Annotated in this window: 49 protein-coding genes and 2 pseudogenes (1 of these 51 running past the window's edge); 23 read left to right on the top strand and 28 right to left on the bottom strand. The window is 70.6% G+C overall.

Annotation, left to right across the window (positions count from 1 at the left end; translation table 11 throughout):
- A protein-coding gene (locus tag QA802_RS21675) for an LURP-one-related/scramblase family protein (protein ID WP_319165870.1) crosses the window boundary here: on the bottom strand, nucleotides 1-234 show its 5' portion. 264 nt of this gene lie to the left of the window's left edge; 234 of the gene's 498 nt are visible here — the first part of the coding sequence; it begins with the start codon at nucleotides 232-234; its stop codon lies beyond the left edge, outside the window.
- Nucleotides 235-374: 140 nt separating this feature from the next.
- Here QA802_RS21675 and QA802_RS21680 point away from each other — a divergent pair, with 140 nt between their 5' ends.
- Complete coding sequence (locus QA802_RS21680; protein ID WP_334525264.1) at nucleotides 375-2,216, top strand: NHL domain-containing thioredoxin family protein; 1,842 nt, start codon at nucleotides 375-377, stop codon at nucleotides 2,214-2,216.
- 43 nt (nucleotides 2,217-2,259) lie between these two features.
- Here QA802_RS21680 and QA802_RS21685 read toward each other — a convergent pair whose 3' ends face one another.
- The 3 genes from QA802_RS21685 to QA802_RS21695 all read right to left on the bottom strand — a co-directional run bounded on the left by QA802_RS21685 (nucleotide 2,260) and on the right by QA802_RS21695 (nucleotide 6,234).
- A complete protein-coding gene (locus tag QA802_RS21685) occupies nucleotides 2,260-2,511 on the bottom strand; it encodes a DUF6458 family protein (protein ID WP_334525266.1) in 252 nt (83 codons plus the stop codon).
- Between the two features lie 126 nt (nucleotides 2,512-2,637).
- The gene (locus QA802_RS21690) at nucleotides 2,638-3,960 is read right to left on the bottom strand and encodes a M18 family aminopeptidase (protein ID WP_334525270.1); all 1,323 of its coding nucleotides are present in this window, start codon (nucleotides 3,958-3,960) and stop codon (nucleotides 2,638-2,640) included.
- Between the two features lie 447 nt (nucleotides 3,961-4,407).
- Nucleotides 4,408-6,234 carry an acyl-CoA dehydrogenase gene (locus QA802_RS21695; protein WP_334525272.1) on the bottom strand — a complete coding sequence of 609 codons (1,827 nt, stop codon included), beginning with the start codon at nucleotides 6,232-6,234 and terminating at the stop codon, nucleotides 4,408-4,410.
- Between the two features lie 191 nt (nucleotides 6,235-6,425).
- Here QA802_RS21695 and QA802_RS21700 point away from each other — a divergent pair, with 191 nt between their 5' ends.
- The gene (locus QA802_RS21700) at nucleotides 6,426-6,908 is read left to right on the top strand and encodes an SseB family protein (protein WP_057578035.1); all 483 of its coding nucleotides are present in this window, start codon (nucleotides 6,426-6,428) and stop codon (nucleotides 6,906-6,908) included.
- Between the two features lie 126 nt (nucleotides 6,909-7,034).
- The gene (locus QA802_RS21705; RefSeq protein WP_334525274.1) at nucleotides 7,035-8,006 is read left to right on the top strand and encodes a pirin family protein; all 972 of its coding nucleotides are present in this window, start codon (nucleotides 7,035-7,037) and stop codon (nucleotides 8,004-8,006) included.
- 107 nt (nucleotides 8,007-8,113) lie between these two features.
- On the opposite strand, the gene QA802_RS21710 is transcribed toward QA802_RS21705, so the two are convergent.
- Nucleotides 8,114-9,019, bottom strand: coding sequence for a BRO-N domain-containing protein (locus QA802_RS21710; RefSeq protein ID WP_334525277.1), 906 nt, complete (start codon nucleotides 9,017-9,019; stop codon nucleotides 8,114-8,116).
- A gap of 173 nt (nucleotides 9,020-9,192) precedes the next feature.
- Here QA802_RS21710 and QA802_RS21715 point away from each other — a divergent pair, with 173 nt between their 5' ends.
- Entirely contained in the window at nucleotides 9,193-10,236 is a 1,044-nt protein-coding gene (locus QA802_RS21715; protein WP_334525280.1) for an AI-2E family transporter, read from the top strand.
- Here QA802_RS21715 and QA802_RS21720 read toward each other — a convergent pair.
- Nucleotides 10,209-12,428 (bottom strand): ATP-binding SpoIIE family protein phosphatase, encoded by a 2,220-nt coding sequence (locus tag QA802_RS21720; protein ID WP_334525283.1) that lies wholly within the window; start codon nucleotides 12,426-12,428, stop codon nucleotides 10,209-10,211. The genes QA802_RS21715 and QA802_RS21720 overlap by 28 nt on opposite strands.
- Before the next feature lie 210 nt (nucleotides 12,429-12,638).
- Here QA802_RS21720 and aspS point away from each other — a divergent pair, with 210 nt between their 5' ends.
- The 3 genes from aspS to QA802_RS21735 all read left to right on the top strand — a co-directional run bounded on the left by aspS (nucleotide 12,639) and on the right by QA802_RS21735 (nucleotide 16,353).
- Nucleotides 12,639-14,402, top strand: a complete 1,764-nt coding sequence (gene aspS / locus QA802_RS21725) for an aspartate--tRNA ligase (protein ID WP_334525286.1) — start codon at nucleotides 12,639-12,641, stop codon at nucleotides 14,400-14,402.
- Nucleotides 14,403-14,768: 366 nt separating this feature from the next.
- Nucleotides 14,769-15,176, top strand: coding sequence for a hypothetical protein (locus QA802_RS21730; protein ID WP_334525289.1), 408 nt, complete (start codon nucleotides 14,769-14,771; stop codon nucleotides 15,174-15,176).
- Nucleotides 15,177-15,390: 214 nt separating this feature from the next.
- Complete coding sequence (locus QA802_RS21735; RefSeq protein ID WP_443042287.1) at nucleotides 15,391-16,353, top strand: intradiol ring-cleavage dioxygenase; 963 nt, start codon at nucleotides 15,391-15,393, stop codon at nucleotides 16,351-16,353.
- A gap of 70 nt (nucleotides 16,354-16,423) precedes the next feature.
- Here QA802_RS21735 and QA802_RS21740 read toward each other — a convergent pair whose 3' ends face one another.
- On the bottom strand, nucleotides 16,424-17,101 hold the full coding sequence (locus QA802_RS21740; protein WP_334525295.1) for a hypothetical protein: 678 nt from the start codon (nucleotides 17,099-17,101) through the stop codon (nucleotides 16,424-16,426).
- A 34-nt stretch (nucleotides 17,102-17,135) separates the two neighbouring features.
- A complete protein-coding gene (locus tag QA802_RS21745; RefSeq protein ID WP_057578027.1) occupies nucleotides 17,136-17,501 on the bottom strand; it encodes a PH domain-containing protein in 366 nt (121 codons plus the stop codon).
- Nucleotides 17,502-17,833: 332 nt separating this feature from the next.
- On the opposite strand from QA802_RS21745, the gene QA802_RS21750 reads away from it, so the two are divergent.
- From QA802_RS21750 to QA802_RS21760, 3 genes are all read left to right on the top strand, one after another.
- Nucleotides 17,834-19,183 carry a pectate lyase family protein gene (locus QA802_RS21750; protein ID WP_334525298.1) on the top strand — a complete coding sequence of 450 codons (1,350 nt, stop codon included), beginning with the start codon at nucleotides 17,834-17,836 and terminating at the stop codon, nucleotides 19,181-19,183.
- 189 nt (nucleotides 19,184-19,372) lie between these two features.
- Complete coding sequence (locus tag QA802_RS21755) at nucleotides 19,373-20,191, top strand: hypothetical protein (protein ID WP_443042159.1); 819 nt, start codon at nucleotides 19,373-19,375, stop codon at nucleotides 20,189-20,191.
- Nucleotides 20,192-20,358: 167 nt separating this feature from the next.
- Entirely contained in the window at nucleotides 20,359-20,955 is a 597-nt protein-coding gene (locus QA802_RS21760) for a class I SAM-dependent methyltransferase (RefSeq protein WP_334525301.1), read from the top strand.
- Between the two features lie 155 nt (nucleotides 20,956-21,110).
- Here the strand turns inward: QA802_RS21760 and QA802_RS21765 are convergent, their stop codons facing one another.
- Nucleotides 21,111-21,566 (bottom strand): hypothetical protein, encoded by a 456-nt coding sequence (locus tag QA802_RS21765; RefSeq protein WP_334525304.1) that lies wholly within the window; start codon nucleotides 21,564-21,566, stop codon nucleotides 21,111-21,113.
- Between the two features lie 6 nt (nucleotides 21,567-21,572).
- Nucleotides 21,573-22,010: an ATP-binding protein gene (locus tag QA802_RS21770; protein WP_334525307.1), complete on the bottom strand. Its 438-nt coding sequence runs from the start codon at nucleotides 22,008-22,010 to the stop codon at nucleotides 21,573-21,575.
- A 153-nt stretch (nucleotides 22,011-22,163) separates the two neighbouring features.
- On the opposite strand from QA802_RS21770, the gene QA802_RS21775 reads away from it, so the two are divergent.
- The gene (locus QA802_RS21775; RefSeq protein ID WP_334525310.1) at nucleotides 22,164-23,039 is read left to right on the top strand and encodes a helix-turn-helix domain-containing protein; all 876 of its coding nucleotides are present in this window, start codon (nucleotides 22,164-22,166) and stop codon (nucleotides 23,037-23,039) included.
- A complete protein-coding gene (locus QA802_RS21780) occupies nucleotides 23,036-23,245 on the top strand; it encodes a DUF397 domain-containing protein (RefSeq protein ID WP_334525312.1) in 210 nt (69 codons plus the stop codon). Before QA802_RS21775 ends, QA802_RS21780 begins: the two co-directional genes overlap by 4 nt.
- A gap of 34 nt (nucleotides 23,246-23,279) precedes the next feature.
- On the opposite strand, the gene QA802_RS21785 is transcribed toward QA802_RS21780, so the two are convergent.
- From QA802_RS21785 to QA802_RS21825, 9 genes and pseudogenes are all read right to left on the bottom strand, one after another.
- Entirely contained in the window at nucleotides 23,280-23,777 is a 498-nt protein-coding gene (locus QA802_RS21785) for a hypothetical protein (protein WP_319165887.1), read from the bottom strand.
- Nucleotides 23,778-23,880: 103 nt separating this feature from the next.
- Complete coding sequence (gene metG / locus QA802_RS21790) at nucleotides 23,881-25,611, bottom strand: methionine--tRNA ligase (protein ID WP_334525319.1); 1,731 nt, start codon at nucleotides 25,609-25,611, stop codon at nucleotides 23,881-23,883.
- 172 nt (nucleotides 25,612-25,783) lie between these two features.
- Nucleotides 25,784-27,442 (bottom strand): VWA domain-containing protein, encoded by a 1,659-nt coding sequence (locus QA802_RS21795; protein WP_334525321.1) that lies wholly within the window; start codon nucleotides 27,440-27,442, stop codon nucleotides 25,784-25,786.
- 181 nt (nucleotides 27,443-27,623) lie between these two features.
- Nucleotides 27,624-27,923: pseudogene (locus QA802_RS21800) on the bottom strand (FUSC family protein); the annotation flags it as partial.
- A gap of 235 nt (nucleotides 27,924-28,158) precedes the next feature.
- Nucleotides 28,159-28,809 (bottom strand): M15 family metallopeptidase, encoded by a 651-nt coding sequence (locus QA802_RS21805; protein WP_334525323.1) that lies wholly within the window; start codon nucleotides 28,807-28,809, stop codon nucleotides 28,159-28,161.
- Nucleotides 28,806-29,246 (bottom strand): hypothetical protein, encoded by a 441-nt coding sequence (locus QA802_RS21810; RefSeq protein ID WP_334525325.1) that lies wholly within the window; start codon nucleotides 29,244-29,246, stop codon nucleotides 28,806-28,808. The genes QA802_RS21805 and QA802_RS21810 overlap by 4 nt, the downstream gene beginning before the upstream one ends.
- A 10-nt stretch (nucleotides 29,247-29,256) precedes the next feature.
- Nucleotides 29,257-31,662 (bottom strand): glycoside hydrolase domain-containing protein, encoded by a 2,406-nt coding sequence (locus tag QA802_RS21815; protein WP_334525327.1) that lies wholly within the window; start codon nucleotides 31,660-31,662, stop codon nucleotides 29,257-29,259.
- A 1,018-nt stretch (nucleotides 31,663-32,680) separates the two neighbouring features.
- Nucleotides 32,681-33,226 (bottom strand): hypothetical protein, encoded by a 546-nt coding sequence (locus QA802_RS21820; RefSeq protein WP_334525330.1) that lies wholly within the window; start codon nucleotides 33,224-33,226, stop codon nucleotides 32,681-32,683.
- Between the two features lie 251 nt (nucleotides 33,227-33,477).
- Nucleotides 33,478-34,266, bottom strand: coding sequence for an alpha/beta fold hydrolase (locus QA802_RS21825; protein WP_334525333.1), 789 nt, complete (start codon nucleotides 34,264-34,266; stop codon nucleotides 33,478-33,480).
- 100 nt (nucleotides 34,267-34,366) lie between these two features.
- On the opposite strand from QA802_RS21825, the gene QA802_RS21830 reads away from it, so the two are divergent.
- A complete protein-coding gene (locus tag QA802_RS21830; protein WP_334525336.1) occupies nucleotides 34,367-35,734 on the top strand; it encodes an aminotransferase-like domain-containing protein in 1,368 nt (455 codons plus the stop codon).
- Between the two features lie 28 nt (nucleotides 35,735-35,762).
- Here QA802_RS21830 and QA802_RS21835 read toward each other — a convergent pair whose 3' ends face one another.
- Nucleotides 35,763-36,713, bottom strand: a complete 951-nt coding sequence (locus tag QA802_RS21835) for a hypothetical protein (protein WP_334525338.1) — start codon at nucleotides 36,711-36,713, stop codon at nucleotides 35,763-35,765.
- A gap of 133 nt (nucleotides 36,714-36,846) precedes the next feature.
- Between QA802_RS21835 and QA802_RS21840 the strand changes: the two genes are divergently transcribed.
- The gene (locus QA802_RS21840; RefSeq protein WP_334525340.1) at nucleotides 36,847-37,383 is read left to right on the top strand and encodes an SH3 domain-containing protein; all 537 of its coding nucleotides are present in this window, start codon (nucleotides 36,847-36,849) and stop codon (nucleotides 37,381-37,383) included.
- Between the two features lie 123 nt (nucleotides 37,384-37,506).
- Here the strand turns inward: QA802_RS21840 and QA802_RS21845 are convergent, their stop codons facing one another.
- Nucleotides 37,507-37,980 carry a hypothetical protein gene (locus QA802_RS21845; protein ID WP_334525343.1) on the bottom strand — a complete coding sequence of 158 codons (474 nt, stop codon included), beginning with the start codon at nucleotides 37,978-37,980 and terminating at the stop codon, nucleotides 37,507-37,509.
- Between the two features lie 207 nt (nucleotides 37,981-38,187).
- On the opposite strand from QA802_RS21845, the pseudogene QA802_RS21850 reads away from it, so the two are divergent.
- A pseudogene (locus tag QA802_RS21850) lies at nucleotides 38,188-38,782 on the top strand (hypothetical protein); the annotation flags it as partial.
- A gap of 1,769 nt (nucleotides 38,783-40,551) precedes the next feature.
- The gene (locus tag QA802_RS21855) at nucleotides 40,552-41,277 is read left to right on the top strand and encodes a GAF and ANTAR domain-containing protein (protein ID WP_334525346.1); all 726 of its coding nucleotides are present in this window, start codon (nucleotides 40,552-40,554) and stop codon (nucleotides 41,275-41,277) included.
- Nucleotides 41,278-41,370: 93 nt separating this feature from the next.
- Here QA802_RS21855 and QA802_RS21860 read toward each other — a convergent pair whose 3' ends face one another.
- Nucleotides 41,371-42,228: a hypothetical protein gene (locus QA802_RS21860; protein ID WP_334525349.1), complete on the bottom strand. Its 858-nt coding sequence runs from the start codon at nucleotides 42,226-42,228 to the stop codon at nucleotides 41,371-41,373.
- Nucleotides 42,229-42,639: 411 nt separating this feature from the next.
- On the opposite strand from QA802_RS21860, the gene thrS reads away from it, so the two are divergent.
- Together thrS and QA802_RS21870 are read left to right on the top strand one after the other, a co-directional pair.
- The gene (thrS, locus tag QA802_RS21865; RefSeq protein ID WP_334525352.1) at nucleotides 42,640-43,959 is read left to right on the top strand and encodes a threonine--tRNA ligase; all 1,320 of its coding nucleotides are present in this window, start codon (nucleotides 42,640-42,642) and stop codon (nucleotides 43,957-43,959) included.
- A 103-nt stretch (nucleotides 43,960-44,062) separates the two neighbouring features.
- Nucleotides 44,063-45,034, top strand: a complete 972-nt coding sequence (locus QA802_RS21870; RefSeq protein ID WP_334534789.1) for a nucleoside hydrolase — start codon at nucleotides 44,063-44,065, stop codon at nucleotides 45,032-45,034.
- Between the two features lie 107 nt (nucleotides 45,035-45,141).
- On the opposite strand, the gene QA802_RS21875 is transcribed toward QA802_RS21870, so the two are convergent.
- On the bottom strand, nucleotides 45,142-46,107 hold the full coding sequence (locus tag QA802_RS21875; protein ID WP_334525355.1) for an LAETG motif-containing sortase-dependent surface protein: 966 nt from the start codon (nucleotides 46,105-46,107) through the stop codon (nucleotides 45,142-45,144).
- Nucleotides 46,108-46,447: 340 nt separating this feature from the next.
- Here QA802_RS21875 and QA802_RS21880 point away from each other — a divergent pair, with 340 nt between their 5' ends.
- Entirely contained in the window at nucleotides 46,448-48,112 is a 1,665-nt protein-coding gene (locus QA802_RS21880; protein ID WP_334525357.1) for a glycoside hydrolase family 13 protein, read from the top strand.
- Nucleotides 48,113-48,177: 65 nt separating this feature from the next.
- On the opposite strand, the gene QA802_RS21885 is transcribed toward QA802_RS21880, so the two are convergent.
- Entirely contained in the window at nucleotides 48,178-48,993 is an 816-nt protein-coding gene (locus QA802_RS21885; protein WP_334534791.1) for a DUF4142 domain-containing protein, read from the bottom strand.
- Between the two features lie 406 nt (nucleotides 48,994-49,399).
- Between QA802_RS21885 and QA802_RS21890 the strand changes: the two genes are divergently transcribed.
- Nucleotides 49,400-50,107, top strand: a complete 708-nt coding sequence (locus tag QA802_RS21890; RefSeq protein WP_334525360.1) for an MOSC domain-containing protein — start codon at nucleotides 49,400-49,402, stop codon at nucleotides 50,105-50,107.
- Between the two features lie 21 nt (nucleotides 50,108-50,128).
- On the opposite strand, the gene QA802_RS21895 is transcribed toward QA802_RS21890, so the two are convergent.
- Together QA802_RS21895 and QA802_RS21900 are read right to left on the bottom strand one after the other, a co-directional pair.
- Nucleotides 50,129-50,383, bottom strand: a complete 255-nt coding sequence (locus tag QA802_RS21895) for a hypothetical protein (protein WP_334525363.1) — start codon at nucleotides 50,381-50,383, stop codon at nucleotides 50,129-50,131.
- 138 nt (nucleotides 50,384-50,521) lie between these two features.
- The gene (locus tag QA802_RS21900) at nucleotides 50,522-51,073 is read right to left on the bottom strand and encodes a hypothetical protein (protein WP_334525366.1); all 552 of its coding nucleotides are present in this window, start codon (nucleotides 51,071-51,073) and stop codon (nucleotides 50,522-50,524) included.
- A gap of 239 nt (nucleotides 51,074-51,312) precedes the next feature.
- On the opposite strand from QA802_RS21900, the gene QA802_RS21905 reads away from it, so the two are divergent.
- Nucleotides 51,313-51,801: a DUF7144 family membrane protein gene (locus tag QA802_RS21905; RefSeq protein WP_319165924.1), complete on the top strand. Its 489-nt coding sequence runs from the start codon at nucleotides 51,313-51,315 to the stop codon at nucleotides 51,799-51,801.
- 108 nt (nucleotides 51,802-51,909) lie between these two features.
- Here the strand turns inward: QA802_RS21905 and QA802_RS21910 are convergent, their stop codons facing one another.
- Together QA802_RS21910 and QA802_RS21915 are read right to left on the bottom strand one after the other, a co-directional pair.
- On the bottom strand, nucleotides 51,910-52,746 hold the full coding sequence (locus tag QA802_RS21910; RefSeq protein WP_334525369.1) for a M23 family metallopeptidase: 837 nt from the start codon (nucleotides 52,744-52,746) through the stop codon (nucleotides 51,910-51,912).
- A 63-nt stretch (nucleotides 52,747-52,809) separates the two neighbouring features.
- Entirely contained in the window at nucleotides 52,810-53,835 is a 1,026-nt protein-coding gene (locus tag QA802_RS21915) for a glycoside hydrolase family 26 protein (protein ID WP_334525372.1), read from the bottom strand.
- 542 nt (nucleotides 53,836-54,377) lie between these two features.
- On the opposite strand from QA802_RS21915, the gene QA802_RS21920 reads away from it, so the two are divergent.
- Together QA802_RS21920 and QA802_RS21925 are read left to right on the top strand one after the other, a co-directional pair.
- Nucleotides 54,378-54,875: a hypothetical protein gene (locus QA802_RS21920; RefSeq protein ID WP_334525375.1), complete on the top strand. Its 498-nt coding sequence runs from the start codon at nucleotides 54,378-54,380 to the stop codon at nucleotides 54,873-54,875.
- Between the two features lie 207 nt (nucleotides 54,876-55,082).
- Nucleotides 55,083-56,468: an LCP family protein gene (locus QA802_RS21925; protein ID WP_443042160.1), complete on the top strand. Its 1,386-nt coding sequence runs from the start codon at nucleotides 55,083-55,085 to the stop codon at nucleotides 56,466-56,468.
- Nucleotides 56,469-56,492: the final 24 nt, after the last annotated feature.

The following is a 56,492-nucleotide window of genomic DNA, read 5'->3' on the forward strand; positions in this document are numbered from 1 at the left end:
GCGCCGGATCGTGGCCAGCGGCTCGCCGTCCCGCTCGATCACCATGGTGTCCCGCAGGGCGAGCATCTTCTTGTGGATGTCGATCAGGACCCGTCCGCGGGTGTCCTTCAGTTCGAAGGTGTCCCGCAGCCGCATCGCCTTGCCGTCGACGAGGTAGACCTTGTCGCCGCGGTCGTCCTCGATCCAGTAGTCGTCGCCGATGCCGAGCAGCCGGTCGCGCACGAGGAATCTCATACCGCTACCGCTTCCCCGGCCCGGCGGGACCTTCCCGGCCCGGGCGGGAAACGGCGCGAGGAATGACCCGACTGCGCGGCGGCGACCGGCGGAGCGGGGGCCGGGGCGGGACTGTCGGTGGCCGGTGGCACTCTTGAGGCATGACCGACTCCTCACCGGCCCCGGCCCCCCGCCGCGTCCGTGTCCGTGCCCCCGAGCTGATCGGCAAGGGCGGCTGGCTGAACACGGGCGGACACCAGTACACCCTTGCCGACCTGCGCGGACGCATAGTCGTTCTCGATTTCTGGACGTTCTGCTGTGTGAACTGCCTGCATGTGCTGGACGAGTTGCGGGAGCTGGAGGAGAAGCACCGGGACACGGTGGTCGTGGTCGGCGTGCACTCGCCGAAGTTCGTGCACGAGGCCGAACACCAGGCGGTCGTCGACGCCGTCGAGCGGTACGGCGTCGAGCATCCGGTCCTCGACGACCCCGAGCTGGCGACGTGGAAGCAGTACGCCGTGCGCGCGTGGCCGACGCTCGTCGTGATCGACCCGGAGGGGTACGTCGTCGCCCAGCACGCCGGTGAGGGGCATGTGCACGCCATCGAGCGGCTGGTGGCGGAGCTGGAGGCCGAGCACGCCGCGAAGGGCACCCTGCGGCGCGGCGACGGACCGTACGTGGCGCCGGAGCCCGAGCCGACCGCGCTGCGCTTCCCGGGCAAGGCGCTGGTGCTGCCCGGCGGGAACATCCTGGTCAGCGACACCACGCGGCACCAGCTCGTGGAGCTCGCGGAGGACGGGGAGACGGTGGTGCGCCGGATCGGGTCCGGCGTGCGCGGCTTCGCCGACGGCGGCGCACAGACGGCCGCCTTCAACGAACCGCAGGGCCTCGCCCTGCTCGACGACTCCGCCGTGGTCGTCGCCGACACCGTCAACCACGCCCTGCGCCGCCTCGACCTCGGCTCGGGGGCCGTGACGACCCTGGCCGGGACCGGGAGGCAGTGGTGGCAGGGGTCGCCGACGTCCGGTCCCGCGCGCGAGGTCGACCTCTCCTCACCGTGGGACGTGGCGCTCTTCGGCGGCCGGGTGTGGATCGCCATGGCCGGCGTGCACCAGCTGTGGGCGTACGACCCGGCCGACGGCACGGTGGGCGTCGTGGCGGGCACGACCAACGAGGGGCTCGTCGACGGACCGGGCGCCGAGGCCTGGTTCGCCCAGCCGTCGGGTCTCGCCGCCGCGCCGGACGGGGAGCGGCTGTGGCTCGCCGACTCCGAGACGTCGGCGCTGCGCTGGGTCGACCGGGCGGGCGTCGTGCACACGGCTGTCGGCACCGGGCTGTTCGACTTCGGGCACCGCGACGGCGCGGCCGGGCAGGCCCTGCTCCAGCATCCGCTGGGCGTCACCGTGCTGCCCGACGGCTCGGTCGCCGTCAGCGACACCTACAACCACGCCCTGCGCCGCTACGACCCGGCGACCGGCGAGGTCAGCACGCTGGCGACGGACTTGAGGGAGCCCAGCGACGCCGTCCTGGTCGGCGAGGACATCGTGGTCGTCGAGTCGGCCCGGCACCGGCTGACCCGGCTGCGGCTGCCGGAGGAGGCCGTCACGGTGGACGCGGTGGCCCACCGCACCCGGCGCGCGGCCACCGAGGTCGCACCGGGCGCGCTGCGGCTGGACGTGATCTTCCAGGCGCCGGCCGGCCAGAAACTGGACACCCGGTACGGTCCGTCGACGCGGCTGCTGGTCTCCGCCACCCCGCCCGAGCTGCTGCTGAAGGGGGAGGGCGCGGGCACGGACCTGACCCGCGCGCTGGAGCTCGATCCGGCGGTGCCGGAAGGGGTCCTGCACGTCTCCGCGATGGCGGCCTCGTGCGACGACGGCCCGGCCAACGAGTACCCGGCCTGCCACGTCCACCAGCAGGACTGGGGTGTCCCGGTCCGCCTCACCGAGGGCGCGGCGGACCGGCTGGCACTGGTTCTCGCCGGCCTCGACCCGCAGGCCTGACCCGCGGCGCGGCCGGGGGTCACGGCGGTTGCGGCGGTCGCGGTCAGACGCCGTAGCCGTCGCTGTAGCCGTCGCGGGGGTGGTGCCGCTCGGTCTCGACCACCGTGGTCGAGGCGGGAGGCACCATCACGCGGCGGCGCCGGGCGATGCTGCTGAAGGTCGTCACGCCGATCAGGCCGACGATCATCAGGATGACGCCGACCAGGTCGAGGTTGACGCCCTGCATGTCCCAGTCGGTCGCGAACGTGAGGATGGCTCCCACGGCGATGAGGATGATGCATCCGCCGAGGCCCATGGTGTTGCCTCCTGTCCGGTGTACCGGCCGTTCCGGTCACCACCGGACTCCGGGTACCCGGGCGGTCGACTCCCATGCGCCGGCGGCGCGTTCACCGGCCCGGCCGTCCTTCCCGCAGGAACGCCGTCAGCCCCGCAGGAACGCCGTGAGCGCGTTGGCCAGCAGGTACGGGTCGGCGTCGCCGCACAACTCCCGTGCGCTGTGCATCGACAGGATGGCCACGCCGATGTCGACGGTGCGGATGCCGTGCCGGGCCGCGGTGATGGGGCCGATGGTCGTGCCGCACGGCATGGAGTTGTTGGAGACGAAGTGCTGGAACGGCACGCCCGCCTTCTCACAGGCGGCGGCGAAAATCGCCCGGCCCGAACCGTCCGTCGCGTAGCGGTTGTTGACGTTGACCTTGAGGATCGGACCGCCGTTGACCCGCGGGTGGTGCGTCGGGTCGTGCCGCTCCGCGTAGTTGGGGTGCACGGCGTGACCGGTGTCGGAGGAGAGACAGACGGTGCCGGCGAAGGCTCTCGCCCGGTCTTCGTACGAGCCTCCGCGCGCGAAGACCGAACGTTCCAGCACGCTGCCGAGCAGTGGGCCGTCCGCGCCGGTGTCGGACTGCGAACCGTTCTCCTCGTGGTCGAAGGCGGCCAGCACCGGGATGTACGGCGGCTCCGCGCCGCTCGTCGCCACGGCCGTCAGCGCCGCCGTGCCGGCGTGCACGGACAGCAGGTTGTCCATGCGCGGGCCGGCCACCAGTTCCTGGTCGCGGCCCAGGTAGGCGGGCGGCTCCACGGAGTGCGCCATCAGGTCCCAGCCGGTGACCTGGCCCGGGGCCAGCCCGGCCGTCTCCTCCAGGAACGCGATCAGGTCGCCGTCGCGCACGTCGCCGCCCAGGCCCCAGACGGGCTGGAGGTGACGCTGCTTGTCGAGCTTGAGGCCGTCGGCGTTGACCGAACGGTCGAGGTGGATGGCGAGTTGGGGGACGCGCAGCAGCGGGCGGCCGACGTCGACGAGGCGCGTCGTGCCGTCCCGCAGCGTCAGCCGGCCCGCGAGGCCCAGGTCGCGGTCGAGCCAGGAGTTGAGCAGCGGGCCGCCGTAGATCTCCACGGCCACCTGCCGCCAGCCGTGCGCGCCGGTGTCCGGCAGCGGCTTGACGCGCAGGTTGGGGGAGTCGGTGTGCGCGCCGATGATCCGGAACGGCGTGTGCGGCGCCGCGCCCTCGGGCACGTACCAGGCCACGATCGCACCCCCGCGCAGCACATACCGGCCGCCGCTGCCCGAGGCGGAGACGCCGTGCGTCCCGGCGTCCCAGGCGTCCGTCTCCGAGACCTGGCGGAATCCGGCCTTCTCGAGCCGCTCGGCTGTGTTCGCCACGGCGTGGTACGGCGACGGGCTCGCCGTCAGGTACGTCAAGAGGTCGTCGGTGTGGCCGCGGTCGAAGCGGGAGGGTTCGCTCATGGTGTTCACCTTAACGACGTACGAGGACCCGCTCCCGGCGATGGGAGCGGGCCCTCGTGAGGACCGTGTGGAGTGCTGCGCGGTTGTCCCGGTGAGTCCTGGTGAGTCCGATTGCGTCCGGCGACGGACCCGGAACGCGGCCCGGCACGGACCCCGGAAGGGAGCCTGGTAGGCACCCCCGGGGCGTGGTTCCGGAGGCGCCCCGGGGCATGACCCCGGAGGCGTTTCAGGGCGTGCCCCCGGGGTGTCCCCGACGACGCCCCGGAGCGCGTGTCGGAGGTGACCCGGAACCCGGCCCCCGTGTTGGACCGGAGGTGATCCGGAGCGCGATCCCCGGGGTGACCCGGAGGTGATCCGCAGCGGGCCCCGGGGTTGACCCGGGGTGACCGGAGCGTGTCCCCGGGCGGTCCGGAGCGCGCCCCCCCCCGTGTGGGCCCCGAGGGTCTTCTAGAACGCGGCCTCGTCCAGCTCCATCAGGTCCAGCTCGACGTCGGCGGCGACCTTGCGGGCCAGGGTGACGCCCGGCAGGACGTTGGCCGCGAAGAACTTCGCCGCCGCGATCTTGCCGGTGTAGAACGGCCGGTCCTTGGCGGAGGCCGTCTCCAGCTTCTCGGCGGCGATCGCCGCGCCCTTGAGGAGCAGGTAGCCGACGATCACGTCACCGGAGGCGAGCAGCAGGCGGGTGGTGTTCAGGCCGACCTTGTAGATGTTCTTGACGTCCTGCTCGGTCGCCGCGAGGTCGGTCAGCATCAGGCCGACGATGGCCTCCAGCTCGACGGCCGCCTTCGCCAGGTGTTCGCGGGCGCCGGCCAGCTGCTCGCCGCCGGTGTCGACCGCGAGGAACTTCTTGATGTCCTCGGCGAGGGAGTTCAGCGCGGTTCCCTGGTTGCGGACGATCTTCCGGAAGAAGAAGTCCTGGCCCTGGATCGCGGTGGTGCCCTCGTACAGGGTGTCGATCTTGGCGTCGCGGATGTACTGCTCGATCGGGTACTCCTGGAGGAACCCGGAGCCGCCGAAGGTCTGCAGCGACTGGGCGAGCTGCTCGTAGCCCTTCTCGGAGCCGTAGCCCTTGACGATCGGCAGGAGCAGGTCGTTGAGCGCGTGCTCGGTCTTGGCGTCCTCGCCGGCCGCCTCCTTGACCGCGATGGCGTCCTGGACCGAGGCCGTGTAGAGGACGAGGGCGCGCATGCCCTCCGCGTACGCCTTCTGCGTGATCAGCGAGCGCCGCACGTCGGGGTGGTGGGTGATGGTGACCTTCGGCGCGGCCTTGTCCATGAAGTTCGCCAGGTCGGGGCCCTGGACGCGCTCCTTGGCGTACTCGAGCGCGTTGAGGTAGCCGGTGGAGAGCGTGGAGATCGCCTTCGTGCCGACCATCATGCGGGCGAACTCGATGATGCGGAACATCTGGCGGATGCCGTCGTGCTTGTCGCCGATCAGCCAGCCCTTGGCGGGATGGCGGTCGCCGAAGGTCATCTCGCAGGTGTTGGAGGCCTTGAGGCCCATCTTGTGCTCGACGTTCGTGGCGTAGACACCGTTGCGCTCGCCCAGCTCGCCGGTCTCGAAGTCGAAGAGCGTCTTCGGGACCATGAAGAGGGACAGGCCCTTGGTGCCGGGGCCGGCGCCCTCGGGGCGGGCGAGGACGTAGTGGAGGATGTTCTCCGACATGTCGTGCTCGCCGGACGTGATGAAGCGCTTGACGCCCTCGATGTGCCAGGAGCCGTCCTCCTGCTGCACGGCCTTCGTGCGGCCCGCGCCCACGTCGGAGCCCGCGTCGGGCTCGGTGAGGACCATCGTCGAGCCCCACTGCCTCTCGACGGCGATCTGCGCGATCTTCTTCTGGACGTCGTTGCCCTCGTCGAAGAGGATGCCGGCGAAGGCCGGGCCGGAGGAGTACATCCACACGGCCGGGTTCGCGCCGAGGATCAGCTCCGCGAAGCCCCAGATCAGGGACGGCGGGGCGGTGGTGCCGCCGATCTCCTCGGGCAGGCCGAGCCGCCAGTACTCGGAGTCCATGAAGGCCTGGTAGCTCTTCTTGAAGGAGGCCGGGACCGGCGCGGTGTTGGTCTCCGGGTCGAAGACCGGCGGGTTGCGGTCGGCGTCCGTGAAGGACTCCGCCAGCTCGTTCTCCGAGAGGCGGGTCAGCTCCTCGAGGATGCTCTTCGCGGTCTCGGTGTCCAACTCCTCGAACGGGCCGGTGCCGTACAGCTTGTCGCGCCCGAGCACCTCGAAGAGGTTGAACTCGATGTCGCGAAGATTCGACTTGTAGTGCCCCATGGCGACGGCTCCCGAAATCCGTTGGAGAGATGGGCGAGGCACTGGATCCTCGCGCTAGTTCACATACCGACAAGTAGCAAGTACCTACGATGATGCTACCCGTCGGTAATAAGTTGCAACCCCCCGGTCCGCCAAGTGTGAGAAGGGTCTACCTCGCTCCGCCGTCGGCGCGCCTCGGTACTCTTGCGCCCATGTACGGATACGGCCAGCCCATGGACGGCGGTGCTGCGCAGCAGCAGTACGCGTCGCCGCAGCAGCAGATGCCCGGCGGCCATGGCGGCTACGGGCAGCAGCCGCCCCTCTATCCGGAACCGTCCCCGCCGTCCCTCGCGGACGCGGTCCGCGCGTTCACCACGGGGCAGCTGGCCGCCGAGGACTTCCAGCAGGTCTTCGCCACCTCCAAGGTCTACTGCCCGCGCGGCGACAACCCCGGCTTCCTCGCCCTGCACAACACTCAGCAGCCGGTGATCCCGATGTTCACCAGCCTCAAGGAGCTGCGCCGGTACGCGGGCAAGGAGTCGAAGTACTTCGTGATCACCGGTGCGGAGGTGATCGACCTGCTGCCCACCGGCTACGGCTTCGTCCTCGACATGGAGGGCGAGCACCGGATGGTGTTCGACGCGAAGGCCGTGGAGCAGATGGTCGAGTTCGCGATGCGCCGGATGTACGGCTGAGACGGATCACCCGTGCCGTGCGGCGGAAGCCCGGAGGGAATGCCCTCCGGGCTTCCGCTGTTACGGGTGGCAGGAAGTTCAATACTCAACTAAAGTGGAACGTACGTCGCCCTAGGAGGTACGGACATGCCCGCAGTGACCGTCGAGAACCCGCTGACCCTCCCGCGCGTCACCGCGCCGGCCGAGGCCGTGGCACGTCCCGTGCTCGCCGTCACGACCGCGCCCAGCGGTTTCGAGGGCGAGGGCTTCCCGGTGCGCCGCGCGTTCGCCGGGATCAACTACCGTCACCTCGACCCGTTCATCATGATGGACCAGATGGGCGAGGTGGACTATCAGCCCGGGGAGCCGAAAGGCACCCCCTGGCACCCGCACCGCGGCTTCGAGACCGTCACGTACATCATCGACGGGATCTTCGACCACCAGGACAGCCAGGGCGGCGGCGGCACCATCACCAACGGCGACACGCAGTGGATGACGGCGGGCTCCGGCCTGCTGCACATCGAGGCGCCGCCCGAGCACCTGGTCATGTCCGGCGGTCTCTTCCACGGCCTGCAGCTGTGGGTGAACCTGCCGGCCAAGGACAAGATGATGCCCCCGCGGTACCAGGACATCCGAGGCGGGCACGTACAGCTCCTCACCACTCCCGACGGCGGCGCGCTGCTGCGGGTCATCGCCGGCGAGCTGGACGGGCACGCGGGGCCCGGCATCACCCACACCCCGATCACGATGGTCCACGCGACGGTGGCGGCGGGTGCGGAGATCACGCTGCCCTGGCGCGAGGACTTCAACGGCCTCGCGTACGTCCTCGCGGGCAAGGGCTCGGTCGGCGCCGAGCGCCGCCCGGTCCACCTGGGGCAGACGGCGGTCTTCGGCGCGGGCTCCTCGCTGACGGTCCGCGCGGACGACCAGCAGGACTCCCACACGCCCGACATGGAGGTCGTGCTGCTGGGCGGACAGCCGATCCGTGAGCCGATGGCGCACTACGGCCCGTTCGTCATGAACACCAAGGACGAGCTCCAGCAGGCCTTCGACGACTTCCAGAAGGGCCGCCTGGGCACGATCCCGGCCGTGCACGGGATGACGGAGGAGGGCATCTAGCCCTCTCATTCAGCCCTCCGGCCCGCCGGAAACCCGGTACGGTACGACAAGGCCCGAAGCCGCAACATCGGTTTGCGACTTCGGGCCTGTCTCATGTCACCTGGCCGCTACGGCAGTACGCAGATCGGGCTCCCGTCCGGTGCGTGACCCGCATGCCGCACACACCCCCGTTCGAACAGCAGATCCAAGCTGTCGTGTACGCGCTTGTGCGAGAGGCCCGTGTCGGCGCTGATCTCTTCCACGCGATACGTGGCCCCGCCGTGCAGCAGCGCTGGGGCCAAGTAGGCGGCCACGGTGTGCACGTCCTCAGCGCAGGCCAGGTCCTTCGCCCTCCACTTGGCGAGCAGCTGCTGAGGCGTCAGCTCCGGAGCCGGTGAGGGCCGAGAGCGGTCGTCGGGACGCTTGAGGGCGGCGGCGATGTCCTGAAGGCTGTGGTTGATCTGCCGCAGCAGGTCGTTGCGCTCCCCGGCGACGGCGGCCATGCTCTCGTCCATCACCATGTTGCGCTCTTCGAGGCGCACGAGAGCGTCGACGACCTGCTCCGGCATGACGTACGCGGTACCCCCGGTGGGGGCGGGCTGCACGGGGGCGGGTGCCAGGGCGTAGGAGCCGTCGCGCTGGATGGTGGCGATGACACTGGCGACCCAGGTCTTGAAGGGCTGCGACTCCGGCTTGGTGCAGGAGTTGACCAAGAGGATCAACCCCTGAAGCGTGACCAGATTCATGTCTCGTCGCCACTCTCGACCTGCGGGAATGCTGAGAGTGTGCCTCTGAAGCACACTCTCGAGGCTGTCGAAGTTGGCTGCGTCCGCGATGTTGCGCAGAGTGGAACCGACGTGTGCGTAGCCCAGGTTCTTGCACACGTCGACTGCCGGGAACCAATGCGTCCCGTCCGGAGTGGTGAGCCTGCGCACCCGTGCGCCGGTCGCCGCGTAGACGAAGTCGCTGATCTCGATCGCGTCCTGCCGTGCCGCCGACCGGTTCGGCGGCGGTGTGTTGTTCTGCTCGTACATCGAGCATCACCTCCGTCTCGGACGGTAGGCATATGCCGGGGCAACGGGCTGCGCCAGCAAGGATGTTCACCCTTAAGGCGCGGGCGTTCGAATTCTGAGTCCGAGTCATGTCCCGTTCACCCGGGCGGCCGTCAGGTCAGGACAAGTCGGCGGGGCCGTGATCCGCTGGAGCGGTGCATCTGCTCCCGCTTCCCGCCCGCCGCTTCGCGGCCTGGTGCGCCGTGGTGCTGCTGGCGTCGGGCGTCGGGTATGTCGGGATCAGGCTCTGCTCCGAGTTGCGCACCGCCGTCACACCCGTGCTGCTGGCGTTGCTGGGGACCGCGCTGCTGCGGCCGCTGTACCGGCGGATGGTGGCGGCCGGGGTGCCGCGGTCGCTGTCGGCCGGGATCACCTGTGTCGCCGTCGTCGCAGTGGTCGGCGGGGCCGTGTACATCGTGGTCGCCGCGCTGATCGACAGCGGGGACCAGATCGTCGCCGCGCTCAGGTCGGCGGCGAGGGGCGTCGCCGATCACTTCGGGGCGGCCGGGACCTCGCTCGACGACCTCGCCTCCCATGCGAAGGAGCTGCTCACCAAGTTCGGGGGGACGGCCGCCTCCAATGTCATCAGCGGGGTGAGCGTCGTCGGCGAGACCATCGCCATGGCCGTGCTGGCGCTGCTGCTCGTCTTCTTCTTCCTGCGGGACTCCTACCGGGCCGTCGCCGTTCTGCGGTCCGTCGCTCCGGGCGGCAGCGCCGACACCCTCGAGGCCATGGCCCGGCGGGCCTTCCGGGCCGTCGAGGGGTTCATGCGGGGGACGACGTTCATCGCCTTCATCGACGCGGTGTGCATCACGGTCGGGCTGCTCGTCCTCGATGTGCCGGGCGCGGTGGGGCTGGGCGCTCTCGTCTTCGTGGGGGCGTACATCCCGTATCTCGGCGCGTTCCTCTCCGGGGCGGTCGCGGTGCTGGTCGCGCTCGCCGACCGGGGCTTCGTCATCGCGCTGTGGGCGCTCGGCGTGGTGCTCGCCGTGCAGGTGCTGGAGGGGCATGTGCTGCAGCCGGTGATCCAGAGCCGGACCGTGCAGATGCACCCGGCGGTGGTCATGGTCGCGATCACGGCCGGGGCGTCCGTGGCCGGGATCCTCGGCATGCTGCTCGCGGTGCCCCTGACCGCGGCCGGCTTCGGGATCCTGCACGAACTGCGGACGCGCTACGAGACTGTCGCCGACGGTTCGTAGAGCTCGAACCAGATGCTCTTGCCCTCGCCCCGCGGCGCGACCCCCCAGGTGTCCGCGAGCAGCTCGATGAGGACGAGGCCACGGCCCGAGGAGGCCAGCTCGCCGGGGCGGCGCATGTGCGGGAGGTCGTCGCCGGTGTCGGTGACCTCGATGCGGAGCCGGCGTTCTCCGGGCGCGCCGGTGACCTCGGCGACCAGCAGCGCGTCGGCGTCGGTGTGGACGAGGACGTTGGTCAGGGTCTCGGAGACGAGCAGGACGGCCGAGTCGACCTGGTCCTCGCAGCTCCAGTCGTGCAGCAGTTCGCGCAGTTGCTGCCGGGCCACGGCGATGCGCTCCGGTTCGGCCTGCGCGACCGTCAGCATCGAGCGGCGCACGGGCTGCCGGGCGGGCAGCGGCGCGGCGCCCGGACCGCAGCCGCCCTCGCCCTGGCGGCAGAGCAGCAGTACGGCTATGTCGTCCTCGCGGCGGTCGGCCAGTGGACCCGTGGTGTGGTGGGACGAGGGGCCGTGCACCGCCTGGACCAGGGCGTCGGCCAGTTCCTCGAGGTCGCCCTCGTGCGCCTCCAGGATCTTGCGGACGCGCCGCCAGCCGGTGTCGAGGTCGTGGCCGCCGGTCTCGAGCAGGCCGTCGGTGCACAGCATCAGCGCCTCGCCGGGTTCCAGGGCGAGCCGGGTGGTGGGGTAGTCGGCGTCCGGGTCGATGCCCAGGGGCAGTCCGCCCGCGATGTCGCGGAGCAGTACCGTGCCGTCGGCCATCCGGATCGCCGGGTCCAGATGGCCGGCCCGGGCGGCCTCCAGCACCCCGGTCACCGGATCGACCTCGATGTACAGGCAGGTGGCGAAGCGCAGGTCGGCGCCGCCGTCCGCGTCGGCGAGGCCGTGCAGGAATCCGGAGGCGCGGGAGAGGACCGCGTCGGGGCGGTGGCCCTCGGCGGCATACGCCCTCAGCGCGATGCGCAGCTGGCCCATGAGACCCGCCGCACGGACGTCGTGGCCCTGGACGTCCCCGATGACCAGGGCGAAGCGGCTGCCCGCCGGGTTCATCCTGGACGCGCCGCCGGGGGTCGTCCGGGACGCTCCCCCGGAGTTCGTCCGGGACGTGCCGCCGGGCAGCGGGATCATGTCGTACCAGTCGCCGCCGACCTGGAGGCCGCCGCCGGTCGGTATGTAGCGGGCGGCGAGGGTCATGCCCGGTATCTCGGGGCCGAGCGTCGGGAGCATGGAGCGCTGCAGGCCGTCGGTCAGCTCGCGCTGGGTCTCCGCCGCACTCGCGCGGGTGAGGGCCTGGGCGAGCATCCTGGCGACCGTCGTCAGCACGGACCGTTCGTCGGGGGTGAACGCCACCGGGTAGGTGAAGCCGGCCATCCAGGCACCCATCGTGCGGCCGGCCACGGTCAGCGGCAGGAACGCCCAGGAGTGACGGCCGAAGGGCGCGGCCAGCGGCCAGGTGAGCGGATAGCGCTCCTTGTACTGCTCCGGGGAGGACAGGTACACGGCACGCCCGGTGCGCACGACCTCGGCGGCCGGATAGTCCGTATGGATGGACATCTGGGTGAAGGGGTCCTCGTCGCCCGACTGGTGGCCGTGGTGGCCGTGGTGGCCGTGGTGGCCGATGATCGTCAGCCGGTCGCCCTCCACGCCGAAGACGGCGAGGCCGTCCGGTGAGAAGCCCGGCATCGACAGTCCGGCGGCGACCCGCAGCACCTCCGCGGTGGACCGTGCCTCCGCGAGAGCCCGGCCCGCGTCCAGCAGGAACGCCTCCCGTGAGCGGCGCCAGTCGCCGGTGACGGCGGTCCGCCCGGCCGGGGTGCCCGGGGTCGGCTCGGTGACCTCCTGGAGGGTGCCGATCAGCTCGTACGCCTTCTTGACCGGGTCGAAGGACGGCTTGGAACGGCTGCGGACGACCCGGACCACCCGCCCCCGGTCGTCCATGATGCGGATCCGCACCTCGGCGAGGGTGCCCTCGGCGACGGCGAGCTGCACCACTCCGGTGATCTCGTTCCAGTCGACGGGGTGCAGCCGGGCCCGGGTCTGGGCCTCCGTGAGGACGGTCTCCTCCCGGGGCAGACCGAGCAGCCGGGCTGCCTCGGCGTCGACCGTGACCAGCCCGGTGGCGGTGTCCCAGTGCCACAGGCCGGTCGCGAGGGAGACGAGGACCTCCCCCACGGCGGGCAGAGGCTCGCCAGTGCGCATTGCCCCACTTTAAGAAGACCGGAACGAAGAATGCCACTGATCCCCGGCTTCCCCAGCTGTTCCTGCCGCCGTTCCAGCCGGACGACCCGGCCGTCGCGGGTGCCCGGTCATGGGGGGAGGGGCGCGTGGCGTGCCCGGTACCCTGGGGGTTGTTTCACGTGAAACACCATGAAGCCCAGACCCCGATCCGCGAAGACTGGATGAACGACGATGCATCGGTACAGGTCCCACACCTGCGGCGAGCTCCGCGCCTCTGACGTCGGCACCGACGTCCGGCTGAGCGGCTGGCTGCACAATCGGCGCGACCTGGGCGGCATCCTCTTCATCGATCTGCGCGATCACTACGGCATCACGCAGCTCGTCGCACGTCCGGGCACGCCCGCGTACGAGGCCCTCGACAAGCTGACCAAGGAGTCGACGGTCCGCATCGACGGCAAGGTCGTCTCGCGTGGCGCGGAGAACGTCAACGCGGACCTGCCGACCGGCGAGGTCGAGGTCGAGGTCGGCGAGGTCGAGCTGCTGGGCGCGGCCGCCCCGCTGCCCTTCACGATCAACGCCGAGGACGGGGTCAACGAGGAGCGGCGTCTGGAGTACCGCTTCCTGGACCTGCGCCGGGAGCGCATGCACCGCAACATCATGCTGCGCACGTCGGTCATCTCGGCGATGCGGCACAAGATGACAGCGCTGGGCTTCAACGAGATGGCGACGCCGATCCTGTCCGCGACGTCCCCCGAGGGCGCCCGCGACTTCGTCGTCCCGTCCCGGCTGCACGCGGGCCGTTTCTACGCCCTGCCGCAGGCCCCGCAGCAGTTCAAGCAGCTGCTGATGATCTCGGGCTTCGACCGCTACTTCCAGATCGCGCCCTGTTTCCGGGACGAGGACGCGCGTGCGGACCGGTCGCCGGGCGAGTTCTACCAGCTCGACGTGGAGATGAGCTTCGTCGAGCAGGAGGACGTCTTCCAGCCGATCGAGAAGCTCATGACCGAGCTGTTCGAGGAGTTCGGCGGCGGCCGCCACGTCACCTCGCCGTTCCCGCGCATCCCGTTCCGCGAGTCGATGCTGAAGTACGGCTCCGACAAGCCGGACCTGCGGGCCCGGCTGGAGCTCGTCGACATCACCGACGTCTTCGAGGGCTCGGAGTTCAAGGCCTTCGCCGGCAAGCACGTACGTGCGCTGGCGGTGCCGGATGTCTCCGCGCAGCCCCGGAAGTTCTTCGACCAGCTGGGCGACTTCGCGGTCTCGCAGGGCGCGAAGGGTCTGGCCTGGGTGCGTGTCGCCGAGGACGGCTCGCTGTCCGGGCCGATCGCGAAGTTCCTCACCGAGGAGAACGTCGCCGAGCTGACCAAGCGGCTCTCGCTGGCCGCCGGTCACGCCGTCTTCTTCGGCGCGGGCGAGTTCGACGAGGTCTCGAAGATCATGGGCGCGGTGCGCGTCGAGGCCGCCAAGCGCGCCGGGCACTTCGAGGAAGGCGTCTTCCGCTTCTGCTGGATCGTCGACTTCCCGATGTACGAGAAGGACGAGGAGACCGGCAAGATCGACTTCTCGCACAACCCGTTCTCGATGCCGCAGGGCGGTCTGGAGGCCCTGGAGACGCAGGACCCGCTGGACATCCTGGGCTGGCAGTACGACATCGTCTGCAACGGCGTCGAGCTGTCCTCCGGCGCGATCCGTAACCACGAGCCGGAGATCATGCTCAAGGCGTTCGAGATCGCGGGCTACGACCGGGAGACCGTCGAGGACAAGTTCGCCGGCATGCTGCGCGCGTTCCGCTTCGGCGCCCCGCCGCACGGCGGGATCGCCCCGGGCGTCGACCGCATCGTCATGCTGCTGGCCGACGAGCCGAACATCCGCGAGACCATCTCCTTCCCGCTCAACGGCAACGCCCAGGACCTCATGATGGGCGCACCGACGGAGCTGGAGGAGGCCCGGCTGAGGGAGCTGCACCTGTCGGTGCGCAAGCCGCAGCCGAAGTAGGCGGTGGCCCGTCCGGGCAGTCAGGGCGGGCGGAACCAACGGGAGTGGCCCGGAACCGACATCGGTTCCGGGCCACTCCCGTGTTCCGTGGAACGTACGGCTCTCGCCCCCTGCTCCCGAGAGGTGGGCCGTCCGGCGGGCTGCCCGCCGGACGGCCCGGCGCCGACTGGACAGGGCCCGTCCTGGGTACTCGCCACTCAGGCGACGTCGAAGCCGCCCGCCCCCTCTCTCCGAGACCTCACCGGAGTCCCACAGGAATCCCTCGGGGCGGGCACAGCGAGCCGCCCGATCATGGAGGAGAAGAGACCAGATCAGGCCAGATCAGACCAGGGGCCGACGAGGGCCGGGACGGGAAAGGAGCCGGCGATGGCTTCCACGGGGTTCGCGATCACGCTGTCGGTGCTGCTGATCGTCGGCGCGGTGCTGTGCGTGGTGGCCCAGCGCCGCGACTGGCGTCGTCGTCCCTCGTCCGGCCTGGACGCGGAGGCCGAAGCCAACCATTGGCTCGTCCGGCTGGCCGGCGGGCTCGTCCCGCCGGATGTGCGGGCCTGGGCCGGGGCGGACGTGGCGGCGGAGCGCTCGATGACGCAGGCGGCGGAATGCCACCGTGCGGCCCGCACCCGGCTGGCCACGGCCCGTACCGCCGTGGAGTACGAGGAGGCGACCCGGCTGGCGAAGGCGGGTCTCGAGCACCTCGCGGCGGCGCGCGCGGGTCTGGGACGGGGCCCGGCCGCACCGACCCCGCGCAGGACGTCGGCGCTCGCAGCCAAGTAGTGCCGTTGACCCTACTGTCGACCCTTTGCCTGAGCCTGACCTTGCCGTTCCACAGGTCGTTCTCACGCCCCTGACAGCCCCGGTCCCTACCTTCGCGGCCATGACGGGAAACCACGAGAACGACGCGAGCCACGCGAACGACGCGAGCAACGAGGATGTCACCGGCAGCCCGAGCGCCGAGGCGGGACGGCAAGGGCCGCGGCACAAGCGTGATCTGACGCGCCGCAAGGTCGTCGTGGCCGGCGCGGGCGCGGCCGTCGCGGTCGGCGCCGGCGGGGCACTCGCGGCCGGCGCCTTCGCCGGTGAGAAGAAGCCCGCGAGGAAGGCCGCGGCGAAGCCCGCGACGGGCGGCGCCAAGGCCACGGCCTCCGCCGGTTCCTCCGAGGCCTGCTACCTGCTCACCTCCGAGACCACCGAGGGTCCCTACTACATCGACGCCGACAAGATCCGCCGGGACATCACCGAGGACAAGGAGGGCATCCCCCTCACCCTCGCCCTGAAAGTGATCGACTCCGAGACCTGCAAGCCCGTCGCGAACGCCGCCGTCGACATCTGGCACTGCGACGCCCTCGGCCTCTACTCGGGCTACGAGAGCCTCTCCTCCGGAGGCGGCGGCGCCCCCTCCGGAGCCCCGACCGACGCGCCCACCGGGACCCCGACCGACGTCCCCACGGCCGCCCCGACCGGTGAGCCGCCCTCCGGCGGCGGCGGTGGTGGCGGGCACGAGGAGCCGACCGACGACAAGCGCTATCTGCGCGGCACGTGGAAGACCGACCGGCAGGGCCGCGTCACCTTCAAGACGGTGTTCCCGGGCTGGTACCGGGGCCGTACCGTCCACATCCACACCAAGGTGCATGTGGACGGGAAGTGGACCGACGCCGGTTACGAGGGCGGGCACGCCTGCCACACCGGGCAGTTCTTCTTCGACGAGGCGTCCGTGATCGCCGCGTCCGCCGTGGCGCCGTACTCCACCAGCACCACCGAGCGCACCACGCTCACCGAGGACACGATCTACGACCGGAGCGGCACCCAGGGCGGTCTGCTTCAGCTGAAGTACGACAAGAAGCGCATCGCGAGAGGGGTGGTCGGCTCGATCACGATGGCCGTCGAGCCGGACGCCACCCACGACGGCACGGACGACGGTGTCCAGCCAGGCGCGTCGGCCTCGTCGGAATAGCCGGCGGAGCAGCTGTCGGCGTCGGCGGCGTCGTCCGGCTGACCGTCGGCCGGCCGGCGGGGGCGTCCCCTCATTCGTCCGGGGACGCCCCCGCCTCCAGCAGCCTTTCCGCGATGTCCGTCGACCAGGCCTGGGCCCACGCCCGCAGGTCGGTGAGCTGGTCCTCGGCCAGGCCGTACGCCTCGAACGCCGAGTCCGGGAAGTGGTCGGTGCCTTCCAGACGGGTCCGCAGGGCGGGCAGGTCGAAGTCGTCCCGGGCGTGACGGCGGGCCAGCTCCTCCAGCTCGGGGTGGGTGAAGCGGGCGGACGCCGCCCGCGCGTCGATCAGGTCGACGGCCAGCCCCCGGTCGTAGAGCGCCCGGATCTTCGTGCCCACGGCGTCCCCCAGCGCGAGCGCCGGCCCGTACGGGGTCGCGACGGGCGGGCTCCAGAACGTCTCCTTGTGCAGGGCCAACCGGAGGACCGTGTCGGCGTCGCGGTCGGGCACGGACAGGTGCGCCGACAGCGGGTCCGTGTCCTCGAGGTCCACACCGTGACGGCCCGCGGCGGTGAGCGCCGCGCCCAGCGACTCGGCGAGCCGGGGCATGGGCACCGCGCTCTCCGTCGCCAAGTCCACGTTGGCGTGCGGGCGTTGGATCAGAGCGTGTGCCTGGAGGGCGTAGCCGCCCGCCAGCGCCCAGGGGGCGCCGGGGGCGGCCGTGGCGAAGACCTCGGCGAGCAGACGGAGGTGGGGTCGGAGAAGGTCCACCGCGTAGTCGTACCAGGCGGTCGGGGCGGGAACGCTACTTCGCCACGAACTGGGTGAGGATCGCCTGGACTTCGTAGATGTCGACGCCCTTGGTGAAGGTCTTCTCGATCGGCATGGACGAGCCGGAGACCCAGATCTTCAGTTCGGCGTCGAGGTCGAAGGTGCCGGCGGTCTCCACGGCGAAGTGGGTGATGCTGCGGTACGGGATGGAGTGGTACTCGGTCTTCTTGCCGGTGATGCCCTGCTTGTCGACGAGGATCAGCCGGCGGTCCGTGAACAGGATGGTGTCGCGGATCAGCAGGAACGCGGCCTGTACCTGCTCTCCCTGACCCAGCAGCCGCGCGTAGTCCTGCTGCGCCTGCGCGGGGTCGATGGGATGCGCGTTGCCGAAAAGTGCCATGTGGGTCCCCCAAGTGACGTGTACCGGTGTGTGAGCGTGCCGCCGTATCGCGTGCGCGCCCCCTGTGCCCGGGGGCCGGCCGGATCCGGTCCGATCCGGTGCGATCCGGTCCGAACCGGGCCATGCGCCGGACCGCCGATCTGCGGTGATCCCTCCCCCGTGGGGGCCGTTCGCCCCCGATGCGCACCTTAAGCGGGTGGTGGGGGAATCGTGAAGGCGTTTGATCGCGCGGCGTGCGGGCCTGCCGAAAAAATCCGCGATCAGCGGCAACTCTTCACCGCATGGCGACCACTGACCGGACGTAAGCCCGCTCCTCCCCGTAAGGATTCCCCGTGGCAGTTGCCTCCCACCGCCGGTCCCTCCGCTCGCGCCGCGTCCTCGTGATCACCGCAGCCGTGGTGGCCGCAGGCGTCGGCGCCGGTGTCGTCGTGATGAACGCGAACGCCTCGCCCGTCGACCTGTACCACCAGACGCTCGCGGCCAAGGACGGCTGGGCTTCCTCCGGCGCGGGCACCACCGGCGGCTCCAAGGCCGACGCGGCGCACACCTTCACCGTCTCCACTCGCGCCCAGCTGGTGAAGGCGCTGGGCTCGGCGTCCGACACCACCCCCCGGATCATCAAGATCAAGGGCACGATCGACGCCAACACCGACGACTCGGGCAAGAAGCTGACCTGCGCGAGCTACGCGTCCGGCACCGGGTACTCGCTCTCGGCGTACCTGAAGGCGTACGACCCCTCGTCCTACGGCAGGTCGAAGCTGCCGTCCGGCACCCAGGAGAAGGCCCGCGCCGCCGCCCAGACCAAGCAGGCGAAGAACATCGTCTTCAAGGTCCCCGCCAACACGAGCCTGGTCGGTGTGCCGGGTACGGCCGCCGGGATCTCCGGCGGCATGCTCCAGATCCAGAACGTGGACAACGTCATCGTCCGCAACCTGAACTTCTCCGCCACCGAGGACTGCTTCCCACAGTGGGACCCGACCGACGGTTCCACCGGCAACTGGAACTCCAACTACGACTCCGTCACCCTGCGCGGAGCCACTCATGTCTGGGCCGACCACAACACGTTCACGGACGCGCCCCACCTGGACAGCGTCAACCCGAAGTACTACGGCCGCGAGTTCCAGATCCACGACGGCTCCCTCGACATCACCAAGAGCTCCGACCTGGTGACCGTCTCGCGCAACCAGTTCACCAACCACGACAAGACGATGCTGATCGGCAGCAGCGACAGTGAGCCGGCCGGCAAGCTGCGGGTCTCGATCCACCACAACGTCTGGAAGGGCATCGTCCAGCGCGCCCCGCTGGCCCGCGTCGGCCAGGTGCACATCTACAACAACCTGTACGACGTGACGCCCCTCAACGGCTACGTGACGCAGTACAGCATCAACTCCCGCGCGAAGGCGCAGGTCGTCGCCGAGAACAACTACTGGAAGCTGGCGTCCGGCGGCAAGGTCGCGAAGCTCCTCAGCGGCGACGGCACCGGCGCGGTCAAGGGCTCCGGCAACCTCGTCAACGGCACGGTGACCGACGTCGTCGCCGCCTACAACGCCGCGTCCTCGAAGGACCTCAAGACGACGGTCAACTGGACCCCGACCCTCACCTCGGGCCTGGAGACCTCGGCGAAGAACCTGCCGACCTCCCTGGCGACGACGACGGGCGCGGGCGTCCTGAAGGCGTACTGACCCACCACCCCCTACGGCCGGCGGCCCGGTGCCCTACCTCCCGGGCCGTCGGCGGCCCCGCCCCTTTCCAGGACTCGCGAGGCGGATCACGCGAGGCGCGTGGTCTTCTCCCCCGGACATCGTTCTCATGGTTCAGCGACATTCTTGCGAGGAACCCCAGGCGTTTACGCGTGGGAGGAATCGCATCGTGTGGTGGCGACGCGGAGCGTCGCGGTGTCCGGGGTTTCGGGCGCGGAGCGCCCGTGGGGCTGTCCGGCGGAGCGGGACGATATCGAACGTACGGTCAGTGGCTCGCTGGATGGTAGGACGGATGTGCGGAAGCTGCCTGTGTGTGCGGGCGGGTGTGTAGGTTCGGGTGTCATGAAGCTGGTGGTGCAGGTCAAGCTGTTGCCGACGCCGGTACAGGCGGCGGAGCTTGAGGCGACCCTGCATGCCTGCAACGAGGCGGCGACCTGGGTGTCCGGGGTCGCCTTCGTCAAGGACGTGAAGCGCAACTTCGCGCTGCGCGAGCACACCTACTCCGAGATCAAGCAGCGCTGGGGCCTGGGTGCGCAGGCCGCCCAGCACGCCATCAAGAAGACCTGTGACGCCTACCGAACGCTGGCGGCGAATCTGAAGGCCGGGAACCTGGGCAAGCCGTGGTCGAAGCGGTACCGGCGGGCGGTGGAGAAGCCGATCACGTTCCGGCCCGAGGGCGCACAGCCCTATGACGACCGGATGCTGTCCTGGCAGATCGCCGACCGGACTGTCTCGCTGTGGACCCTGTCCGGGCGGATGAAACAGGTGGCGTTCATGGCTTCCCCGGAACAACTGGCTCGCCTGGCCCTGTACCGCAAGGGCGAGTCCGACCTCGTCGCGCGGGACGGCATGTGGTTTCTGCAGGCCACCTGCGAGATCCCCGAAGCACCCCTGCACCCTGCTGCCGGCCATGGCGTCCTGACACCTCGTCGAACGGCAGGCCATGCGGTCGAAGGACCTGCGTCCCGGCAAGGGCAGCGGGACCGGTGACGGTGGGAAGGGCGGCTTGAGCCCGTCTGGAAGCCCGGTGCCGGCCGGTGCCATCGTGGCGAGCGCAGAAGTCCACGCGGGCGCCGGCCGGGACTGACATTCGGCATTGCCGGGAACCGAGCGGCGACCTAGTCTGTGAGTTGGCTCACAAGAGAAGGCGGTTGTCGATGTCCGGTACGGAATCCTCCGACTACACCCAGCGGCTCGCACGGTTGGAGACCTCGGGGGTCAAACGCCTGCTGCCCACTCAGGCCCCGTACCGGTGGAATCTGAAGCGACTGCGGCTGGGGCGGGTGCTGGACGTCGGCTGCGGCATCGGGCGGAACCTGCTGAACTGCGGGCCGGACAGTGTGGGTGTCGACCACAACGCGACCTCGGTCGAGACCTGCCGTGAGCGCGGTCTGAACGCGTACACGCCGGACGAGCTGGCCTCGGCCCCGGACTGCGGCCCGGGCTCTTTCGACAGCCTGCTGTGCGCGCATGTCCTGGAGCACATGGACGAGACGCTGGGAAACTCGATCCTGGAGCAGTACCTGCCGCTGGTGAAGCCCGGCGGCTCGGTCGTGCTGATCTGTCCGCAGGAGGCGGGCTACAAGACGGACGCCACGCATGTGCGCTTCGTCGACTTCGACGGGCTGCGCGCGCACGCCGAGAAGGCCGACCTGGTCGTCGAGCGCAGTTACTCCTTCCCGTTCGCCCGGCCGATCGGCAAGGTCTTCCCCTACAACGAGTTCGTCCTCGTGGCCCGCACACCCGCCTCGTGAACTGAACCGCCCCGGGTTTGATGGAGACATCGAAGACCCAGAAGGATGCCGACCATCGCTGCTCCCCGTGAGTACTCCGACGAACTGCGCGAGCGCGCGACCCGCATGGCGGTTGAGGCCCGCGAGCGAGGACGGCCAGGGCGGCACGCAGGGCATCAGGGGTCGGCTCGGGACGCGGGATCAGCTCGTGTCCGTGATCGGCCTTGGTGCTCATGGTGTCCTCCAGGGGGTGCCCCGGCCAGAACGTCCGCAGAGTATCCGGCTGGGGCCGTAGAGGAGCCGGGACGCGTGTCCTGCTGTGTCCGGTGGTCGGCTGTGACCGTCGCGAGGGCCTGGCGGTGGCGGCGGAGTACGGCGGACCCGCCCAGCAGCAGGGCTGGCGGCCGGTAGTGCGGGCCTCGCAAAGAACTCTCCAGGGCGGGCAGATAGTTCCAGCGCACGGCGGGGTGCGCGGAGTGCGTGAAGTGGTACAGGTCCCCGTACGGCAGCCAGGTGCCGCGGGCCAGCAGGGCCAGGGGCGTGTTCCGCGGATACAGGCGCAGGCACCGGCCCGCCTCCACGGCGACCGGGGGGCCGGCGACCGGATCCGGATCGAACCAGCGGTGTTCCACGAGCAGTTATCTGAAGCCCGGTGAGAAATCGAGCTCGGCCCAGACGATCTTGCGGGGAGTTGGGCCGAGTTCGACTCCCCAACGGTCGGCGAAAGCCTCGACGAGGAGGAGGCCGCGCCCGGCCTCGGCGTCGGGGGCGGGGGGTCGGCGGTGCGGGAGGTCGACACCTCGTGTGTCCGTCACCTCGACGCGGAGAGTTTCGGCGCGCGCCAGGAGTGCGAGGCGGAAGTCGCGTCCGGGGAGGCGGCCGTGCGTGGCGGCGTTCGCGGCCAGTTCGGCGACGAGGTGCGCGGCGGCCTCGGCTGTGTGGTGCGGAAGCTCCCAGGTGCGCAGCCACTCGGTGGCGAGGAGCCGGGCAAGGCGGGCACCGCGTGGCGTCGGGGACAGCAGGACGCTGAAGTGACGGGTCGGGGAGTGGAGTTGGGTGGAGGTTTTCTGGTTCACGTCACCGAGCGTGGCGGTGCACGCTTACCGTGAACAGTGACGACGTCGATGCGTAGAGTGACTGTCCGGGGCTTGTCCATTGCTGTCCGGGCTGTCCGTGTGGGGTCTATGGGTACGGGCGTTGCGGCACGGTGGGACGACGGAGGGCGTGGCATGTCGGTGGACGGCGAGGTACGACGACTCAGGACCGAGGCGGACGAGCCGGGGTGGGAGGTGGATCCGGACGACGAGTGGGGCGTCGCCGTCATCACCACCGTGGGGCGGCAGTTGAAGCTGCGGCGAGAGGCGGCGGGGATGCGGGCCGCCGAATTCGCGGTGGCCGTGGGGTACGGGGAGGACCTGGTCTACAAGGTCGAGGGCGGAAAACGGATCCCTCGCCAGGAGTACCTGGACAAGGCCGACGAGGTGTTGGCGGCGGGCGGGCTCGTCTCGGCGGCCTGGGAGGACGTGAAAAAGGTCCGGTATCCGAAAAAGGTTCGGGAACTGGGGAAGCTGGAGGCCCAGGCGGTTGAGATCGGTATCTACGAGTGCAACAGCGTCCATGGGCTGTTGCAGACACCAGAACACGCCCGCGCCTTGATCGAGGCTGCGCAGCCGCCGTACTCCTCGGGCGACGTGGAGCGCATGGTGGCCGCCCGTCTGGCTCGACAGACCGTGTTCGAGCGCGACCCGGCACCCTCCCTCCACTTCGTCCTGGAAGAGACACCGCTGCGCCGACCGGTTGGAGGCACAATGGCGTGGAGGCGTCAGCTCGAACATCTGCTGGGGGTGGGGCGGTTGCACCACGTCACCCTTCAGGTGATGCCGACGAACACCGATGCCCACCCGGGTGTGGACGGCAAGATCGAGTTGCTGAAGTTTCCGGACGGTACGGCCGTGGGCCGCAGTGACGGTGCGTTCAACGGCCGACCTACCGCTGAGGCCAGGGACCTGCGCATCCTTGAACTGCGGTATGGCACCATCCGGGCGCAGGCTCTCCCGCCGAGAGAGTCGCTCGCCTTCATCGAACAACTGCTGGGAGAGACATGATCCGCAAGGCCTCCACCGAGGACGCCTCTGAACTGCACTGGTTCAGGAGCAGCTACAGCAGCGGCACGGACGGCAACTCCTGCGTCGAGATCGCCACGACTCCCGGCACCGTCCATGTCCGTGACTCCAAGAACGTCGAAGGGCCTCGCTTGGCGGTCGCGCCTGGCGCTTGGGCGGACTTCGTGGCGCACGCTGCGGAGGACTGAGGAGAAACGGCTCGCGGGGGCGGGCTGCGGGCGGTCAGGTGTCGTAGGTGCCGTTCCAGGGGGCGGCGAAGGCGAGGCGGTCCGGGTAGAGCTCCGCCCAGGTTTCGGGATTGCCGTCCTCGTCCTCGTCCTCGCGGATCACCAGGCCGAACAAAACGTTCTCGTATGTGAGTTGGAACGGGCGGATCGCGATGTCCGTGTAGGAGCGGCGGGGCAGGCTGCGCAGGAGGGTGGCGAGGCGGACGCGGGCGCGGGTGAGGACCGAGTCGTCGCCGTCCGGGTTGCGCTGCTGTTCGGCCCAGGTGCCGGCGCACCAGATGTCCGAGGCGCGGTAGTGGCCTGCGGCGTCGAAGGTGTGCAGCACGGTGTAGAGGCGTTTGTGCTCTTCCCAGCCGTCGTCGAGACGGAAGCCCTGGGGGAAGGCGTACGTGACCGACGCGAGGAACTGACCGTCCGCGTACCGCCCGATGGACTCGGTGCGGTGCCTCGGTTCGTAGGCGATCGGAATGACCTCGGGGACTGGGACTGCCATGGCGGAAACCATACGGCTTGGCGTGAACGTGCCGAAGAGGGGGGAAGCCGTCCGTCTTTTCCTCTACATCTTCTTCGTTTTCGCTTCCCCCCGCCTCAGTGGGTCACTCCTCGGTGCCGCCGAAGCGCTCCTTGTACGCCGCCAGGTCCTCGTCCTGGAGCTTCGCGAACAGGACCGGCGGGACGGTGAAGGGGGTGCCGGCGGGGACGGAGGCGAGGGTCCGGGCCTCGTCGGCCGTCACCCAGGTCGCCGTGTCGTCGGCGAGGGAGAAGGCCTCACGCATGATCTTCGCCGTCGCCGGGATGAAGGGCTCGGAGACCACCGCGTAGAGGTGGATCAGGTTCATCGCCGTGCGCAGCGTGAGGGCCGCGCCGTCCTTGTCCGTCTTGATCTCCAGCCATGGGGCCTTCTCCTCCAGGTAGGAGTTGCCCGCCGACCACAGCGCGCGCAGCGCGGCGGCCGCCTTGCGGAACTGGAGCGCCTCCATCTGCGACTCGTACTCTGCGAGCAGCTCGGCAATCTGCTCCCCGAGCTTCGCCTCCGCCTCGCCGGGCGCGTTGCCCGCCGGGACCTCGTCGCCGAAGCGCTTCTTCGAGAAGGACAGGACCCGGTTGACGAAGTTGCCCAGGGTGTCGGCGAGGTCCTTGTTCACCGTGGCCGTGAAGTGCTCCCAGGTGAAGGACGAGTCGTCCGACTCGGGGGCGTTGGCGATCAGGAAGTAGCGCCAGTAGTCGGCCGGCAGGACGTCCAGCGCCTGGTCGGTGAAGACGCCGCGCTTCTGCGACGTGGAGAACTTGCCGCCGTAGTACGTCAGCCAGTTGAAGGCCTTGACGTAGTCGACCTTCTTCCAGGGCTCGCGCACGCCCAGCTCGGTGGCCGGGAACATCACCGTGTGGAACGGGACGTTGTCCTTGGCCATGAACTCCGTGTAGCGGACCGGGTTCTCGCCGCCGTCCGCCTCGTACCACCACGACTTCCAGTCGCGGGTCTCACCGGCGGGGGCCGCGTCCGACCACTCCTTCGTCGCGGCGATGTACTCGATCGGGGCGTCGAACCAGACGTAGAAGACCTTGCCCTCGGCGGCCAGCTCCGGCCAAGTGTCGGCCGGTACCGGGACGCCCCAGTCCAGGTCGCGGGTGATGGCGCGGTCGTGCAGGCCCTCGGTCAGCCACTTGCGGGCGATGGAGGAGGCCAGCTGGGGCCAGTCCGCCTCGTGACGGGAGACCCACTCCTCGACCTCGTGCTGGAGCTTCGACTGGAGGAGGAACAGGTGCTTGGTCTCGCGGACCTCCAGGTCCGTGGAGCCCGAGATCGCGGAGCGCGGGTCGATCAGGTCGGTGGGGTCCAGGACGCGGGTGCAGTTCTCGCACTGGTCGCCGCGGGCCTTGTCGTAGCCGCAGTGCGGGCAGGTGCCCTCGACGTAGCGGTCCGGGAGGAAGCGGCCGTCGGCCGGGCTGTACACCTGGCGGATCGCCCGCTCTTCGATGAAGCCGTTCTCGTTGAGGCGGCGGGCGAAGTGCTGGGTGATCTCGACGTTCTGCGGGGAGGAGCTGCGGCCGAAGTAGTCGAAGGCCAGCGCGAAGCCGTCGTAGACGGCCTTCTGCGCGTCGTGCGCCTGCGCGCAGAAGTCGGCCACCGGGATGCCCTGCGCCTTGGCGGCCAGCTCGGCGGGGGTGCCGTGCTCGTCCGTCGCGCAGATGTAGAGGACGTCGTGGCCGCGCTGGCGGAGGTACCGGGCGTACACGTCCGCCGGGAGCATGGACCCCACCATGTTGCCCAGGTGCTTGATTCCGTTGATGTACGGAAGGGCGCTGGTGATGAGGTGTCGAGCCATCGGAGGCTGCTCCCAGTCGGTTGTTCTACGGCGATCGGTCGTCTTGTGGCCTTGAACTTGAAATCGTAGCCGACATGGGTGGGCCGCCCGCCTCCCGTTTTACGGGGTGGGAGGCGGGCGGCCGGAGGTGCGGGCGGCCCGGTCGGGTGGGCCGTCGGGTAGGGCGGTCGGGTCAGGGGCGCCAGGTGGCCAGGACGCCCTCGTAGAGCTCGGCGTCCGTCAGCTCGCGCGGGGTGGGGCCCGCGTGGAAGAAGGACGTGTTGGGGGTCTTCAGCTTGCGGAGGTAGTCGAAGGCCTTGTTGTCGTGCTCGCCGAACGCGACGAAGGAGAAGAAGACCGCCGGGTGGCTCTTCGCGGCGTCCGTGAGGGACTGGGTGGCCGGGGTCTTCGCGTCCGGGGCGCCGTCCGTCTGGAAGATCACCAGGGCGGGGGTGCCCGGGGCTTCCTTGTCGTGGTGAGTGAGGACGGCCTCGACGGCGGCGTGGTAGCTGGTACGGCCCATGCGGCCGAGGCCCGCGTGCAGCTCGTCGATCTTGTTGTCGTGGTCGGCGAGGGTCAGCTCACCGGTGCCGTCCAGCTCCGTGGAGAAGAAGACCACGGGGACCGTGGCCGCCGGGTCCAGGTGGGCGGCGAGGGCGAGGGTCTGCTCGGCGAGGGCCTGGGCGGAGCCGTCCTTGTAGTACGCGCGCATGCTCGCGGAGCGGTCCAGCACGAGGTAGACCTTGGCGCGGGCGTCGGTCAGGCCGACGTTCGCCAGAGCGGTGGCGGCGGCGGTGTGGGCGGTGCGGAGCGTTGCGGGGATCGCCGCGGCTGTCTCGGCCTCGGCCTCGGCTTCGGCCTCGGTCTCGTTCCCACCCGCACCACCCGTGCGGCTCTCGTCGTCGGGTGCGGGTGCCCCCTGTGGGGCGTCCTCGCCGTCGGCGGCCGCGGGTTCGGGGGCGGGCTCGGTCTCCGTTTCCGGCTCCGGCTCCGGCTCCGGTGCTGTGTCCGCGGTCGGCTCCTCGACGGGCGCGACCTCGGCCGCCGTCTCCGGCTCGGCCTCTTCGGTCTCCTCGGCCTGGTCCGCCTGGTCGGGTTCCGCGGCAGTCTCCGGCTCCGCCTCGGCGGTGGGCTCGGCCGCCACTGCCTCCGGCTCGGCGGGGACCTCGGACGCCGGCTCCTCGGCCTGAGCCGTGGGCTCTGCCTCGGGCTCGGTGTCGGCGGCGGTGTCCTCGGCCTCGGCCTCGACAGGTGCCTCGGGCTCCTCGGCGGCCTCCGCCGGAGGCTCCTCGGTGGATGCATCCGCCTCAGCCGCGTCCGCGGCTTCGTCCGCCGTCGCCTGCGGCTCGGCCGGAGCGTCCGCCGTCGGTTCCGCCGGAGCTTCGGCCTCGGCGTCGGCAGGCGCCTCCGTGGACGCCTCCGTCACGTCGCCGGTTTCGGCCTCGGCCTCGGCTTCAACAGGTGCCCCGGGTGTGGGCTCGGCTTCGGGCTTCGCCTCGGTGGATGCCTCGGGCTCGGGCTCCGGGGCGGCCTCCGTGGCGGTGTTCTCCTCGGACCTCGTCGGCTTGGGGACCGCGACGTTGTCGAAGGCCGCCGCCACCAGGTCGTGCTCGTTCGGGGACTCCGTGCGGGGTTCCGGGACCTGGGCCGTCGGAGCGGGCTCGGGAGAGGGGGAGGGGGACGGGGAGGGGAGTGTCGGTTCCTGCGCCGGCGTCGGTGTCGACGTCGGCGCGGACGGCTCCGCGGCGGCGGTCTGTTCCTGCGAAGGAACCTGTTCCGCACCCTCTGCCTCGGCCGTGCGCCCCTTGCGGGACCTGCCGAATGCATTCCGCAGGAGAGTGAGAATGCCCATTTGCGCAACCCTTCGCATGAGTTGTAGCCGTCAATCCCTGGCCAGGACGGACACGTAAGGTTAGCGGCCCTTGGCGGTGATCTTGGGCAGGGGTGAGCGCGCGGAATGCGGGTGTGTCAACACCGCCTCGAAAGCCCGCCGTCCTGCCGTCCCGCTGTGCCGCCGTGGCGCTGTCCCGCCGTCACGCGGTGGGTGAGGTGATGGCCCGTGCCGCCGCGATCTCCTGGCGCAGCGGCTCCAGGACACTGTCCGGCGGTCCGGTGAGGTCGGTGCGGACGGGATACAGGACCTCCGTGTCCCGCAGGCCCTCGGCCAGCTCGTCCAGCTGCCGCGTGACCTGGGCGACCTCCTGCCGCGACGGCGGTTCGGCCCCGTGCTTCACGCGGACCCGGGCCGCGGTCGTCGCGTCCACGATCCGCTCCACCGCGACGACCAGCGGCCACCAGGCGGCCGCCCGCCGTCCGGTCGGCGGCGGCTTTGTCCAGGACACCTACAGTTTCCGATAGGAGCGGATTGTCGGTTATACGCCAGATCTCGAGAGGGGTCCAGTTACGTCCCGGACCATTAGGCAAACTTGATTCCTCTGTGCCCTTGTACGTATACGCCCAGCTCAACGGGGGCTGGCCTGGTGGGTGGGGGCATCCTTGAACGCGGCATGCAACTGGCCCCGTCAGAAGCCAGAACAGCTGAGCTTCGCGGGGCCGGTCAGCAACGGGCTACTGGGAGCGGGCGGCGAGGCGACGCCTGGCAGGTGTGAAGGCGTCGATTGACCCGGCGCCCTCACCGGGCGCGTCGCTCCGCTCTCGGATGCGGGCGGCGAGACGCTTCAAGCGGGGGTCTCCGGGCTTGACATCGATGTGGAAATGGGACTGCTTCACCGGCTTCAGGTCGCCGCCCCATGTCACGACGCCTTCGCATTCGGCGAGGACGTCCGCGACGACGATCCGTTCGGTCCCACTCATACCGGTGCTGTTGACGTCGGCGCCGAGCGGATAGTGCATGGGACGGATCGCGATGGCAGTGCCCGACAGGTGGTTCGACTCGAACAAGGCACCTACGGTCCGATCGATGGTGTGCCCGTGGAGGTCGCCAGCCCTCAGCATGTCGACTTCGTACGCGAACCGGCGGGCCACGTAGAGCAGTACCGTAGCCACGTCGCCCCTCGCTAAGGAGACCTCGACGTTCGTGCCTTCCACCCGGTACGTCGTGGTGCTGTCAATGACATGCCAGCCGTTCGCGGACCGGGCTTGTTTCCACGTGTGTTCACTGGAAGCAGAGGCGGCCGCTACAGGTCCGGCAGTCGTCAGGGCGATTGTTGCCCCGGCTCCGATGCCGAGGGCCTGTCTACGCGTCAAGCTCGTTGTCACGAGGAAGCCTTTCTGCACTTGTAGCGGTTGATGAGAAGCAGGGTGGAGCAGACGATGGAGCAGGCCAACCCGACATAGAGCAGCGGCGGGGCCCAGAACCACACCTCTTCCGTGCTGTACCCGCTGCTCCAATGGCAGGTGATGGACGGAGGGAAGCTGTCCACACGCACCGATGTCAGGCTGTAGTCCCGTCCGGCATCCATGTAAACGCCGTCGCCGGTCTTGTCCCCGCACACATCAAGCGGGTTGGTGAAGGCGAGCCCGTAGACGGTCGCGGCCCCGTAGGCGGCGATCGCCGCCGCGATTCCGATCACGGCCCACCGTGCCGGCCTGGAGGGCTTTCTCCAGGCCACCCACAAGGCGTATGGCACTGTCCCGATGGCGAAGAGGACGAGTGTGATCGCGGGCGGTCCGAACAGCGCGAAGGAAGACACCATGCACCTGACGCTACTTCGAGCGGAACAATCGTTGCTGGTTCGCCTGGTACTCAGCCCGTCGGATTGTCTCCGTGGCGGCGTGCTGTACCAGATTGTCGGCGAACGCGTTGCACCAGTCGTCGAGTTGACTGCCGGGGAGAAGATGCGGCATCAGCGTGGGCACGCCGCCGAATTTCTGGATCAGACCGATGCGACCGCCCACCAGGATGACTCCGTCAGTCGTGGCGGGAGTATCAGTCAGGATCTTCTTCGCCTGGGCGGCTGCTTCGCGAATGGTGCCGCCGAACCGCTGGCTCACGTAGTCCCGGAATCGAGTGAGGCCACCGTTTCCCTGGTAGTGGTCGCGGACGGCCTGAACGATGGTCTTGCCGCCACGCACGGCCTGCGCGATGAGGTAGCCGTCGGCGTCTTCGACGAGATCGGTAAATCCGAATGTGGACGCGATGCCGATCTTGCCCATCTTGTCGCTGATGTAGGTCGCGCCAGAGGCGTATGAGTCGTGGTCGCGCCGCCATTCGCCGTACAGCGTCATCAGGTCACCGCCCCAACCGGCGACGTCGCCGAGGCTGATATCCCCCTTGGGGTTCGGCTTGACGTACTGGCCGTTCGCTGTGGCCATCATGTGCTCAGTCCCGAGATGTTGACCGGTGAACGGGTCCTTGAATTCGGTCCAGATGCTCATATTGTGGTTGTTCGCATAAGAGACGAAGCCGACGTCCACCTTCCCGATGAGGCCCCGCCACTGTCCGTCGTCGTAGCTGTTGCTGCGGATGTATTCCATGACGAGCTGGTTCGGGTCCCGCTTGCCGTAGGCCTTTGCCAAATCGTAAAGAGACTCAATGTAGTTGATGAAGGTATCCGCAGGTGACGTCGGCTTGTTGATGCTGTTCTGGCCAGGGTCGGAACCGGCGCGGTGCGCGTCACGGTCAAGCCAGAATGTGTCTGCCCCGTCGATGATCTGGTATTCCTTGACTTGGTTGAACGACCAGTTCGACGGCAAGGGATAGCCTAGGTTGCCGGAGAAGCCCCAGGACATGCCGGACACGAACGAGTAGCGTGCGTAGGTCTCCTTGGTGACCTCAGCGCATACGTTTCGAGACCCGTACACGCCGTGCACGTACCGCTTCCCTTTGCTTCCGAGGCCTGACGCGACACCGCGGAAATAATCCAAGATGTGAGGCAGGTCCGCGTCGGTGGCGTCGTAATCGACGGCGAAGTAGATTACCGTGCCCCGGTTGAATCCGAAATGTACGGCTTGGTCATGAGCCTTCTGCCCGTGCTTGAACCCGTTGCCCCGGTAGTACTCCTGGAGGGTCCGGCCGTTGTCTTGGAAGATTGGGAACACGCTCAGGCCGCCGGCGAAGATGTTTGCGAGTTCGCCCTCTTCAAGCATTTTCGATCCGCCGCCGGAGGAGGCTTCGTTGAGATATCTGCCGACGTACAGGTAGCCGTCGCCGTGCATCTTCCGTGCCCGAGACGGCGTAATGGTGTAGGCGGTGTCGGAGGCGGTGACCGGTCGGTCCGGGTCGCCCATCGACACCAGAAGCTGAGCCCACGTCGCGTAGTCGCCACGACCGGTAACCGATATCGCAGAGAATCGCTGGAAGGCGGTGACGAATGTTGCCAGATTGCTGTCGAACGTTGTTTTAGACACCGTATTGGTCGAAACGGTGTCGCCTTCCGAATTGACAGTGACAATAGGTTGGTTGAAGACACATGCAGCGGAGAAAAGTTGGACGAAGATACCAGAAGAACCCTGGGATACGATGGCCTTGGACTTGATGCCCGCCTGCGTTCCGGCGCCGAAATTTCCGGTGGCGTCGGCTTCTGCGATTCCGATCTCCAGTTGGATGGCCTTCATCAGGTTCTGCTGGACATTTCGGGAGTAGTGACCGTCGGCAGGGCCTATGTTGACCGTTTTCCTCGTCCAATAGTTTCCGTTCAACCACTGCTGGATGGAGCGGACTTCGTCTGACCCGCCAGCCGTGAGTACGTAGGCATCCATGTTGAGGAGTGCCTTGACCAACTTCGCCGGGAGTGCGCCGCTCTGGGAGAGGCCCATGTCGTCCTGCATGTGCTTGACGGCCAGGACGATGTCCGGGTCGTAGTAGCCGGTGTCATAGTAGCCACCGGTGTACCCCTTGCAGAACAGGCCATATCGGATTATTTTGATAATATTCTTGTTCTTCGCCCATCCGCTGCTGAGCTCGCCGAGTGCAGCGAGCTTGGCGACGGTGCCGTCGCCAAAATTCGCGACTACAGGGCTGATTCCGAGTTCCCTCTGTAATCCCATCGTGAGGGCGTACATGGTGGACCAGCCGGTCTTGCCATCTTCCGGGCACTTCTCGTACCCGGGCACGCTGCCGTAGGTCTCGTTGACCCATTTTTGTGCTTCGAGAACTTTCACGTCGGCCATGCCGAAACTCCTGAACTGCTTGACGGATAAGGGGAAAGAGGCAGACCGCCCTGACGGTTGCCGGTGGGGGCAGTCTGATCTTCAGGACAGCGCAGATTGTTGATCAGCCAGTGGGACGGGTTTCGGCGAGCGTATGGTGCCAGAGTTGCAACACCTCACACGCCCTTGATGACAAGGTTCGGTATAGCCGTAAAGGCGGGTGACGGTACTGCAGGGACAAGGGCGCACGATGCGGCACATGGCTTTCGCTGTACACCCCGGCACGAGGACGCACTGCTGCCGGCGGACGGACGGCCATGCATTCTTGGCATGGTGCTCGCCGCCAGGAAGTCCAACCTCCGTGCCAGGTTGGCGCTGGGCGGCGATGTGAGTCGCGCGGTTCTATCCGGACTTATATGCATCCCGCTCGACGCTTACGATGGTGACGCGCGGGTTCGCGGGAGGCGTGTGGCCGGGGTCCTTTACAGTCATCACGGTCGGCCACGAGGTGCCGGGGTATAGGCCTACAACCTCCGCCGAGGTGCTTGCCGTCGCATCGAAGCCACCCGTCCCCGTGACACGGATGCGGAATCGGTAGAAGGCGCGATCCTTACCGCTGTTAACCACCATTACCGGGACGGTCAGAGCCTGATTACCCCGCGTCGGTGTGTACACGGTTACATCCCCGTGCCGGGCGACGGGTGTTTTGAACTTCTCGCTGCCCGTGACTGTGCCTGTACCGGTTGGGGACGGAGTGATGGTCACCCCTGGCGGTGCGCTTTGCAGGCGTTCCCTTTCCACCTTCTGCCTGGCCAATTCCGTCCTGTCAGGCACTGTGGTGGCAGCAATCGATGAGGTCTTGGGAGCATCTGGTGAAGGAGGGACCGCCGCAGCATCTGCGCTCGTCTGTTCGTGCCCGCACGCAGCCGTCGTTGCTCCCACAACGACAAGCAGGGCAAGAAGCGGAAGGGATGTCACCGGACGCAAAGGCATGAAAGTGCACCTCGGAAGGAGAGGGGTGAGGCGGAGAGGGCGATGGTCAGTCGCAGGCGCCGACATGCGTTTGCCGGTCGATGATCGCCACATTGCCCTCCCACATCAGTGCGTTCACCACAGCGCAGGCGGGATCGAAGGAGCTGGCGCTGCTCTCGTACTTGACCGGACCCGCGTACTGTGAAAACGAGCCTTCATCGACCTTGCACGTGGTCCAGCACACTTTCAGCTTCATGCGCTTTTTGACCCCGAGGTTGTTGTCGAAGACGGCACATGCTCCGTTTGCCCCGCCCACCACGTATTTGGTGTATGTGAACAGGGTTCCGAACCGACGGGAATCGGGGAGAACCTCCGCATAGGACAGCTTGTATCCGCTTCCGCATAGCAGGCTGCTGGCCTGTACGGCGGCGGGGTCGGCCACGGCGAGGGCGCGTGTTTGCGGATCGCGTACCGCGCTCTGTGATAGCTGCACGTTGGTGCCTGGCACCTTCTCGGAAGCCGGCTTCGCGTCTTGCGCCAATGCTTGCGGAGCTGCCAGAACTGAAGAGATGAAAACTGTGGACAGGGTGAGTCTGAGTAACCACTTCCGCATTCGAGTAATCCCCCTTGTCGTGAACAAGGGGACCGGCGTGTGGCGGCACGGGTTGCGAGGTCCCCGTTTTGCTGAGTGTGTTTGCGGTCGTCAGCTCCCGTCCCGCCAGATAAGATGGGCAGATGACAGCTTGCCGACCCGAGAGCAGGAGGTAACTCTAAACACACAGCCAACTGTAAAAACAAGAGTTCAGAGTGCACATGGCGCAAAGACCACGCATGCCGACCTCGACAGCCTCGTCCCGGAAGGTGCTATGCCTCGATCGTTGCCAGGAAGCGGGACAGGGTCTCGTTGAAGTCCGTCGGCTGTTCCAGGTTCGGCAGGTGGGCGGCGCTTCGGACGACGTGCAGCGTGGAGTGCGGGAGCAGGGCGTGCATGGCCTCCGCGTCCGACACCGGGGTGTACGCGTCGTCCTCGCCGACCACTACCAGGGTGGGGACGGCGACCCGGGTCAGCAGGGGCCGGTAGTCGGGGCGTTCGGCCCGGCCGCGCAGGGCGGCCGCGGCGCCCCGCGGGTCGGTGGACGTCATCATGCGGTGGACGTGCGCCTTGACCTCGGGGTGCGCGGTGGGCGCGACCATCTTCTCCAGCACCTCGTCGGCGTAGCCGCGCATGCCCTCCGCGAGCAGACGGTCCGCCGTCTCGTTTCGGGACGTCCGGCCGCCCGGGGTCTCCGGGGCGGGCGAGGTGTCGGCGAGGACCAGGCCGCGGACGCGGTCGCCGAAGCGGGCGCAGCACTCCATCGCGATCTGGCCCCCCATCGACAGACCGGCCAGGACGAACGCCTCCGCCTTCACCTCGTCGAGCAGCTCCTCCAGGTCCTCCGCGAAGCGGGAGAGCAGGGTGACGCCGGGGACCACCGGGGAGGCGCCGTAGCCGCGCAGGTCGGGGGCGATCACCCGGCGGGAGGCGGAGAACGCCTCGATCTGCGGGGCCCACATGGTGCGGTCGAAGGGGTGGCCGTGGACGAGGACGAGGGGGAGCGCATGGGAGGGGGAAGTATCCGCGCTTTTGTCCTCGTATGCGAGAAAGGGTGTCATGTGGCGACCGTAGGGCGGTCCTGCTGCTCGGTGCAATAAAATCTTTGTCCTCGGTGCAATGAGCATCGGCGGGCTTTTCTTGAGGAAGGTGCGTGTTCCTATGGCCGACTTCCGGTCGATCGCCGACCGCATCGCCGACGACATCGCCGCCGGACGGCTGCGTCCCGGGCAGCGGCTGCCCCCGCAACGGTGGTTCGCCCGCCGGCACCGCGTCGCTCCGTCGACGGCCGGGCGGGTGTACGGCGAACTCGTGCGGCGCGGGCTGGTGGTGGGCGAGGTCGGCCGGGGCACCTTCGTGCGGGCCGCGCCGCCCGCCGCGCAGGGGCGGGCGCTGGTCGAGACGGCCACCGCCGCCCCCGTCAACCTCGAGCTCAACTATCCTTCCGCGCCAGGCCAGTCGGAGCTGCTCGCCCCCGTGCTCGCGCCGCTGCTGCGGCCCGACGTGCTGACCGAGGCGCTGCTTCCGGGCGCCGCCGACGGCACGCCGGCCGCCCGTGAGGCCGCCGCCCAACTGCTCGCGGTGCCCGGCTGGCGGCCGGAGCCGGACCGGTTCCTCTTCACGGGCAACGCCCGCCAGGCCATCGCCGCCGCGCTCGCCTCGCTGGTCCGGCCGGGCGGCCGGGTGGGGGTGGAGGAGCTGACGTATCCGCTGGTCAAGGAGATCGCCGCGCGGCTGGGTGTCGTCCTCGTGCCGCTCGCCGGCGACGCGGAAGGCGTGCGGCCGGACGCGATCGCCGACGCCCATCGTGCGGCTCCTCTCTCGGCGCTCTATCTTCAGCCGACGCTCCACAACCCGACGTCCGCGACCACGAGCGAGGGCCGGCGGCGCGAACTCGGCCTGCTCGCGGTCGGGTTGGGGCTGCCCGTCGTCGAGGACCGCATCTGGTCCTTTCTGCATCCGGACGCCGTCCCGCTCGCCGTCCACGCTCCCGGGCTTGTCCACGTGGTGGACGGGCTGTCCAAACGGGTCGCGCCGGGACTGGCCGTCGGTTTCCTCGTCGTGCCGGAGCACCGGACGCGGGAGGTGGCGGCCGCGGTTCGGTCCGGCGGGTGGAGCGCGGGGCGGTTCGCCGTGGAGGCGGCCGTGCGGTGGACGCAGGAGGGCGTGGTGCGGCGGCTCGTCGAGCAGAAGCGGGCGGACGCCGCCCGCCGGCAGGCGATCCTCGCCGAGCACCTCGTCGGACATCTCGCCGAGCACCTCGACGGGTTCACCGTGCGCACCGATCCGCGCGCCTACTACGCCTGGTGGGAGCTGCCCGCGCCGTGGCGGGCGGAGGCCTTCACGGCCGCTGCCGTGGCCCACGGCATCGCCGTCACCCCCGGCGCCGCCTTCGCCGTCGACCCGCAGCGCACCCCGGCCGCCGTCAGGCTCGGCCTCGCCTCGGCTCCGGAGGGGGAACTCGCGCGGGCGCTGCGGGTGCTGGCCGGCGTCGCGGTGCGCGGTCCTGCAGCGAGCGGGGTGGGCTGAGCCCAGCCGTGTCCTTCCGGGCGGGTGGTCAGGCTCTGACGTGCGTCGGCTCCGGAGGGGGTGTCGGGGCGGATGCGGGGGTGAGGGACGTGGAGGGGGCGGCGGGTGCGGCGGGTGCCGCGGGGTGTCGGCGGTGTCGTACCAGGCGGGTCAGGGGGGAGCCCGGGCGGGTGAGCCAGGTCGCCGCGGCCACCGTCAGGCCCAGCGCCAGCAGCAGCCAGGAGGCCGTGCGCAGGGTGGCGGTGAGGGCGTCGTAGACCGCTCCGGCGGCCGGCCGGTGAGCGTCGTCGGGAAGGTCGTCGAGGGTCAGGCGGCGGCCGAGGGCGATCGCGAGGCCCAGGAACGCGCCGCCGAGCGCGGTCCCGAGGGCGCTCGCCGTGACGGCCCGGCGGCGGCAGGCCGCCACCGCGATGCCCGCCACCCCGAACACGACGGCCGCCAGAGGCAGCCAGAAGCCTGCGACGTCGAGCACGTGGTAGCCCTTCCGGAGTGCGGCCAGGTCGTCGGACGGGAGCAGCGCCACCTGCGTGTGCTCGATGGGGATGCGCGCGGCGAACGGGACGTGATCGACCGTCAGTTGTCGCTTGAGGGGCGTGGTGACGGTCGCCAGGTCCACGGTGACGGGACGACCGTCGCGGCCGGCCCGGTCGTCCCGGAGCGCCCGCATGACCGCGGTGTGGGCGGCCTCGTTGCCGGCGTCCCACGCGGTGCGGTAGGCGCGGGTCGCGGTGAACGAGCGGAACGCGTCGCGCAGGAACAGCGGGTTCATCCCGGCCTCGCGCGCCACCCCCTCGCCCACCGTGTCGGCGACGATGTCCCGGACGTCCGGGTCGGAGGCGAGCGGCGCCATCGTGTTGACGTAACTGCGGGTGTCGGTGAGGCCGTACGCCGCCCAGGCCGCGAGCGTGCCGAACGGCACGAGCACGCAGCACAGGGCGATGAGGGCGGCCGAGAGAGCGGTCCGCAGGCTTCGGGACACGTCTTCAGGCAACGGCTCCGGGGCGGGAGGCGCGAGCCCATGACGGCCGTACGGGTGGCGTCCCGCTCATGCCCTCCGGTGGAGGGTTCACCCGAACGGGTGTTTCCTGGTTCTGGGGGGAAGGAGGCCGATCATGCGCACCACTGTGGCCCTGCGGACCCTGGCCGCGGCCCTGCTCGCCGCCGGCTCCCTCGCCGTCGCGACGAGCGGCGCCACCGCCGCGCCGGCCCTGCCCGCCAGCGGCGGCGATCCCGTCCGGGGGACCGTCGTCTCCCGCACCGAGTTGAACGTGCGACAGGAACCCACGACCCACGCGCCGGTCGTGGCGGCACTCGCGCCCGGCAGCCACGACCTGGTGCAGTGCATGGTCAAGGGCCAGAGCGTGAACGGCAACCCGGACTGGTACTGGCTCTACGGCGCCCAGGGCTGGGCGAGCGCCGCCTTCGTGGACGTCGGCCGCGCACACGTGCCCGACTGCGCCGACCCGTGCCCCCAGTGGAAGGACGGCGACTGGACGAACTGGGACGACGACCCGTTCACCGACAGCTCGTTCACGGTGTCTGGCTCCGGGTCGTTCAGCTTCTCCGGCACCTGGAGCTTCAGCGCTTCCGGATCGTCGTCGTCAGGAGCCTCGTCGGACGGCCGGGAGTGGGTTCCGGCCGGCCGGTGAGTGGAGGGATGAGGGAAGACCCGGGCCCCGGCGGTGTTCCGCCGGGGCCCGGGTGCGGTCCGATCTGCCGACCAGGACCTCCTGTTCTTCTGTCCTAGCTGTTCTTCTGTCCGCTGTTCTGTCCTAGCGGATGCGGTGTCCGTCCGCGTCCTCACGCGTGTAGAAGCGGAAGAACAGCGTCGCGAAGGTGACCGCCGCGATCGTCAGCGCCCAGCCGGTCGACCGCAGCACGCTCGCGTCGGTCTCGCTGTAGAGGAAGCCGAAGGCGCAGCCGGCGAACGCCGCCCACAGCAGGGCGTGCACTTCGCGCCGCATCCGCGGGGCGAGGGCGTGCACGCCTGTCCAGAGCGCCGCGAAGGCGAACGCGCTCACGAAGCCGAGCAGGAGGTTCCAGCCGGTGATGGGGCCTCCGGCACGGTTGTTGGCCGCGACCCAGTAGCCATAGACGAGGCCCAGCCCCACGGCTGTCGTCCACTCCGCGGCGTGGTGGGTCCGTTCGCTGAAGACGTCGGGTGTACGGGGCCGGGCGGACCGGGTCCGAAGGCCTGACGCGGGCGCCGCGTGTGCCGGATGAGCCGGATGAGCCGGATGAGTCATGGGAGGACTCCTCTCTCCTCGCCCCTGCCTTCCAGAGCACACCTGGGAGGGGGCGGTGGCAAGTCGGGTGCACGGCTGCCGCTCCGCGGCGGGCGACGAAGGCCCCGTAAGGGGAGGTTTGCGGTCCTGAGGCTCCCCTTTGCAGCAGCAGCGGTTACGGTGCTGAGGTACGTGATCGACAGGGGAGGGGACATGCGGGAGGGGACCATGCCCGGAACCGTGCTGCTGCTCGCGGCCTCGCCCAGGGGCAAGGGGTGTCTGGTCGACGCGGCCGCCGTGCTCCCCGTGCTGGCGGCGGTGCCGCCTCCCGTGCTGGCCGGCGCCGACACCGCGAACGTCGTCGAGCTGGCCGACCCGCTGGAGCCGCAGGCCGTGCTCACCCGGCTGCGGGCCGCCGCGGCCGCGCCGGGCCCGCTGACCCTGTTCGTCGCGGGGCAGTTGCAACTCGACCGGCGGCAGCGGCTGCCGCATCTGGCGCTCGCCCGGACGACGCCCTCCACCGTGCGCTACACCGGGTTCCCCTGGCACTGGTTCCGGGAGGAGCTGCGGCTGCGGGCGGCCGGGACGACGACGGCCGTGCTCGATCTGCGCGCGGACCCGGAGACCTGGCAGTGGCTGCGCGGCAACCCGCTGGACTGCGGGCCCGCGACCGCCGTCTATGGGCGGATCGCGCCGCCCCCGGGACGGCGGGAGGTCGCCGCGCCGACGTATATGAAGGCGGTCGCGACGATACTGCGCAGCGGGGGCCGTCCGGCGATCGAGCGGCTGCACCAGGCGGCGCTGACCCGGATCGCCGGGGACGGTGAGGTCGGCGACCTGGTGCTCTCCGGCTCCGCCGCTCCGGTCGCTCCGGGAGTTCCGGGAGTTCCAGGGGGCACTCCGGGAGTTCCGGCTGCTCCTGCGGCGAGGGTTCCGGTTGTCCCGGGGGTCCTGGGCGCACCGGTCGCTCCGGGGGGCCCAGGGGGCCCGGTCGGCCCGGGGGGCCCGGTCGGCCCGGGGGGCCCGGTCTGGCCCGCGTCCTCCGTCGGGCTGCCGGCCACCGCTGTTCCCGCTGTCCCGTCAGCCGCCGGTGTCCCCGCAGTTCCCGAAGTCCCTCGCGTACAGGCCGGCTCCGGCGCACCTGTCGCACCTGTCGCACCTGTTGCCTATGCCACCGGTGCCGCCTCTGTCGTACCGGCTGCTTCCGTCATAGCCGCCGGCTCTGCCGCGCCCGCCGCTTCCGTCGTCCCGGTGGGTTCGGTCGGGCCGCTCGGCTCGGTCGTACCGGCTGTGCAAGACACTCCGGCCGCTCCGGCCGCTCCGGCCGCCCCGGTCGGCTCGGTCGCGCGGGAGGCCCCGGGGCTGCCGGTCGGCGCTGCTGCGGCCGCCGATTCCGTCTCCGCCACGCCCGCCGGTCCGGCTGGGCCTGTCGCTTCCGCGTTCGTCGTTCCCGCCGGTTCCGCGATCGTGACCCCCGGGCTCCCCGTCACCCCCCGCCCCCGGATTCCCTCCCCGGCGTCCGGCGGGGAGGGGGCGTCCCGGGGTGGGCGGGAGAGGCGGGATCTCGATCCGCACGACGCCATCTCCACCGCCGTCCGGGCCGGGCGGCATGCCGACGCCGACGTTCTCGCCGCAGGGCTGGAGCGGGCCGCGGCGGCGTCGCACGGGCCCGGGTCCGAGGAGGCGTTGCACTGGGCCGAGGTGCGGGCGGACCTGGCGATGTTCTCGGGGGACGCCGAGCGCAGCTGCCGTACCTGGATGACGGTCGCCTTCGCCCGGCTCGAGGCCGGGCAGGCGGTCGACGCGCCCGCCGTGGAGGCGGCGGCCGACCGGGCGCACCACCAGTGGGGACGGATCCCAGACGTGGTGCGGGCCCGGGCGCTGGGGCAGGCGATCGCGGAATTGCGGGCCCGGGTGCCGGGCCGGCGCAAGGGTGCGCTGGACCACGTCCAGCGGCAGTTGCTGCAGTTGCAGACGACCCGGGGGTGAACCCGGTCCTCGCCCGCCCGCGGTGTCAGTGGCGGTCGGGTGCGTCCTGCTGGGCCGTCGGGGCGGCCGGAGCCTTGTCGGTGGTGGCGGTCGAACCCGCGTTGGCGGCGGCGATCAGGGCCGTGACGGTCAGCAGGGCTGCCACGAGGGCTCTCGCATAGGGCGCGGCGGGGCGTGCGGAAGGGTGCGCGGAACGGTTTCCGGACACGGCTACCTCGCAACGTCGGCGACTGCGATGCTCCGTCAGCAAGCGGTTAAGCGTGCTTAACTCTCCGTTCAACCTAGGGGCTGGGATGCCCCGACGGCAAGAGGCGCAAGGGCGGTCGGGGGAGCCGGGAGTGGCGGAGCGGGACGAGCGTCAACTGTCACCGGATGCGCGACTACACGCTGGGGCCCGCACCGCGCAGCCACCCTTGTGGCTTCCCGCCCCGCCCCGGCACGCCCGCCGGCCCGCCCGCCAAGTGCCCCCGCGCTGCCGGTTCCCCCGGTGGGCCCTGGGTACTCGGCGAACGGAGCACCCGCCGGGCGGACGAACGTACGGGCGGACAGGCGGGCGTACGGCCGGACCGGCCGACGGGCGGGCGGCGGACGGAGGTGACGGCCGTGGGCGACCAGGAGCGGGACCGGATCGCCGACGTCATCGCCCGGGAGACGGGCGACGCCGTCGCCCAGGACGTGCCGCAGCGGCTCTGCGACGCCGTGCTGAAGCTGCTGCCGGTCAGCGGCGCGAGCGTGTCGCTGCGCGGCGAGGGGATGCCCGTGCCGCTGGGAGCGAGCGGGGAGAGGGCGGCGTACGTGCTGGAGATGGAGGTCACCCTGGGGGACGGACCCGGGCTGGAGGCCGCCGAGACCGGTGCTGTGGTCGTCGCCCCCGACCTCGCCTCACGCCGGGACGCCTGCCGCTGGCCGGTGTTCGCCCAGCAGGCGGCGGCCGCCGGGGTCCGGTCGGTGTACGCGCTGCCGCTGGGCGACCGCGCGGTGTGCGTGGGCACGCTCGACCTCTACCGTGACGTCCCCGGCGAGCTCGCCGTCGAGGAGGTGCACACCGCGCGGATGGTGGCCGACGTCGTGACGGCGGCGCTGCTGGCGCTGCCCCGGGACGATCAGGACGGCCCGGACGGCGACGGCCTCTGGCTCAGCCCGCTGGCCACCGACCACGTCGAGGTGTACCAGGCCGTCGGCATGCTGATGGCTCAGCTCGGCGTCACCGCGGACGAGGCGCTGGCGCTTCTGCGGGGGCACGCCTTCGCGGGGGACCGCACGGTGCTGGAACTCGCGCACGAGGTGGTCGGGCACCGCACGCGGTTCGACGACGACCCGGACTTCTGAGCGGGTCCGAGCGGGGAGCGGGGGCACCTGCTTCTGGTCCTGCCCGTCTCTTCCCGGCAGCTCCGCGCCTGGTTCCCGGCCTGACCCGCCTGCTCAGACCTGTACCCGCCCCTGGTTCCTGACGTCCGCCAGCCGGCGCACGCCCAGCTGCACGGCCGCCTGCGTCGCGGCGTTGGGGATGTCGCCGAGGCCGCCGTTGGTGAGGGCGAAGGCGTCCTCACCGGCCCGGACGGCGGCGACGTCCAGGGTGAGGACCATCGGGGCCCCCGCGTTCTCCCCGGCGACTTCTCCGGCGTTCTCCCTCACGTTCTCCTCTGTGCTCGCCCCCGTGTTCTCCCCCGCGCTCCCCCAGCGCGTCAGCGTGACCCGCAGGCCCTGCCGGACGTCGCCCACCTCCGGCAGGGGCAGCTCGGAGACCTGCACGTCCAGTACGGCGCCGCCGGCCGCCCTGGCCGTGAACCGGGCGCAGGTCTGCGGCAGCGTCCTCAGCCGGGCCAGCGTGCGGTCCACGTCCGCCGGGCGGCTGCCGGTGAGCTGGTAGCGGAGCTGGGCGCCGGTGTCCGGATCGTCGAGCGCGACGACCGCGCGGGGCGGTCCGCCGAGCAGCTCGTCGGCGTAGAGGTCGTCGAGGAGCCGCCGGCAGTCGGCGGGCGACGCCGTCGCCTTGAGCATCCCGTCCCGCCAGGTCGCGGCGCCTCGGGTCGGGGTCCAGGGGGCGCCGAGGTCCCGCTCGGTGATGAGGGCGGCCTGTGCCTGGGCCTCGGTCAGTCCCGCGGAGGCGGCCGCCGGCGCGGAGGGCTTCGCCGACTTCCGCTCGACGGTGGGGGCGGCCGGAGCGGCGGTCGGCGGATGCTCCAGGCCGAGGGTGCCGCATCCGGAGGTGACGGCGGTCAGGGCGGTGACGGCGGTGAGGAGGAGCGAGGAGGCCAGGAGAGGGCGGCGGCGGGTCATCGGGGGGTGCCTCCATGGTGGGCGCGGGCGCCGGGGCCGGTGCCGGCGCCGGGCGAGCCGGGGTGCTTTCTCCCACGTCAGCACCGGTGCCCCGGGTCGACCAGCGCGGCGGTCCGTACGGGTTACCGCCGTTGGTGCGGGCGGGTGGACGGGCGGTGGACGGGGGGCGGGGAGGGGGCGACGACGGGGGCGGGGGCCGCGGCGTGGCGGCGACGGGAAAAGGGATGGTGTGCCGCGGTCCCCCGTTGTTACGGTGGCCGGCATGAATCGCGCCCAGCCGTCCCTCACGACGACGCCGGAGAACGTCCCGGCGCGCTGATCCACGACTGGATGTCCGAAGCCCCGGGGTGAGTACCCCGGGGCTTCGGCGTTCCCGGATCCTCGCCCCACCCCGAGCGAGGGAGCACTCCCGTGAACGACCACCACTCCGCCCCCGGCCACCGTCTCCACTCCGCCCCAGCCCCCGGCCTCGGTCACGGCCCGGAAGGGGAGGGGGAGGGTTCGGGCGTTGATCAGGAGCGGGGCCATCGCCGTCTCGGCCGCGCGCTCGGGCTGTTCGACACCGATCCCCTGATCGGCGCCGGTCTGCCGTACTGGCTGCCGGACGGGGCGATCGTCCGGCACACCTTGGAGGAGTACGTCCGGGAGACCGAACGGGCCGCCGGCTACCGGCACGTGTACTCGCCCGTCCTCGGCAAACGCGAGCTGTACGAGATCTCCGGCCACTGGGCGCACTACAGCGAGGACATGTTCCCGCCGATGGAGCTGGGAGCCGAGGAGGTCGTTCTGCGGCCCAGTCTCTGTCCGCACCATGCGCTCATCTACCGCTCCCGCTCCCGCAGTTACCGCGAACTGCCCTTGCGTATCGCCGAGTTGGGCGGCATGTACCGCTCCGAGCCGTCCGGGGTGCTGGGCGGGCTGACCCGCGTGCGGGCCATCCAGCTCAACGACGCGCACGTGTTCTGCACCCTGGAGCAGGCGGTCGACGAGGCCCGCGCGGCCCTCGGCCTGATCGCCCGCGCCTACGCCGACCTGGGCATCCGCGTCTCCCGTCACCGGCTGTCGCTGCCGGGCCAGGGCGGCAAGTACGTGGCCGACCCGGAGCTGTGGCGGCGAGCCACCGCGTTGCTCAGGGAGGTCCTGGACGGCGCCGGCGTCGCCTACGAGGAGGCGGAGGGCGAGGCCGCCTTCTACGGCCCGAAGATCGACGTGCAGATCACCGACCGCGCCGGCCGTGAGGCGACCCTCTCCACCGTGCAGATCGACTTCCACCAGCCCGAACGCTTCGATCTGCACTACGTCGGCGCCGACGGGGCGAAGCACCGCCCGGTGATGGTGCACCGCAGTGTCGTCGGCAGTGTGGAGCGGGTCGTCGCCCACCTGATCGAAGAGCACGGCGGGGCGTTCCCGGTCTGGCTGGCGCCGGTGCAGCTGGTCGTGCTGCCGGTGTCGGAGGCGCAGCGGGAGGCGGCGGAGGAGCTGGTGGGCCGGGCGTCGGCCGCCGGACTGCGGGCGGAGCTCGCCGGTCCCGAGCAGGGCAGCCTGGGGGCCCGTGTCCGGGCGGCGCGGCTCGCGCCGTACCAGGCGGTGATCGGGGAGCGGGAGGCCCGTGCGGAGCGGGCCGCCCTGCGGCTGCGCGATGGCCGCCGGCCCGGTGAGCTGCCCGTCGGCGACCTGGTCGGGCGGATCGCCGAGCGGGCGGCGGCGCGCGGAACCGCACTGTGGGAGTGAGCGCACCCGCATAGGGTCGTGGACGACCGTGGTGCGGAAGGAGTCCCTGGTGACCGAGGCGAACAAGCCGACCGAGGCGAACAAGCCGAACAAACCGGACGGGTTGAACGAGGCGAACGAGCAGCCCATTCCCGTGATCATCGACTGCGACACCGGCGTGGACGACGCTCTCGCCCTGCTGTTCGCCGTACGTCATCCCGGCCTGGACGTGCGGGCGGTGACCTGTGTGGCCGGGAACACCGATGTGGACGGGGTGGTCCGCAACACGCTGACCGTGCTGGAGCACGCGGGCGCGGGGGACATCCCGGTCGCCCGGGGCGCCGAGCGGCCGCTGATCGAACCCGTCCGCACGGCGTCGCACGTGCACGGACAGGACGGCATGGGCGACCTGGGTCTGCCCGCCCCCACCCGCCGTCCGGTCGACGTGGACGCGGTGACCCTGCTGCGCCGCGAGATCCTGGCCTCCCCGCGCCCGGTGACCCTCGTCCCCACCGCGCCGCTGACGAACATCGCCCTGCTGCTGCGCACCCACCCGGAGGTGACCCGCAACATCGAGCGGATCGTGTTCATGGGCGGCGCGGTGACGACGGGGAACGCCACGCCGGTCGCGGAGTTCAACGTGTGGCACGACCCGGAGGCGGCGGCGATCGTGCTGACCGCGGGAGTGCCGATCACGATGTACGGCCTGGACGTGTTCCAGCGGGTCCTGGTCCCGGCGGCGGACGTGGCGCGGCTGCGGGCGAGTGCGGAGCCGCGTCTGAAGCTCGCGGGCGCGCTGCTCGCGCACCGCGACCCGGCGAGCTCCGGCGACCCCACGCCCACCGGGGGCCTGGGCGACGCGGGCGCGCTCTGTGCGGTGGCCGACCCGGCGGGCCTGACCACCGAGCTACTGCCGGTCGAGGTCTCCCTCGCCCCCGGCCCGGCCCGCGGCCAGACGATCGTCGACCGCAGGCCGCGCCCAGGCGAGTCCGAGATCCACGACGGTGTGCGCGAACTGACCCTCGTGGACGTGGCGTTGGACGTGGACGTGGAGCGGTACGTCAAGCTGTGGCTGACCGCGGTGGAAGGCGCTTAGAACGCGCCGAACAGCGGAACGGCCGTCCCGTCCCCGGAACGGCCGTCCCCGGGACCGGACGGCCGCACCGGATGAAGGTACGGCCGTCCGGTCACTCTCCGCGCCGGTCAGGCGCGGGTGGCCCTGCGCCGCCGCGTGGCGACGACGATCGCCGCGCCGCCCGCCAGCAGCGCCGCCGCGCCGCCCGCGATCAGGGGCGTGTCGCTGCTCGCGCCGGTCTCCGCGAGGTCGCCGCCGCCGCCGTTGGGCGTGGGGGCGGGCGCGTCGGTCGACGGGGAGGCGGACGGGGACGCCGATTCGCTGTCGGACGTCGACGGGGACGGCGACGGCGACGGCGACGTGGTGTCGTTTTCCGACGGGGTGGACGGCGTTCCGGACGGCGTGCCCGACGGCGTGCCGGACGGCGTGTTCGCCGGCACGGTCGGCGGGGTGCCCGGCGGCTGCTCGGTGACCGTGCAGTCCTTCGTGCCGCCGTTCCAGGCCGCGATCAGCTTGTCCTTGATGACCGGGCGGTCCGGCCCCTTGGGCACGTCGCCGTGGACGAAGCCGTCCTTCGCGTCGAGCTTGCCGTCGAACTTGACCGCGCCCCGGTAGAGGTCGATCTGGGCGAAGCAGCCCGCGTCGGGCACGGCGATGTCGAGGCTGTCGGTCTGGCCGGGCTTGACGGTCACGGTGTCGAAGTCGACGAAGACCTGCTCACCGGAGGTGCGGAAGCTGGAGCCGTGGGCGAGGTAGGAGGCGAGGGAGGCGGTGCACGTCGTCGCGTTGCCGGCGGCGCGGACCTTGACGTGGATCTTGCCGTCCTCGGTCGGCTTGAGGTTCTGGTCGTCGACGCGCACCGAGTCGAAGAACTTCGTGCCGTCGAGCGAGAACTGGCAGCGGTCGGTCTCCGTCTCGGTGCCCGCGCCCGTCCCCGGCTGGTACTGGCCGCCGGACTTCCAGCCGTCGCCGCCGGGTGTCCCGGTGCCCGCGAAGGCGGCGGAAGCGGCGGCGACGGAGGCGGCGCACAGGGTGAGCGAAACGGCGCCCGCCCCCAGCAGGCGGCGCACGATGACAGTTCTCGCTATGGACATACGAATCCCGTTCTTGGCGAGTCGCCGGGCTGACCGGTCAGATCAGAAGACGGCATCAGCCGAAGGCGTCAGAAGAGCAGATGAGCAGCGGAGTAAATGAGCAGGGGGTGGCGGAGAAGGGCGAAGTTCGCCGGGCTCATCGGTCACAGCTGCCACGAAGGCCACACGTGTCACAGAGGCCACAGCGTGAGACCCATCGTCGTGTGCATGCCGGACCCATGTCAACCTGCGTCAAACCCTGGGGAGTTCAAAATTCCGTCACATGTTCACCATGTGCGGAATGATCTGTTCCGAAGAGTCCGATGTTCACCTTCCGGACACAGCGGACAGGCTTGCCTGTATGACCGACTTCTCCCCCCATCGCCCCGACTGGTGGCGTCAGGCCGTCGTCTACCAGGTCTATCCGCGCAGCTTCGCCGACGCCGACGGGGACGGCCTCGGGGACCTGCGGGGCGTCACCGGCCGGCTCCCCCATCTCGCCGCCCTCGGCGTGGACGCCCTCTGGCTCTCCCCCTTCTATCCGTCCGAGCTCGCCGACGGCGGCTACGACGTCGCCGACCACCGGGACGTCGACCCGCGCCTGGGCTCCCTCGCCGACTTCGACGTCCTCACCGCCGAGGCCCACCGGCTCGGCCTGAAGGTGATCGTCGACCTCGTGCCGAACCACACCTCCCACCGGCACCCCTGGTTCCAGGAGGCCCTGGCCGCCGGCCCTGGTACACCCGCCCGCGACCGATACGTCTTCCGCGACGGACGCGGACCGGGCGGCGCACTCCCGCCCACCGACTGGCAGTCCGTGTTCGGCGGCAGCGCATGGCAGCGCGTCCCCGACGGCCAGTGGTACCTCCACCTGTTCGCCCGTGAGCAACCCGACCTCAACTGGGACCGCGAGGAGGTCCGCGAGGACTTCCGCACCACGCTGCGCTTCTGGTCCGACCGGGGCGTCGACGGCTTCCGCGTCGACGTGGCCCACGCCCTCGTCAAGGACCTCGCCGAGCCTCTGCGCGACCTGGGCGCGCCGGAGCTCAGCGGCGACGCAGGCCTCGCCCGGCTGGCGCCCGGCACGCACCCCTTCTTCGACCGCGACGAGGTCCACGAGATCTACCGCGACTGGCGTCGCGTCCTCGACGCGTACACCCCGGCCCGCACGGCCGTCGCCGAGGCATGGGTCCCGGGCCACCGCCGAGCCCTCTACGCCCGCCCGGACGAACTCGACCAGGCTTTCAACTTCGAGTATCTGCAGGCCGATTGGGACGCCGACGCGATCCGTGCGGTCATCACCGGCTCGCTTGCCGACGCCCGGGCCGTCGGCGCCTCGGCGACCTGGGTCCTCTCCAACCACGACGTCGTACGCCACGCCTCCCGCCTCATGCTCCCGCCGGGCACGGACACCGGGGGCTGGCTCCTGTCGGACGGCCTCGCCCCGCGCGTCGACGAGACGGCCGGCCTGCGCCGGGCCCGCGCGGCGACGCTGCTGATGCTGGCGCTGCCGGGGTCGTCGTACCTCTACCAGGGCGAGGAGCTGGGCCTGCCCGAGGTGGCCGATCTGCCCGTGGAGGTCCTCCAGGACCCCCTGTGGGAGCAGTCGGGCCGCACCCGCAAGGGCAGGGACGGATGCCGGGTGCCGCTGCCCTGGACGTCGGCCGGGCCGTCGTACGGCTTCGGCGCGGCGGGCGGGTGGCTGCCCCAGCCGCCCGCCTTCGCGCGGTACGCCGTCGAGGCGCAGGACGGCGTCGAGGGATCCACCCTGGAGCTCTACCGCACGGCCCTGCGGCTGCGCCGCAAGCTGCTCGACGGCGAGGAGCTCTCCTGGCAGCCGGATCCCGCGCCGGGCGTGCTGGCCTTCACCCGCACCGACGGCTGGCGGTGCGTGACGAACCTGTCGGACGCGTCGACGCCGCTGCCGCCCGGAGAGGTGCTGCTGAGCAGCGCGTCCTTGCCCCTGGAGGGCCCCGGTACGGGAACGCTGCCGCCGGACACGACCGTCTGGCTGGCGTCACGCTGACCACCCGGTCCGGGTGACTGCCCGGTCCGGGTGGTCAGCCTGCCCGCCGAACCCGCCGTCTGCGTCTATCCGCCGTTGTTGGCCTGGCCACCCGTACCGGCCTGGCCTCCGGTGCCGGCTTGTCCGCCGATGCCTGCCTGGCCTCCGTTGTCGGCCTGGCCGGGGATCTGCCCGTTCACGCCGCTCAGGTCGATCGGTGTGGAGGTGGCGTTCGGCGGTGGGGTGAGGACGATCAGCGGCTGGCCGGCGGGCGGCACCGGCGGCGTCGTGTCCGCCTTGGGCAGCTTCGGCGGGGTGGTCTGGGTGAACAGCGTGGTGTCGAAGTCGACCAGGCCGGTCTTCTCCATCACCGTGATGTGGTCCAGGACGGTGTTGTTGGCCTGGTCGGCGAGGGAGCGGATCAGCGTGTTCTTCGTCGTCGAGCGGACCTTCGCGATGGTGTTGAAGATCGACCCGTGCGTCATGCGCAGGATGTTGGCGAAGTCGACGTCGAACTGCTTGCCCTGGTCCGCCTTGAGGGTGTTGACGAACCCCTCCTGCTGCGGGCTGGCCACGTTGGGGATCGTGATGTTCAGCATCGGCGCGAGCTTGCGGCAGCTCTCGTCCAGCGCCGCGTGCCCGTCGATGAGGTGCTGGCTGGCGATGAGGACGGCCTTGCTCTGCCCCTTCTGCAGCCCGATCTGCCCGACCGGGTACTCCCACAGGCCGGCGGCCCGCACCGCCACCACGAAGGCGCGGTCGCTCTCGGTCAGGGGCCCCCACTGGGTGTTGGCGATGATCCGGTCACCCGAGTTCGACACGTTGTCCAGGCCGAGCATCGACGGGTACGCGAGGGCGCTGAGTGTCAGGGTCAGCGCGCCCCCCACGAAAATAGTTCCCATCATGTTGCGTGAAAGTGCCACCGTTCCTCCTGCCCGTCGGGGAATCCGCCGTCGTGTCGTCGCCCGGTGGGGATCCGGACGGAGAGAAGTACGTGCGCGGAGCCGTTCGGACTCATCGGGCCCGCCGAAAAGTTGATGGACGGTGCACAGGACGACAAGTAAGTTCTCAAAAGGAACTAGCGCGGCACTTCAAGCAAGCAACGCGTGCAAGCAACTCACGGGACCGAGAGGGGACCTGCCGTGCAGCAGACCTGGACCGCCGTGGACGCCTGCTTCAACGACCTGCTGGTGGAGGAGGACGACGCATTGCGGGCGGCCGACGCGGGCAGCGAGGCGGCCGGCGCGGGCAGCGAGGCGGCCGGTCTGCCGCCCCATCAGGCCGAAGGACCAAAAGGGGGGCATGGGGATGAGCACGGCGCGACTGACCGAGATCACGTACTACCCGGTGAAGGGATGCGCGGGGGCGACACTCACCGAGGCGACGCTGACGTCGACCGGTGTGCCGCACGACCGCACCTACGCGATCGCCGACGAGAAGGGCGAGTTGCGCTGGCAGTGGGGTGACCCCCGGATGGCGTTGATCTCCCCGGAGTCGAGCGACGGCGAGGTGACGCTGCGCGCGCCGGGCCGGGACCCGGTGCGGGCGGACAGCCCGGACGTGCACGCCTGGCTCACGGAGTTCCTGGGCGTCCCGAGTACGCTCGTCCGGACCCCGGAGGGCAACGCCGGCCGTCTGCACGTGGTCTCGCGGGCCAGCCTGGACGCCCTGAACCGTCGGCTCGCCGCCCGGGGAGCCGCCCCTCTCCCGATGAACCGCTTCCGTCCCAACCTTGTCGTGGACGGCTGGGACGCGCCCCACACCGAGGACCGCGCCGCCCGCCTCGCAGTCGCCGGCACGGAGTTGGCCTTCACGGAGGAAACGATCCGCTGCGCGATCACCATGGTCGACCAGCGCACCGGCCGCCGCGCCGGCCCGGAACCCCTGCGCACCCTGGCGGACTACCGCCGGGCGGACGCCGACGGCGGGCTCGCCTTCGGCGCGTACTTCCAGGTCCGGCGGCCGGGGAGGATAGCGGTCGGCGACGAGGTGGCGGTACGCCCCGAGCCGTCCTAGACGCCCGCCTGGACGCCCTGCCTAGACGCCCTCGGCGTGCTCGACGTGCTTCGTGCCGTCCATGGCCTTGGTCTGGCGGCGTTCCTGGAGGGCGCGGTTGATGGTGTGCAGGCGGATCGCGGTGAAGAGGACGACGGCCGCGCCGATGGCCGCCATCTTCCACTCGCTGTCCCGGACGGCCGCGTAGAAGAGGAAGCCGCTGAAGACGGCGCCGAAGACGACGAGCAGGGGTTCGCGCACCCAGAAGGGGAGGACGCGGATGACGAGATGGATCATCGCGCCACTTCAGCACTCGCGGCCTGCTCCCGCTGTGACGGAGGCCACAATTCCGGGAGTTATGTGTGCGTGATGTGAAGGCCGTCCCCTTCTGGACGGCCTGACGCGGATGCCCGCCGGAGTCCGGACAGGTCCGCGTCAGTACCGCACCGCCCGCGCCGCCTCCGCCTTCACCTCGCCGGAGAGCGCGCGGTGGCTGCGGGCGATGGCCTTGGCGGTCTTGCCGGCCGGGACGTCGGTGACGGTGACGAGCACGGAGTCGAGCAGCTTGCCGCCGGAGTCCTTGAAGTCCACCTCGACGGCGAAGGACTTCGTCGAGTCGGCGCTGTTGGTGACGGTCACCTCGACCGCGCTGCGGTCGCCGTCGGCGGTCGGCGTGCCGAGCTTCACGTCGCCCTTGGCGTCGACGCCGCCCTCGATCCCGTCGAGCTTGCGGCCCACCTCCGCCGTCGCCGACGAGAACGCCTCCGAGGCCTCCGAGGCGAGCGAGGAGGCGGCCGCGGTGGCCTGACCGCCCACCGACTTCGCGGCGGAGGCGGCCTTGCTGGCAACGGACGACGGGGTGTCGTCCCCCGAACAGCCGGTGAGCGTGGTGAGCGCGGCGAGACCCGTCAGTAGGGCCGCGCACCGAACCGCCGCCGGACGGAGTCCCCGGAGTCCCCTCTTCCGGCTTCTGCGGTTCGTTGCCATCACGCCTCCAGGTCGGTAGCGGGTCGGTCGCGGGTTCCGGTCGGGGGTTCCGGTCGCGGGTCGATCGCGGGTCGATCGCGGACCCGTGTTCGCGGACCCGTGTTCTCGGCATCTCCAGTGAAGGCGCGGACCGTCCCGCCCGCATGCCGGCCCACCCGAACGGCGCACCCCCGTGGTGGCAGCCCCCACCCGGACGGATGGTCGAGGGAAAGTCGCCGAGACAGAAACGGGGTAGCCCCATGAGCGACCAGCCGCACTCCCAGCCTTCGTCGCACGGGTCGCCGGTGTGGGACCCGTCCCACCAGGGCACCGGCACGCCGGCCTGGGCCGCGCCCCCGGCCGGCAGCGGGCTGGCCGCCGGCGGGGTCGTCTTCGGCGGTGTGCTGATGTTCGTCAGCGGTGTCCTCGCCATTTTCCAGGGCATCGCCGCGATCGCCGAGGACGACGTCTACTCCCGGGTCGGCAGCTACGTGTACGAGATGAACCTCACCGGCTGGGGCTGGGTCCTGCTGATCGTGGGCATCGTGGCCACGGCGACCGGCTGGGGGCTGCTGATGGGGGTGGAGAAGGCGGAGTGGGCCCGGATCAGCGGCATCGTGCTGGCGTCGCTGAGCCTGATCCTGCAGTTCCTGTTCCTGCCGTACGCGCCGGTCTGGGCGGTCATTCAGATCGCCATCGACGTCTTCGTCATCTGGGCCCTGGCCTCCTACCGCCCCCTCCAGGCCTGACACCGACCTGGCACCGACCTGGCACCTGTCCGCGAGCCCGGGCGTCCGGGCGTCCGGGTGATCGGGCGTCCGGGTGATCGGGTGCTCGGGTGCTCGGGCGTCGGGGCGTCAGGGGAGGGCCGGCGCTCCCGACACCTGCACGTCCTTGCGGCGCAGCCACGGCAGGGGCGGCACCTGGGACCCCAGGTACGGGGTGATCCGCACCTCGAAGTGCAGGTGCGGGCCGGTGACGTTGCCGGACGCGCCGGACAGCCCGAGGCGTTGGCCGGCCGCCACCCGCTGGTCCCGGCGCACGTCGATGCGCGACAGGTGGGCGTACTGCGTGAAGTAGCCGTCCCCGTGCCGCACCAGGACCTGGTTGCCGAAGCCGTCCCCGCAGGTGGTGACCCGTACGACGCCGGAGCCGACGGCGTACACGGGGGTGCCGGAGTCCACCGCGAAGTCCTGGCCGGTGTGGCGGCGGGCCCAGCGGGAGCCCTTCGCGGCGTAGCCGGCGGAGAGCCAGTAGCGGCGCGTCGGGGCCGTCCAGCCGGTGGAGTGCTGCTCGGGCGCCCGGCTGCGGCTTCCGAAGGGACAGCGGCGGCCCGAGCGCCCGGACGGGTCGACGGCGACCGGGTCGCCGGACGCCCTGGCCCTCGCCCGGAGCAGGTCCCACAGGTCGGAGCGGACGGCCTTCCGGCGCTCCTCGGCCCTTTCGACGGCCTCGGGGAGGGCGTCGGCCTCGCGCAGCCGGTCGACCCGCTCGCGCGCCTTCTCGTGCGTGCGGACGGCCAGGACGGCCTGGTTGCGGTGTCCGTCGCCGCCCGCTGCGGCGGGCAGGGCGGCGAGCGCCGTCAGCAGGAGAGCGAGGAAGGCGGCCCCGGTCGCGGCGCTGAGGCGCGCCCGCGTCCGCGTAGGCGTAGGCGTACGCCTCCGTGGGAAGCGCGCATGATGTTCTCGTCCCATTTCCGGATCATCAGACCGGTGGCGGGTCAAAGGGCGGCACCCGGCCGCACGGACACCCCGGTTTCAGCCGAACGGCCCCGCTCCCGCCCCTGCCGTCGCTCCCGTTCCCCGTCCCGCCCCCGCGCCCACCAGGGAGCGGTAGACGGCTGAGGAACGAGGGTTGTCGGCGCACCGCCACACGCCGTGCGGACAGTAGTCGCTGATGGTCTGGTACAGCGGCCGGTGCGCGGCGAACCAGTCGAGCATGCCGCGCATGTACTCCGGGTCGTCGCCGTTACGGAACAGCCCCCACTCGGGATACGACACCGGCTTGCCGTGCGCCCGCGCGAACCGGACGTGCGCGGCCAGGCCGTAGGGCTCGGAGACCTGCTCCGCGAAGGACATGCCGGCGGGCTGGTCGTAGGCGTCCATGCCGACGACGTCGACGTGCGCGTCGCCCGGGTAGCAGGCGGTCCAGGGGACGGCGTCCCGTCCCCGGCTGGGCGTGAAGTCGAACCGGAAGCGTCCGCCTCCCGGCACCGACCGCACGGCCTCCACGATCCTGACCCAGTACCGCTTCCAGGCCCGCGGGTCGGGCCCGCACCGATGGGTGTACGTGGTCCCGTTCATCTCCCAGCCCACCACCAGTACCGCGTCCGGCAGCCCGAGCCCGACGAGCCGCCGGGCCAACGCCCGGAAGTGCCCGTCGTAGTCGCCGCGCGCCCCCCTGCGCAGCTCCTCCCGCACGACCGCGTCGGGCACGTGGTCCTCGGTCCCCTCCAGCATCGGCACGTTGAGCACGAACATCCGGTCGGCGCGCTCCTGCCTCCACCGCGCCCAGTACTCCAGGTAGCCGGGCGCCCCCTCGATGTTGCTCCACCGGTCGCCGGGCAGATAGGCGTGCCCGACCCGGGGCGTGGCGACGCCCAGCCACTCGTCCAGCCCGGCGATCCGCCGCACCCCGACGTCGTCGTACCCGACGTACGCCCCGAACGCCCCGGTCGCCGTCCCGGCCCCCCGCCCGACGGGCACGCACGCGGGCCCGGCCAGCAGCACGAGGGCGGCGAGCAGCGCGGTCAGGGCAGGGAGGGCGCGCGGGGAGCGGAACACCGGCACAGGATGACGCCCCCGCCCGCACCCGACCCCGGACTCGCTCCAGAACCACCCGGACGGGACACCCCTGCCGGGCGACCTCTCCCTTCCGGGCGGCAACCCACGAACGAGCGAGCGAGTGAACAACCGGGCCCGCTCAACCGCTCAAAGCGCAGTGCACGACCGCACAACCGCGCAGACCGCGCAGACCGCACAACCGCGCAGACCGCGCAGACCGCACAACCGCGCAGACCGCGCAGACCGCACGGATCACCTCGCACAGCACGTGAATCCCGTACCCACACGAGGAGAATGGATGTTCCGCGACTTCTGGCGCCACCTGAAGGGAAGGTACGGCCTGTGACCTCGCCGCCGCTGTAACTGTCTCGGACCGCTGTAACTCCCTTCGGTCCGTTGTGACTCCCTTCGGCAGGCGGGACGTCGGCGGCGGTGATCACGCAGGATGGGCACGAGCATGAGCGCATCCGACGCCGGCGCTCCCACCACCGCCGATGCCTGTCGGCTGGACAGCGGTCCCGACCCGATGCGACGCTCCGCCGATGACGCTCGCCGACCTCCTCGCCTCCGTCGCCCTGACCGGCCGCCTGGGCCCGGTGCACGTAGGCGCCTCCTGGGACGACGTCACGGCGGCCCTGGGCGAGCCGCGCGAGGTGGTCCCGATGAGCCGCCGCAGCCGCAGTCGCCGACGGTCCCGCCTCTTCGGCTACGGCGACCTGGAGGTGTTCGTCTGCCCGTGCCGTGAGGTGCGGATGGTGTCCGTCCAGACCTGGACCGACACGGTCGAGCTGCCCGGCCACGCGGGCACGTTCCCCGGCGAGCCGGCCCACGCGGAGATCGTGGCCGCCCTGGACCGCGCGGCCTGCCCCTGGGAGCTGGACGCCGGCCTCACCTTCCGCGACCAGCGCACCCTGCGGATCCCGTCGACGCGGGCCGCCTTCGCCTTCGTCGTCCCCGAGGCCGGCGAGCCGACGCTGCACGCGCTGGGCCTGCCGGACGACGGTCACACCTGCCCGGCCCCGAGCCGCCCGACCTCCTGACCGACATCGGGTCGGGGCAACCCTTGTGTGGGTTCGCTCGTCTTCTGAGGCGACTGTGCTTTCTCGGACGTATTCCTGCTTGTGTGCAGGGTTTCGGCGTTCGGCGGTGACCGACGCCGGAGATCCGAGCACGGTGTACGGGGTGGAACGGCCGAGGCGGAGGGGCGAGCGCCGGTGAGCGGAACGAGAAGGCGTGGGCATGTACCGGTGCGGGAGACAGGCGGGGGGAGCAGGGCGGCGGGCCGGTCCGGCGGTACGCGGCTGACCCGGCGCGGGCGCGTCGTCGCCTGGGGCGCGGGGGTGAGCGCCGTCGTCCTCCTCGGGGCAGGCGGGGCCGGCGCGTGGATCTGGTACGACCTCAACGACAACATCACCTCCGCCGAGGTCGACGACAAGCTGGGCGACAACCGGCCGCAGAACCTCAGCCCCGGCTCGAAGAACATCATGATCGTCGGGTCCGACAGCCGTGACGGCGCGAACGCCAAGTACGGCAAGGACCTGACCACCATGCAGTCCGACACGCTGATGGTGCTGCACATACCGGCGGACCGTAAGTGGGCGTCGGTGGTGTCCTTTCCGCGCGACTCGTGGGTGGAGATACCCGGGTGTGAGAAGGGCGACGGCACGTCGTCCCGCCCGCACCACTACAAGATCAACGAGGCCTTCGCGATCGGCGGCAGCAACAACAAGGTCGCCGAGGCCGCCGCGTGCAGCATCAAGACCGTCGAGGCCAACTCCGGTCTGCGCATCGACCACTTCATGTCGGTCGACTTCTCCGGCTTCAAGGGAATGGTCGACGCGCTCGAGGGCATCGAGGTCTGCCCGAAGCAGGCCATCCACTCCGAGAAGGCCCGTCTGGACATGGAGGCCGGCTGTCAGACCGTCAAGGGCGAGAAGGCGCTGGGTTACGTCCGCGCCCGCTACGGGGTCGGTGACAACTCCGACATCGGACGCATCGGGCGTCAGCAGGAGTTCATGGACGCGCTGGCCAAGAAGGCCAAGGCCAAGCTCACCAGCCCCGACGCGATGTACGGCTTCCTCCAGGCGATCACCAAGTCCCTCACCACCGACCCCGACATGGCCGGCATCAAGCAGTTGTACGGGCTCGCCGACGAGCTCAAGGGGATCCCCAGCGAGCGTCTGAGCTTCCTCACCGTGCCCAACTACGGACGCGTCGCCGACAAGCCCACCGACCTTGCCAACGTCGTGTGGCAGTACCCGCAGGCCGCCGACCTGTTCACCTCCCTGGCCAAGGACAAGGAGGTCACCAAGGCGCAGTTGGACGCGGCGAAGAAGAACGTGGTGTACGCCTCCAGCGTGCGGGTCCAGGTGCTGAACGGCACCGGCGTCTCCGGTCGCGCGGCGGCCGTCGCGGAGAAGCTGCGGACGGCCGGCTACACCGTCACCGGCACGGGCAACGCCCCCGCGACGGTGGCCAGGACGACCGTCAGCTATCCGGCGGGCCTCGAGACCAAGGCCGCCGTTCTCGCGTCCCGGCTGCCCAACCTGCGTGCCACCGCGGATGCTTCGGCCGCTGCGGGGGTCGTCACCCTCGTCGTCGGACCGGAGTTGAAGGTCGAGGACGTCACCTGATCGTTTCGCGGCCGTACTTGGTCA

Source organism: Streptomyces sp. B21-105 (genome assembly GCF_036898465.1).
In the GTDB taxonomy this organism is placed as follows: Bacteria; Actinomycetota; Actinomycetes; order Streptomycetales; family Streptomycetaceae; genus Streptomyces.

Excerpts from the sequence above, each read along its gene's own strand:
- QA802_RS21680 (WP_334525264.1), top strand. The coding sequence starts at position 375 with ATGACCGACTCCTCACCGGCCCCGGCCCCCCGCCGCGTCCGTGTCCGT.
- QA802_RS21685 (WP_334525266.1), bottom strand. The coding sequence starts at position 2,511 with ATGGGCCTCGGCGGATGCATCATCCTCATCGCCGTGGGAGCCATCCTC.
- QA802_RS21690 (WP_334525270.1), bottom strand. The coding sequence starts at position 3,960 with ATGAGCGAACCCTCCCGCTTCGACCGCGGCCACACCGACGACCTCTTG.
- QA802_RS21695 (WP_334525272.1), bottom strand. The coding sequence starts at position 6,234 with ATGGGGCACTACAAGTCGAATCTTCGCGACATCGAGTTCAACCTCTTC.
- QA802_RS21700 (WP_057578035.1), top strand. The coding sequence starts at position 6,426 with ATGTACGGATACGGCCAGCCCATGGACGGCGGTGCTGCGCAGCAGCAG.
- QA802_RS21705 (WP_334525274.1), top strand. The coding sequence starts at position 7,035 with ATGCCCGCAGTGACCGTCGAGAACCCGCTGACCCTCCCGCGCGTCACC.
- QA802_RS21710 (WP_334525277.1), bottom strand. The coding sequence starts at position 9,019 with ATGTACGAGCAGAACAACACACCGCCGCCGAACCGGTCGGCGGCACGG.
- QA802_RS21720 (WP_334525283.1), bottom strand. The coding sequence starts at position 12,428 with ATGCGCACTGGCGAGCCTCTGCCCGCCGTGGGGGAGGTCCTCGTCTCC.
- aspS (WP_334525286.1), top strand. The coding sequence starts at position 12,639 with ATGCATCGGTACAGGTCCCACACCTGCGGCGAGCTCCGCGCCTCTGAC.
- QA802_RS21730 (WP_334525289.1), top strand. The coding sequence starts at position 14,769 with ATGGCTTCCACGGGGTTCGCGATCACGCTGTCGGTGCTGCTGATCGTC.
- QA802_RS21745 (WP_057578027.1), bottom strand. The coding sequence starts at position 17,501 with ATGGCACTTTTCGGCAACGCGCATCCCATCGACCCCGCGCAGGCGCAG.
- QA802_RS21760 (WP_334525301.1), top strand. The coding sequence starts at position 20,359 with ATGTCCGGTACGGAATCCTCCGACTACACCCAGCGGCTCGCACGGTTG.
- QA802_RS21775 (WP_334525310.1), top strand. The coding sequence starts at position 22,164 with ATGTCGGTGGACGGCGAGGTACGACGACTCAGGACCGAGGCGGACGAG.
- QA802_RS21780 (WP_334525312.1), top strand. The coding sequence starts at position 23,036 with ATGATCCGCAAGGCCTCCACCGAGGACGCCTCTGAACTGCACTGGTTC.
- QA802_RS21785 (WP_319165887.1), bottom strand. The coding sequence starts at position 23,777 with ATGGCAGTCCCAGTCCCCGAGGTCATTCCGATCGCCTACGAACCGAGG.
- metG (WP_334525319.1), bottom strand. The coding sequence starts at position 25,611 with ATGGCTCGACACCTCATCACCAGCGCCCTTCCGTACATCAACGGAATC.
- QA802_RS21795 (WP_334525321.1), bottom strand. The coding sequence starts at position 27,442 with ATGGGCATTCTCACTCTCCTGCGGAATGCATTCGGCAGGTCCCGCAAG.
- QA802_RS21810 (WP_334525325.1), bottom strand. The coding sequence starts at position 29,246 with ATGGTGTCTTCCTTCGCGCTGTTCGGACCGCCCGCGATCACACTCGTC.
- QA802_RS21815 (WP_334525327.1), bottom strand. The coding sequence starts at position 31,662 with ATGGCCGACGTGAAAGTTCTCGAAGCACAAAAATGGGTCAACGAGACC.
- QA802_RS21820 (WP_334525330.1), bottom strand. The coding sequence starts at position 33,226 with ATGCGGAAGTGGTTACTCAGACTCACCCTGTCCACAGTTTTCATCTCT.
- QA802_RS21825 (WP_334525333.1), bottom strand. The coding sequence starts at position 34,266 with ATGACACCCTTTCTCGCATACGAGGACAAAAGCGCGGATACTTCCCCC.
- QA802_RS21830 (WP_334525336.1), top strand. The coding sequence starts at position 34,367 with ATGGCCGACTTCCGGTCGATCGCCGACCGCATCGCCGACGACATCGCC.
- QA802_RS21840 (WP_334525340.1), top strand. The coding sequence starts at position 36,847 with ATGCGCACCACTGTGGCCCTGCGGACCCTGGCCGCGGCCCTGCTCGCC.
- QA802_RS21845 (WP_334525343.1), bottom strand. The coding sequence starts at position 37,980 with ATGACTCATCCGGCTCATCCGGCTCATCCGGCACACGCGGCGCCCGCG.
- QA802_RS21860 (WP_334525349.1), bottom strand. The coding sequence starts at position 42,228 with ATGACCCGCCGCCGCCCTCTCCTGGCCTCCTCGCTCCTCCTCACCGCC.
- QA802_RS21875 (WP_334525355.1), bottom strand. The coding sequence starts at position 46,107 with ATGTCCATAGCGAGAACTGTCATCGTGCGCCGCCTGCTGGGGGCGGGC.
- QA802_RS21880 (WP_334525357.1), top strand. The coding sequence starts at position 46,448 with ATGACCGACTTCTCCCCCCATCGCCCCGACTGGTGGCGTCAGGCCGTC.
- QA802_RS21885 (WP_334534791.1), bottom strand. The coding sequence starts at position 48,993 with ATGGGAACTATTTTCGTGGGGGGCGCGCTGACCCTGACACTCAGCGCC.
- QA802_RS21890 (WP_334525360.1), top strand. The coding sequence starts at position 49,400 with ATGAGCACGGCGCGACTGACCGAGATCACGTACTACCCGGTGAAGGGA.
- QA802_RS21895 (WP_334525363.1), bottom strand. The coding sequence starts at position 50,383 with ATGATCCATCTCGTCATCCGCGTCCTCCCCTTCTGGGTGCGCGAACCC.
- QA802_RS21900 (WP_334525366.1), bottom strand. The coding sequence starts at position 51,073 with ATGGCAACGAACCGCAGAAGCCGGAAGAGGGGACTCCGGGGACTCCGT.
- QA802_RS21905 (WP_319165924.1), top strand. The coding sequence starts at position 51,313 with ATGAGCGACCAGCCGCACTCCCAGCCTTCGTCGCACGGGTCGCCGGTG.
- QA802_RS21910 (WP_334525369.1), bottom strand. The coding sequence starts at position 52,746 with ATGGGACGAGAACATCATGCGCGCTTCCCACGGAGGCGTACGCCTACG.
- QA802_RS21920 (WP_334525375.1), top strand. The coding sequence starts at position 54,378 with ATGACGCTCGCCGACCTCCTCGCCTCCGTCGCCCTGACCGGCCGCCTG.